The sequence below is a fragment of the Streptomyces sp. NPDC008092 genome (assembly GCF_042957285.1).
GTDB lineage: Bacteria > Actinomycetota > Actinomycetes > Streptomycetales > Streptomycetaceae > Streptomyces.
In genome coordinates, this window is sequence record NZ_JBIBHY010000003.1 from 771,372 (window position 1) to 825,752 (window position 54,381).

Below are 54,381 nucleotides of genomic sequence, written 5' to 3' on the forward strand. Positions count from 1 at the left end.
ATGATGACCTTCTTGCCGGCCGCCTTCTTGGCCTGGATGTCGGCCTTGAACTGGTCGACCGTGTACCCGCCGAGCCCGGCGGAGTCGAGGGTGAAGCTCACCGCGCCCGGTGTGCTGGTCGCGTCCGCGAAGGCGACGGCGATGATGTCGTACGAGGACGGCACGTCCGAGATCTTCTGGACGGTGGCGCCGTTGTTGAAGTTCTGCCAGTAGCCCGTCACCGCGTGCTTGGGCAGCGAACCGCCGCCGTTGCCGCCGGACGCGGTCGTCGTCGCTGTCACGGCGGTCGACTTCGCGGACTCACCGGCCGAGTTGGTCGCGGTGACCTGGAAGGAGTACGACGTCGAGGCCGCGAGCCCGGTGACCGTCGCCGAGGCGCCGGTGACCGCGGTGACCTTGGTGCCGTTCTGGTAGACGTTGTAGCCGGTCGCGCCCGACACCGCGCTCCAGGACAGGGACGCGGAGGACGACGTCGTACCGGAGACCGCGAGGCCGGTGGGGGTGGCCGGGACGGTCGGGGCCGGGTCGGAGCCGCCTCCGCCGTCGGGGCCGTAGACCGAGAAGTCGTCGGCGTAGTAGGCGGGCTGGCCGTACCAGCCGTGCGTCCAGACCGTCACCGAGGTGGTCGAGGCGCCGGTGGTGAAGGTCGTCGACAGCTGCGTCCAGGCCGTGTTCGGGGTCCAGGTCGACACGTCCGTGGTGCCGGTGCCGGTCACCCCGAGGTAGGTGTACGAGCCCTGCACCCACGCGCTGAGCGTGTAGGTCGAGTTGGCCTTGACCGCCACCGTCTGGCTGCACTGGGCGTAGTCCTGCCCGGCCGGGGTCGCCTTCAGCGCGGCGGCGCCGGAGTGCACGGGGGAGGAGACCGTCGTACCGCTGCTCGCGGAACAGGTCCAGTTGGACAGGCCCGACTCGAAGCCGGGGTTCTTCGCGTTGTTGACGTCGGCGGCGGAGGCCGGCGCGGAGGCCAGCCCCGCCATCGCGAGTGCCGTGGCGAGCGTGGCCACGGCCGACCAGGTGCGGATGCGTCGCTGTCCGGCATGCCGGGACACGAGCCGGGGGATGAGTCTGGGCATGACAAACAAGGTGGTCCAGACCAATTCACGTGTCAATAGGTCCAGACCAAATTCAAAGGTCGGCGGAAGTCCCCGCGGGGCCGAACAAGCCCCGGTCATATGCTCAACCTGTCCCGATTTGACGTCACTTGTGTGGTCACGGATCCCAGACAGCTACACAAACGCTGTTCTCCGGTCACAGACGCGTGGTTACAGTGCTGAGGAAGTCACGCAATGAAGTCGTCCCGGCTCATTGGAGTAACGCCGGTGGGCCGCCGGGTGTGAAGAGCGGGGAGCTGCGCGTGCCAACTGCCATTGCGGTGACCAGTGCCGACATGGCGCTGCCCATCCAGGACGAGCGGACCATGCCCGCGGTCGTCCTGCGGGACCTCGACCAGCGGCCCCTCGACCACACCCTCGCCGAGTTCGTGGCCCTCATCGAGCAGTACGGGCACGTGGTCGTCGTGTACTCGGACGCCGTACCGGAGGCCGTGGTCCGGCGCCTGCACACCCTCCGCTCCCTCCTGGAGAGCGACCGGATCGCGCTGTTCCGCCCCGACCTGCCACCGCTCGGGATCGCCGTCCTGGCCCGCCAGCTGCGGCAGCTCGCCTCCTGCGACCTCAGCCCCGGCGTGCTCGCGTCGGCCGGCCGGCTGCTCACCCACTACATCCACTCCGGCGCCGTCCTCGGCTCCGTGGCCAAGCTGGACCGCGTCCCGGTCGGCCTCAAGGCGCACGCCAAGTCCTGGATGCCCGGCACCCAGTTCGGCGTCGTCGCCCACCCCGAGCCGCAACTCGTCCGGGTCGCCCCCGACGCCGTGCTGGGCGGCCCCGAGTTCAGCACCTGGATGCTGGTCGCCAGGGGGCAGCTGCAGTCCGACTGGATCGGCGGCCTCGCCAAGGCCTGGGGCGCGCACGGCCTGCGCGAGACCCCGTTGCCCGCCGAGTCCTCCGTGTGGTGGGGCACCGGCCGGATGATCGAGTTCACCAGCTACCTCGCCGACCTGTCGGTCCTCTACCAGCTGGTCACCTCGGTACGGCAGACCAGCTGCCACTGGTGCGGCATCGACGTCATCGGCGACCGCTGCGTCTTCTGCTCCGCCACCCCGCCCGACTACGACCCGCCGCCGCCCCGCGCGCTGGAACAGCGGACGCCCGCCTGACGTCCCGGACCGGTCCGTACCGCCCACCGCCCGGTTCCCCCATCGCTCGGTTTCCCCATCGCTCGGTTCCCCCACCTTCCCGCTTCCCCGATGAGGTCGCACGGTCCATGAACTCCCGTCAGCGCCGCGGCGTGATACTCCTGATCCTGTCGGTGCTCTGCGCGCTCGCCGCGTTCGCCGGCGTGCTCTCGGTCATCGACAACGCGAAGTCCGAGGTCGGCCCCAAGGTCACCGCGTACGAACTCCGGTCCGACGTCACGCCCTACACCACGCTGAGCGCGAGCCAGTTCAGGAAGATCTCGCTGCCCAAGCGGTGGCTGTCCGCCAACGCGGTCACCAGCCTCAGCCAGATCCAGGGCAAGATCGCGGTCACCGCGCTGAAGAAGGGCTCGCTGCTCCAGACCGACATGATCGTCGACCAGCCCGAACTGAAGCCGGGCGAGCAGGAGGTCGCCATCATGATCGACGCGGCCACCGGGGTGGCCGGCAAGATCACCCCGGGCTCGCGGGTCAACGTCTACGCCACCTTCCAGGGCAAGCAGCAGAGCGACCCCGACGAGTCGAAGATCATCGTGACCAACGCCCGGGTCCTGGACGTCGGAGCCCAGCTCAGCTACGTGGACCCGGACAACCGGAACTCGCAGCCCAGCGACGCCGTCCCCATCACCTTCGCGCTGTCCACGCTCGACGCCCAGCGCCTCACCTACGCGGAGTCCTTCGCCCAGCGGGTCCGGCTCGCCCTGGTCGCGCCCGGTACGACGACCAGCGTGCCGGACAAGGACCGCACCTACGAACTCGCGACGGACAAGTGAGAGGCGCCCTCCATGCCCATCAGGATCCTCCCCGCCGTCGGTGACGCGGACGCCGTCCGCTCCCTGGTCTCCCTGCTCAGCCAGCTCCCGGACGCCGAACCGCTGGCCCCGGTCGCGGACTCCACCGGGCTCGTCGACACCCTCGCCCGGGCCGCCGCCGAGTCCGTCGACGAACTCCCCGAGGTCGTCGTCGTCCACGAGCGCATCGGTCCCGTCCCGGCGCTGGAACTCATCCGCGAAGTGGCCCTGCGCTTCCCCGCCGTCGGCGTCGTCCTCGTCACCACCGACACCAGCCCCGGCCTGTTCGCCGCCGCGATGGACTCCGGCGCCCGCGGCCTGGTCGGGCTCCCGCTCAGCTACGAGGAGCTGGCCGGCCGGGTCCAGGCCGTCGCCCAGTGGTCCACGGGCGTACGACGCCATCTCGGCCACGGCGCCGACGTCTTCGCCGGCGTCGGCGGCACCGTCGTCACCGTCAGCGGCGCGAAGGGCGGCACCGGCGCGACCCTCGTCGCGGTCCAGATCGCCCTCGCAGCGCAGGCCTCCGGCCACCCCACCGCCCTCGTCGACCTCGACCTGCAGACCGGCGACGTCGCCTCCTACCTGGACGTCCAGTTCCGCCGCTCGGTCGCCGACCTCGCCGCCGTCAACGACATCTCCCCGCGGGTCATGGCCGAGGCCGTCTTCCGCCACGACTCCGGGCTCGCCCTGCTCCTCGCACCCGCCGAGGGCGAACGCGGCGAGGAGGTCACCGACCGCGCCGCCCGCCAGATCCTCAGCGCCCTGCGCTCCCGCTACGAGGTGGTGGTCGTCGACTGCGGCGCCCAGCTCGGCGGGGCGGGTGCGGCGGCCGTCGAGACCGCGGACCTCGCCCTGCTGGTCACCACGCCGGACGTGGTCGCCGTACGGGCGGCGAAGCGGACGGTACGGATGTGGGACCGGCTGCAGATCCGCAAGCCCGAGGAGACGACGGTGGTGGTCAACCGGCATACGAGGGGTACGGAGATCCAGCCGGCGCTGATCCAGCGCATCACCGGGACCGCGCTGGCGGGCACCCCGATCCCGGCGAACTTCAAGGAACTCCAGGGGGCGGTGGACGCGGGCCGGATGCACGAGCTGGACTCGCGGAGCACGGTGAAGCAGGCGATCTGGGGGCTGGCCGGGGAGCTGGGGCTGGTCCGGTCGGGGGAGGGAGCACCACCGCCACGCCGGTCCGGGGCCCGGGCCCGGGGCGGGGAGCGGGCGGCGGTGGGGTTCCGGCGACGGAAGGAGCTGCCGTGAGAGGCCGTGGGGCGGGTGCGCGCCGGTGGGGGCGGGCCGCGCAGTTCCCCGCGCCCCTGAAGGGGCGCTCACCATGGCGCCCTGCCTTTGGGGGCGCGGGGAACTGCGCGACCAGCCACGACGGCGCCGCACTTGACCGCGGACAGGTCTCCATAGAGCTCCTCGGCATGACCCCCGTCATCATCCTCACCCTGGTGCTCATGTGGCAGGCCGTCCTCGTTGGCTACGCCTTCACCCTCGCGGGGAACGCCGCCGACGAGGGCGTACGGGCGGGCACGGCCGTACCCCGCGGGGAACGCTTCGGCGTCTGTCAGCGCGCCGCCCTGGAGGACCTCTCCGGCTCCTGGCGGGAGGGGGCCACGGTGGACAACTGCGGCGGCACCGGCATGGTGACCGCGGACGTCTCCCTGCGCGTCCCGGTCCTGTTTCCCGGCTCGATCGACTTCCCCGTCACCGTGCACGGCCACGCCGGCACGGTCGAGGAGGTGAAGAACTGAGATGCGCCCCCGCCTGCCACGCCACCGGCACCGCGACCGCGGCCAGGTCGCCATCGAGTACCTCGGCTTCCTCCCGATCCTCCTGATCGTCGGACTCGTCGGCATCCAGCTCGGCGCCGTCGCCTACGCCGCCGAGCAGGCCGGGACGGCGGCCCGGGCGGGGGCCCGCGCCGCCTCGCTGGGGCAGGCGGCCGACCCCGCCTGCGCCGCCGCGGTCAGTCTCAGCGTGACCTGCGCGACCTCCGGCGGTGGCGACTCGGTCACCGTCACCGCCACGGTCCACATCCCGAAGATCCTCTGGAAGGACCTCGGCAACGCCACCAAGTCCGCCACGATGCCCGTCGACCACTGAACGAGGAGCACGGACCACCATGAGCCTGCGGGCACGCATCAACTCCCCCGAGGAGCACGGCAGCCGGGGCGAGGACGGCCAACTGGTCTCCTCCTACCGGGCCAAGCTCCTGGAGGAGATCGACCTCGCGGAGATGAGCGCGCTGGCCGCCGCCGAGCGCCGGGCCCGTCTCGAACGCGTCCTCGGCCACATCATCAGCCGCGAGGGCCCGGTCCTGTCGACCGTCGAACGCTCCCAGCTGATCCGCCGCGTCGTCGACGAGGCCCTCGGCCTCGGCATCCTGGAACCGCTCCTCGAAGACGCCTCGATCACGGAAATCATGGTGAACGGCCCGGACGCGATCTTCGTCGAACGCGGCGGCCGCGTCGAGCAGCTGCCGCTCCGCTTCGTCTCGGCGGACCAGCTGATGCAGACCATCGAACGCATCGTCTCCACCGTCAACCGCCGCGTCGACGAGTCGAACCCGATGGTCGACGCCCGCCTCCCCTCCGGCGAACGCGTCAACGTCATCATCCCGCCGCTCTCCCTGACCGGCCCCACCCTCACCATCCGCCGCTTCCCGCGCTCCTTCACCCTCCAGGAGCTGATCGGCTTCGGCTCGCTCGACGAGCACATGGTGTTCCTGCTGGCGGGCCTGGTGCAGGCGAAGTTCAACATCATCGTCTCCGGCGCCACCGGCACCGGCAAGACCACCCTCCTCAACGCCCTCTCCGGCCTGATCCCGGCCCACGAACGCATCATCACCATCGAGGACTCCGCCGAACTCCAGCTCCAGCAGTCGCACGTGGTCCGCCTGGAGTCCCGCCCGTCGAACGTCGAGGGCAAGGGCCAGGTCACCATCCGCGACCTGGTCCGCAACTCGCTGCGGATGCGGCCCGACCGGATCGTGGTCGGCGAGGTCCGCGGCGGCGAGTCCCTGGACATGCTGCAGGCCATGTCCACGGGCCACGACGGCTCGCTCGCCACCGTCCACGCCAACAGCGCCGAGGACGCCCTGACCCGGCTCCAGACCCTGGCCTCCATGTCGGACGTCGAGGTCCCCTTCGTCGCCCTGCACGACCAGATCAACAGCGCGGTCGAGGTCATCGTCCAGCTGACCCGGTTCGCGGACGGCGCCCGCCGGATCACCGAGATCGCGATGCTCGACAGCCACGGCAGCGAGCCGTACCGGCTGGCGACCGTGGCCCGCTTCGACGCCCAGCCCATGACCCACGACGGCCGGGTCCACGGCACCTTCCAGTACTTCCCGCTGCCACGCCGCACCGCCGACCGCCTCTACATGGCGAGCCAGCCGATCCCGCAGGCCTTCGGCGTGGCCCAGCACTTCGACCAGCTCACCACCCGAGAAGCCCGGTAGGCGGCCCATGTCCCTCCACGACCTCGTCACCCTCACCACCGGCATCACCCTGCTGGCCTGTCTCCTGGCCGTGGTGGGCCTGCACACCTACGCCTCCGGCCGGGCCCAGCGCGCCGCCCTGGTGGACCGCCTCTCCTACACCGGCCAGGCCCCGCTCACCGGCCGCCGGCGCCGGTTCCGCAACCTGGACCGCGGGCTGCGCGGCACCACGGTCGGCCGCCGCCTGGAACTCCGCCTGGCGGCGACCGGCCTGGACGTGACCCCGGGCGAGTTCCTCGCCTACATGCTCGCCACCGTCGCCGCCCTCTGGCTCATCGGCCAGGCCGCCCTCGCCCCCTTCTTCGGCCCCATCGCCGGCCTGCTCGGCGTCTTCGCCGCCGTCCAGTTCCTCAACTGGCAGCGGCAGAAACGCATCGAGCGGTTCATCGCCCAACTCCCCGAACTGGCCCGCATCCTGGCCAACGCCACCCACGCGGGCCTCGCCCTGCGCACCGCGATCGGCATGGCGGCGGAGGAGCTGGAGGCTCCGGCGGGCGAGGAACTCGCCAAGGTCGCCGACCAGTTGGCCATCGGCCACTCCATGGACGACGCGCTCGGCGAACTCGCCGCCCGGCTCCCCTCCCGCGAGCTGGTCGTCCTCGTCACCACCCTCGTCCTCTCCAACCGGGCCGGCGGCCAGGTCGTCTCCGCCCTGCGCAACCTCACCGAGACCCTGGAGGAGCGCAAGGAGACCCGCAGGGAGATCCGCACCCAGCTCTCCCAGGTGACGTTGACGTCGTACGCCGTCCCGGTGCTCGGCGTCGGCGCCCTGTTCCTGATGAACGGGGTCAAGGACGGCACCCTGGCCCGCATGACCGGCACCGGCCTCGGCCAGGCGGCGGTGGTCATCGCCTTCGGGCTGTACGTCGTCGGGTTCGTCCTCATCCGCCGCCTCAGCCGCATCGACGTATAGGTAGAGGTGGTATGTCACATGGCACTCCTCCTGGCCCTCCTCATGGCCCTCGCCGTCTACGGCGTCTTCGCGGGCGTCCGCATGTACCGCGCCGACGCCAAGCTCCCCGCCGACCTCGCGATCGCCCTGGAGGTGGGCGCCACCCGCACCGGCGCCGCCAACTCCCTCATCGACCGCATGGGCATGCGGTACGCGCCCGCCGTGCTGCGCCTGATGGGCCCGAGCCAGGTGGCCAAGTACCGCCGCAGGATCGACCTGGCGGGCAACCCCGGCGGCCTCACGATCGACCGCTACGCGGCCCGCCGCGCCGTCTACGGCGTCCTCGGCGGCACCGGCTTCCTGGTCTTCCTCCTCCGCGGCCAGTGGCTGGTCGCCGTCCTGCTCCTCCTCTTCGGCGCGTTCTGGACCGAGGTCGGCATCTGGTCGGCGATCCGCCTCCGCAAGGACGTCATCGAACGCACCCTGCCGGACTTCCTCGACGTCCTCGCGGTGGTGGTCGGCGCCGGCCTCGGCTTCCGCCAGGCCCTGGACCGGGTGGCCACGCACTACGAGGGCCCCTGGGCCGACGAACTCCGCATCACGCTCCGTCAGATGGACCTGGGCATGAGCCGCCGCCAGGCCTTCGCGGAACTCCGCCGCCGCAACGACTCCGAACAGGTGGCGATGTTCGTGACGGCACTCCAGCAGGGCGAGGAACTGGGCGCGCCGATCGTCGACACCCTGGTCGCGCTCGCCAAGGACATGCGCCGCACCGACGCCCAGAACGCCCGCCGCAAGGCGGCCCGGGCGGTACCGAGGGCCACTCTCATGATCACCACGTTCATGGTCCCGGCGACGATGCTGCTGCTGGCCGCGGGCCTGCTGCTCGGCTCCGGGGTCGACTTCGGTTCGGTCACGGGGAAGTAGGCGGGGAAGCAGGCGAGGAAGCAGGCGGAGGTGACGACCGTGGCCGGCAGGAAGCCCGAAGACGCCGAAGACGCCGAAGACGCCGGAGGCACCGGAGGTACCGGTGACGCCGGAGGTACCGGTGACGCCGGCGAAGTCGGCAGTGCCGTCGGCGTCGGCAGTGTCGGCGGCGTCGGCGGCGTCGGCGAGAGGGTCGAGATCCGCGCCCTCCAGGCACTGTGCCGCCAGGTCTTCGGCCTCCGCCTCGCGATGATCGCCGTGGCGACCCCCGCCGCCCTCCTCAACGCCAGCCCCGGACTGGGCGCCCGCCTGGTCGGCTCGGCCGTGGTCGTCACGTTCATGGTCTCGTACCTCCTCTTCCGGGACTGGCAGCGCTTCGGCCCCCTCCTCCTGCGCCACCCCACCCTCCTGGCCGCCGACACCCTCTTCGGCTCCCTCCTCCTGATCTCGGCCGGCCCCGACACCACCCTCGCGTACGTCAGCGTCTGCACCCCCCTCGTCGCCGGCCTCCTCTACAGCTGGCGCGGAGCGGCGGTCTTCGCCTCCCTCCAGTCGCTGATCCTCCTGGTGGCGCAGGAGACACTGCGGCACCACTCCGCACTGGCCGAGTCCCTCCTCCTCCCCGGCCTCTGTGTCATCACCGGCGCGATGGGCTCGACCCTGCGCAACCTGATGCTCCGCTTCGGCACCGCCACCGAGGCCCTGACCGAGACCCGGGCCCGCCTGGCCGCGACCGAGGCGGCGAGCGCGGCGGCCGGCGCGGAACGCGCCCGGCTGGCCCGCGAGATGCACGACTCGGTGAGCAAGACGCTGTACGGCGTGGCGCTGGTCGCCGACGGCCTCGCCGCGTCGGCTGCCGCGCCCCCGGACCGCCTGGACCCGGCACTGATCAGACAGCAGGCGGAGCTGCTGGCGAGGGCGGCGCGCAGGGCCGCGGCGGAGTCCCGCGAACTCCTGACGGACCTGCGCGCCGGCCCGGAGGGCGACGTACTGTCCCAACTGGAGTCACTGACAACCGGCTTCACCGCGCGCACGGCCCTCCCCGCCCGGTACGACGGCCCTGACGCCCCCGTCCCGCTCCCGCCCCCCACCGCCCGCCAGCTGCTGGGCATCGCGGCGGAAGCCCTGGAGAACGCACACCGCCACGCGCGGGCGACGAGAGTCGACGTACGGGCGGCCACCACCCCCACCCACCTGGTGGTGACGATCCACGACGACGGCCGGGGCCTCCCTCCGGACACGTCTCTCGAAGACCTGCGCCGCACCGGCCACTTCGGCCTGCTCGGCATGACGGAACGGGCGGCGGCGGTGGGAGCCCGCATCCAGCTGACCAACGACGAGGGCACGGAGGTCCGAGTGGAGGTGCCACTGACATGACCGGCGGCGTGACCGACGAGCCTGCGGGACTGCGCGTCCTGGTGGCCGACGACAACCCGGTGATCCGCGCGGGCCTGACGGCCGTCCTCTCCACGGCGGGCGACCTCACGGTGGTGGCGGAGGCCGAGGACGGCCGCGCGGCCTACGAGGCGGCCCTGCACCACCGCCCCGACGTCATCCTCCTGGACGTCCGCATGCCCGGCGTGGACGGCATCGCGGCCCTGCCCCACCTGGTCCGCGTCGCCCCGGTCATGATGCTGACGTACAGCGACGAGACGGACCTGGTGCAGGAGGCCGTACGGCTGGGCGCCGGGGGCTATCTGGTCCACGGCGAGTTCACGACCCAGCAGCTGACACAGGCGGTACGGGACGTGGGCGGCGGCCGCCCGCACTTCACCCCGACGGCGACGAACGCGTTGCTGGCCCACGTCAGAGGCAACGCAACTGCACACGCGCGATCAGAACTGCGCGCCCTACCTAATAAATCATCCCCCAACCACCTTTCGCAATTGCAACCATCCGTGGGACAGTCATCTCGGTCCCGGTTTCAACTGAGCGGCAGAGAGGCGGAGATCATGGACCTCATCGCGTCCGGCATGACCAACCAGCAGATCGCCGCCGTCTGCTTCATCAGCGAGAAGACGGTCAAGAACCACATCAACCGCATCTTCGCCAAACTCCACACCACCACCCGCGCCCAGGCGACGGCCAAGTGGCTGGGGGTGGCCTGAGATGAACCGGGTGAACTGGGTCCGGATTTGGGTCCTGGGACCCTCCGCGGATGGGTATGTTCCGTCGTACGTTACGAGGATCGCAACCGAACCCGGAGGGGAGCACCATGAGCAACCTGATGCTGAGGATGCTTGTCGCAATGCAGCGCCGTGCCGACGACCGGGGGCAGACCGCGGTCGAATACCTGGGGATCATCGCGGTGGTGGTTGTGATCGTACTGGCGGTCACGGGTACCAGCATCGGAAACGCGATTTTGACGGGCATTTTGAATCAAATCAACAAAATCAAGTGACATCCGTCCGCCGTTATGGCGACTCTGGGCAGGCCTTCCCTATCTACATCACGGTAGTGGGAGGCCTGCTCTTTCTCGCGTTCGCGTACTTTGCGGTCGGCCAGGCCGCGGTGAACCGGAATGGCGCCCAGACGGCGGCGGACGCGGCGGCCCTCGCCGCGGCCATGAACACGCGCGACGAGCTTGCGGACCAGTGGGTGCAGGACGTGCTCGACCCGACCAAGTGGCAGGACATCTTCGACGGCAACGTGGACGTCGCGGACTCCTGCTGGCGCGCCGCCCAGCTGGCGTCCCAGAACGATGCGACGGCACAGTGCACGTCCGAACCGCCACTGAGCTACAAGGTCGACGCCGAGACGAACAAGACCGTGGGCGACACCGTCGTTCCAGGCACCGAGAACATGAAGTCGACGGCACACGCCACGGCCGTGATAGAGCCGCTCTGCACATTCACGCTCACCGGCGGTGACAGTGTCCTGCCCGAACTCACCTGCAGGGACCGGAACTGGGAGCTGGACCCCGGCGATCTCACCGATCTCCCGGGACCCGAGGACCTCTTCGACGTCCATCTGGCCGACTGACAAGCGAATCGACGAGTGAAGAAGGAAGCGGAGCGATGAGCATTCGGTTCACTGCGAAGGCTCGCAGGGGGATGGTCGCACTGGCTGTCACCGCCGGCCTGGCTCTCGGAGCGGCCGGATGCGGTGGCGGCGACGGTGGCGACAAGAAGCCCGGCGCGTCGGCATCCGCCTCCCCGAGTGGCGGATCCCAGCCGAGCGCGCAGGAGGGGCAGTCTGCGGCACCCCTCGCCGAACTCAACGGCCCTTCCGGCCTGATCCTTCAAGTGACCTCAGCCATCCGGGACTCGGGCGGCTTCCTCACCGTCAACGCGAACCTGAAGAACGACGGTTCCCAGTCGGTCGTGGTCCCCGTGGCCCTTCGGGGTGACGAGACGGAAATCGTGCAGCACGGTACCTCGTTCGGTGGCGCCACCCTCGTGGACTCCAAGGGGAAGAAGCGGTACTACGTGTTGCGGGACACCGACGGCCGCCCGCTCACCACCACCGATCTGTCCTCGATCGACGCCGGTCAGAGCATCCCCGTCTTCATGCAGTTCCCCGCCCCGCCGGCCGACACCACCGAAGTCACCCTCCAACTCCCCACCTTCTCCAGCGGCACCATCAAGATCTCCGGGTGAGGCCGAAGTGACCACTCCACGCCTCCCCCTGACCCTGGGCGCCGCGACGCTCCTCCTCGTCACGAACCTCTACGGCGCGACGAGCGCCCGTGCCGACGGCGGTGACCCGAGCACCCCTCCGGGCACGGAACCCTCCGCCACCGCCCCCGTGAAGATCGACCCGACCGACCCCGACCTGAAGCTCCCCGAGGGAGCCACCCTCGCCGAACCCAAGGTCCTGGACATCAAGTCGGTCGTGGAGGACCAGAGCGGTGACGAACGGCGCGAGGACACCAACGCCGACGTGACGTTCGCCCTCCAGGCCGAGGTGCTGTTCAGCAAGGACAGCGCGAAGCTGAGCGAGGCGGCGAAGGCGCGGATCGGGGCGATCGCGGACGAGATCAGGAAGCAGAACCCGACCCAGGTCCGCGTCTTCGGCTTCACCGACAACCTGGGCACGTCGGCGCACGGAGACGTCCTCTCCCGCCAACGTGCCAACGCCGTACAGGGCGTCCTGGACCAGGACCTGAACGACCCGAACATCACCTTCGACGTACGCGGCTACGGCGAGCAGTACCCGATCGCGGACAACTCCACGGAGGAGGGAAGGAAGAAGAACCGCCGGGTGGAGGTCACGTTCCCGCGGACCGGTTCCTGAAGACCTTCCAGAGCACGGCAACGAACTTCCGCCGTTCCTCGCTCCGGGCTGCCCGCGTACGCCACCGTTCCCCCACCCGTACGCCCGTCATCCCGCCCGCGCCTCCTCGACACTCACCCTCGCCCCCACCTCCACACCCCATCCCGCCATCGCCCCGGCCTCCGCCTCCAGCACATGCCGGGAACGCAGACGGGGCAGACCGAGACGGCCCGGAGGCATCGTGCGCACGGCGATGACGTTCAGACGGCGATCCAGGTAGGCGACGTCGATCGGCATCCGCATCCGGAAGGTGTGGATCCCGTTGGCGGGGGAGAGCAGGATCGCACCGTCAAGCCCGTCACGCCCCAGCAACCCCCTGGTGCGCGCACGATAGGACGTGGCGATCTCCAGCGGAACGACGGCCTCCCGGCCTCCGTCCCCGTGTACGAGCAACGTCCCCCGGCCGTCCCGCCAGCGCCCCACACCCGACCCCTTCCATGGCTTCACCGCAGGTGCTCGCACCGACCGTATCCACAACGCGGGCGTCAGGCAGTGTCCGAGCCTGAATCTGTGTCACCCGAGCCCGTGGAGATCGTTGAGTGGGGCAAGAGACCTCTAGCCCCATCCGGAGTCCCCCAGTGAACCGCCCTGCCCGGCTCCCCTCGGCCGCGCTCACCGCCTCGGCGGCGCGGCTGCCGGCCGTCCCCAGCTCCTTCGGCGAGGTGTGCACATGGCTGACCGGCTGAAGATCGACGGCTCCGAACTGGACAGGTTCTTCAGAGATCTGCAGAAGGCGCAGGAGTCGTTCACCGCCTTGCAGGAGGCGTTGCGTGCCCCGGGTGCCGACGGCCTCGGTACGGACGACCTGGACAAGGCCTGTGACCGGTTCCAGGAGGAGTGGCGTTACGGGGCGAAGGAGATCGCCGAGCAGATCGGGGAGCTCACGGACGTCACGAAGAAGGCGAAGGACGACTTCCAGGAAGTGGACTTGGCGCTGGAAAAGGCTCTGGAGAAGGCGCGGCGCAGGGGAGGGGGCAGGTGACCGCCGCCAGTTCCTACCCTCATCTCGGCTTCGACCCGGTGCCCGGCAGCTCCGACCTGGTGCGGGACGTCCACCGCAAGCTGTCCGACTGCGCCAAGGAGATGGAGAGGGCGCACTCCAAGGTCACGAAGCTGATGAACGGCAGCTACTGGGAGGGAGACGCCGCTGTCGCCTTCCGTGCGCAGCTGGAGGGCGGCCCGCTGCCGCTCAATCTGAAGAACGGTGCCCACTCCGTCGACAAGGCGGCGAGGCAACTAGATCTCTGGGGCATGGAACTGGAGGAGTTCCAGCGGCGCGCGAAGAAGCTCGACGGCGAGGCCAAGGATGCCCGTGAGGCGTTGCAGCGGGCCCGGGGGCACGCGGACGAGGCCGAGCGGACCGCAGGCAAGGGCGACTCGGCCCTGCACCATGCGAACAACAGGCTCACGGCGGCGCAGGGAGACCTGGACGACGTGCTGAAGCGCGCCCGCGCCCTCGCCGGCGAGCACGAGGAGACTGCGCGCAGGCGAGCCCGGCACATCAGCGACGCCACGTACCGGCTGGCGCCGCACGAGCCGAACGCGTGGGACAGGTTCACCGACTGGCTGGGCGACAACCTCCCCGACGTCCTCAGCGCGTGCGCCGCCGTGCTGGGCGTGATCGCACTGCTGGGCCTCACGGCCGTCGCCCCCTGGATGCTGTTCCTGGCGGCGGGCCTGCTCAGCGGAGCGGCCTTCGGCCTGCGGGTCGGCGACCCGGAAGTCCTGTCATCGCTGGAGGACGGCTTCACCAAGGGCGAACTGGACGTCGACTTCTGGGGCAACCTGCTGGGGGTCGCAGGGGACTTCCTGGGGATGCTGCCGGGGTTGGGGGCGGTGGCCAAGGGGGCCATGAAGGCCCCCGAACTCCTTGCCGCCACAGCTGGACCGGTCGGTGAGGCCGAGGGCGTATTGACTCTCGGGCAGAAGATCGCCCAGGCCGGAGCCAGGGCGGGGACCTCGGTCAGGACACTCGGCGTCTCGATCCGGACAGAAGCTGCGGCGGCCGAGGGGGCTGTGAGCCTTCTGTCCCATCCCCGCGTGATCGGTGGACGGTTGGCGCCGATCGTCGAAAAGGTCGACAGACCTGCGACGCTCCTGGGGGCCGGTACGGCTGTCTACGGCGTCGTGAGCAGCCTTGCCGACGCCCTGGACAGCGGCACGGCCAAGACAGTCACCAACGTCCTGGACGGACCGAGAACCCTGGGCGTCGACGTTCCGGCGACAGCGGGCGCGCTCCACTTCCTGCTGCGCGGTGCGGGAGAAGCGTCATGAGCGCCGCTTACATGATTGACGACTCGGCCCGGCGCGAGGACGCCGATGTCTGGTTCGCGTTGCCCTCGGGATTCGTACCCCTTCCGCTCCACGAGTTGGCGGCGGCAGCGCGTGACGCGGCACAGGCGGAAGGTCCGCTCATCGGTCTCGGTCCGGTGCTCCGACTGGCCCAACTGCTTCTGGAGGCGGGCGCGGTGCACTGCTGCCTCGGTCTCCACGCGGACGACGAGGGAGGCGGCGGACCGTTACTGTCTCTCTTCACGCTTGCCCGGCGGGATACCTACTGGGCGCCGCGCAGTGTCCTCGCCGGCCGGGCGGCCGCCGGTGTCGAAGGGGCCGAGCACATCGAAACGCTGGACCTGCCGTGCGGTCCGGCCTCGCTCGTCCAGACACGTCTGCGGGAGCCGGCCGAGCTGGGACTCGGCGCTCCGAACGGACTGCTCCAGGTCACGGCATACGTACCGTGCCTCGACGGCCGACGCATCGCGATCCTCTCACTGGCCACGGCTGCGGTCGAGCACGCCGAGCACTACCGCGATCTGCTCCGGGACATCGCCGGCACGGTCAGTTTCGAAGACCCGCTTCCGGAATTGTCCGACGACGTAACCGACGAGGACTGACATGCTTCCCACGCACCACCCCACGGCCTGGGATGACCCGGCGACCCGTCGCGCCTGGGCAAAGCTGGCCACCTGTGCGATCTTGGGGCAGATCCTGTGGCCCGCCGCGTGGCTGGGGCTGCTGGCCTGGTACGTCAGCTCGTCGATGACCTGGATGCTGTGGCTCTTCTTCGGCCCCTTGCTCTACTCGTTCTACCGGGCGTTTCTCCAGCCGTCCTACATCTCCTGGGCCTTCCACGCACGACGGTTGCTGCGCACCTATCCCTGGCAGGTGTTCGACGAGCCGGAGAGCGGGATCGGGCAGGTCCCAGGAGCTACCGCCGGGGACGTCTGGCTGAGCTTCCCCAACCCGGAACACCCGGACGAGAGGCTGCCGATGATCCTGAAGGTGCATGTTCGGTCCAGGTGGTGGAGGCGGCGTCTCGGACGCGGCTACAGCACCGAGAGGGCCAAGCAGATCAGGGAGGTGTGGTTCGCCGGCGACCCCCGCTTCGCCGCAGTCATCGCGGCTCCGGGGCCGTGTCGCTTCTACGTGGTCCAGCAGCGCCCGATGAACAAGCGGGGCGTCGCCGACCCCCGTGGCGCAGGTCCGGCCGCCCTCGAACGCGCCCGCCGTGCCGGAGTACGGCTGCCGGACCCGGACTCGATGACCGGGTGAACGATCCGGTGGCTGACGGAGTTGTCGCGGCCCCGGCCCCGGGTAGTACCTCCCCCATGACCTCACTCGGCGCAGTCTTCCGCCCCCAGCTTCCCCCCGAGCGCCTGCGGGACGTGGTTCGTGTTGCTGAGGGGGTGGGGCTTGAGGAGTTGTGGTTGTGGGAGGACTGTTTTCGGGAGGGTGGGATCAGCGCGGCCGCGGCCGCGCTCGCGTGGTCGGAGCGGGTGCGGGTCGGGGTCGGGCTGCTGCCGGTGCCCTTGCGGAACGTCGCGGTCACCGCGATGGAGGTCGCCGCGCTGGACCGGATGTTCCCGGGGCGCGCGATCGTCGGCGTCGGGCACGGTGTGCAGGACTGGATGGGCCAGGTCGGCGCCCGCGCCGAGTCCCCGCTGACCCTGTTGCGCGAGCATCTCGACGCCCTGCGCGCGCTGTTGCGCGGGGAACGGGTCACGGTGGACGGGCGGTACGTCCGGCTCGACGACGTCGCGCTCGACTGGCCGCCCGCCGGCCCCGTCGAGATTCTCGCCGGCGCCGAAGGTCCCCGTACCCTCCGCCTGTCCGGTGCCGCCGCCGACGGGACCGTGCTCACCGCCGCCACCTCGCCCGACGGGGTGCGCCGGGCCCTGCGGCTCGTCGAGGAGGGGCGGCTGGCCGCGGGACGCGGCGTGGCGGAGCCGCACCGGGTCGTCGTGTACCTGCTGACCGCCACCGGGGCCGACGCCCCCGCCCGGCTCCGTGCCGAACTCGCCGCGGAGGGGCTGGAGTCCGTCCCCGGCCTCGGTGTCGCCGGCGACGCGGGCGCCGTCGCCAAGGCCGTGCAGCGGCTCGTGGAGGCCGGCGCCGACACCGTCGTCCTCCAGCCGACGGCGGACGAAACCGACCCCGAGGGGTTCGTGCGGTTCACCGCGGAGGAGGTCCGGCCGCTGGTGCCCTAGGGCTTGTCCGGCCGGCAACGCACCCCGAGTCGGGCCGGCGGGCCCCGGTGCCGGGCGCCCGGCGTTGTCAGTGGCGGGTGCCACACTCGCCGGTATGACGACCAACGACGTTCGGCTGAGGTCCGTACAGGACGACGATCTGGAAACCTTCCTCGCGTACGAGCATGACGCGGAGGCCGTCCGGCGGTCGAGGTTCACGCCTCGGCCGCGGGAGGCCTTTCTGCGGCACTGGAGGGAGCGGGTGCTCGGGGATCCCAGCGGGCTGGTGCGGACCGTCGTCGTGGACGGGGAGGTCGCGGGGAACATCGTCGCCTGGTGGGACGGCGAGCGCCGGTTCACCGGCTACTGGCTCGGGCGGGCCTACTGGGGGAGAGGCGTCGGCAGCCGTGCCCTCGCGCTCTTCCTCCGGGAGGAGACCGTACGGCCCCTGTTCGCCGACCCCTTCGCCGAGAACACCGCCTCCGTACGGCTGCTGGAGAAGAACGGCTTCGTGCCGTACGAGGACGCGGCGCACCCCGTGGACGAGGGGTACGTGCTGCTGGTCCTGCGCGACCGCGCCACGGGGGCACCTTGACGCCCTCGCGACGCGCCGCCCACGGCCCCGTCACGCCGTACCCGTGACGGGCGGATGGTCGCCCGTCGCCCCGTCGATCAGCTCCCGCACGATGTCCATGTGCCCGGCGTGCCGCGCCGTCTCCTCGATCATGTGGACGAGGACCCAGCGCAGCGAGACCGAATGGTCCCGCCAGTCGGGGCGGCCCGGCGCGTCCAGCGGGTGTCCGGCGATCACCGCGTCGGCCGCGGCGCGCGCACGGCCGTAGAAGTCGGTGATCTGCCGGGTGGTCTCGCCCGGGCCGACGGACAGGTCGTCGTCGGTGTAGGGGTCGAACCACAGCGGCTCGACCTCGCCGCCGAAGGCCGAGACGAACCAGCCGTACTCCACCGATGCCAGATGCTTCACCAGCCCCAGCAGGTTCGTCCCCGACGGCGTCATCGGGCGCCGCAGCTGTTCGTCGTCCAGGCCCTGCAGTTTCCACAGGACCGCGTCCCGGTGCCGGTCCAGGCTCGCGTGCAGGATGTCCTTCTCGCCGGCGGTGTACGTGCTGTCGGTCGTCATGGCGGGAGAAATTAGCAGCGGGCACCGACAGTGCGCTGCGATGCTGCGGCCATGGCAGCGCAGCGGACGCACCGCACCTTCGAGGACCTGGTCGCCGAGGGCGACGCCGTGCCGACCGAGGGGTGGGACTTCTCCTGGTTCGAGGGGCGGGCCACCGAGGCGCGCCCCTCCTGGGGATACGCCCGTGCGGCCGGCGGGCGGCTGGCCCGGGCCACGGCGGCGCTCGACATCCAGACCGGCGGCGGCGAGGTGTTCGACTTCGCCCTCGGCACGGCGGCCCCGGACCGGCCCCGGCTGCTCGCCGCCACCGAGGGCTGGCCGCCGAACGTCCCGAAGGCGAGCGCGCTGCTGGGCGCGCGCGGTGCGGTGGTCGTCGCCTCGCCCGAGGACGCTCCGCTGCCGTTCGCCGACGAGACCTTCGACCTGGTGCTCAGCAGGCACCCGGTGCGGGCCGACTGGGCCGAGATCGCGCGTGTGCTGCGGCCGGGCGGCACGTACTTCGCCCAGCACGTCGGGCCCGCCAGCGTCTTCGAGCTCGTCGAGTTCTTCCTCGGCCCGCAGTCGGAGGCCGGCCGGGCGGGCCGGCACCCCGACGGCGAGCGCGCGGCGGCGGAGGCGGCCGGGCTGGAGGTCGTCGGTCTGCGGGCGGAGCGGCTGCGGATGGAGTTCCACGACATCGCGGCCGTCGTGCACTTCCTGCGGAAGGTCGTGTGGATGGTCCCGGGCTTCACGGTCGAGGCGTACGAGCCCCAACTCCGCGCCCTGCACGAGCGGATCGAGACGGAGGGGTCCTTCGTCGCGCACAGCTCGCGGCACCTCTTCGACGCCCGTAGACCGGCGCCGCGGCCGTGATCCACCGGCCTTGGAATGCCAGGCGGCGAAGAATGGCCAAGAACCGCCGTCCGGGCTCGCGGACGGCGCCGCGACCGGGAGGAGAGCGAAACGATCAGGGTGGTGCATTGTGGGGCATTGACGATCTATGGCGCCAACTCGCTCCATAGGTCATGGATCTGTGCATAGGTGAAGGTGGCACCCGTTTGTTCATCTCTCATTTTCACAGCGTTCTCACATCGTTACCTCATTCGCTTCGTATCACCCGATTGGGTCACGTAAGTTCAGACCAAGGCAATTCGCGTGAGCAAAGCTGCGCGGGCGGTACCGCGCAGAGGAGGGGGCTGCGCGGTGCCGTATCGCCCCACTCGCTCCCGTCAAGCCGTCGTTCGCACCCGGGGTAGCCCGTCGGGGGGACGGGTGAACAACTCGCCGAGGCATCCACAAGACGGCTCAAACCCTCTTGATCTCCCCGTAAGCGGCTACTTTTCCTGGGATTCCGCTGTGAATCGGCCATGCGGGACCCTCGAATCCAGCGTTTCGGGCCCACCGGGGCGTCGCCGGACGACTCCGGAGAGTAGTTGATGCGCGCTGATGCACGCAGCATCACTTACGAAGGGTTATGGTGGAAGCCCCCCCTCGGGCCGGTCCGTCTCCCCCCCACGGACCGGCCCGTTTTTTCACCCACTTTTCAATCGGCCCCGGGGCCGCGCCCGCGAAGGGCCGCGAAGGTCTGCGCGACCAGCCACAACCGGCCCGCGGCCGCACGGCGACCGGAACCCCCGCCGCACGGGGCGCCCTCCCTGCCGCATCCTCCTCAACTCCCCGCGGGGTAGGCTTCGGCCCGCGGACTCCCGCATCCCCAAGCACGCGGACTCCACGCGGACTCCACTCCGACTCCACGCGGACTCCCGCATCCGAATCACGAGGGGCGGACTTCAAGTGAACCTGCGCGACAAGCTGCGCGGCCTGCTCGTCAGGCTCTACGCACGCCGGGTGGAAGGCCACCTGGACCACGCTCAGGTGCCCAAGCACATCGGCGTCATCATGGACGGCAATCGGCGCTGGGCGAAGGCCGCGGGCTCCAGCACGGTGCACGGTCACCGCGCCGGCGCGGAGAAGATCGAGGAGTTCCTCGGCTGGTGCTCCGAGACCGACGTCGAGGTCGTCACCCTCTGGCTGCTGTCGACCGACAACTTCGACCGCGCCAAGGAGGAACTGGTCCCGCTCCTCGGCATCATCGAGGACGTCGTCCGCACCCTCGCCGCCGACGGCCGCTGGCGCGTCCACCACGTCGGCACGCCCGACCTGCTGCCCTCCCCGATGCAGACCGCGCTGAAGGAGGCCGAGGAGGCCACCGCGCACGTCGACGGAATACTGGTGAACGTCGCCATCGGCTACGGCGGCCGCCAGGAGATCGCCGACGCCGTCCGCTCGATGATCCTGGACGCCCACGACAAGGGTGTCGCGATGGAGGACCTCGCCGACTCCGTCACCGTGGACGCGATCGGCCGTCACCTCTATACCGGCGACCAGCCCGACCCGGACCTGGTGATCCGCACCAGCGGCGAGCAGCGGCTGTCCGGATTCATGCTCTGGCAGACCGCCCACGCCGAGTACTACTTCTGCGAGGTCTTCTGGCCCGCGTTCCGCAAGGTCGACTTCCTGCGCGCCATGCGCGACTACGCGGCCCGGCACCGCCGCTACGGCGGGTGACGTCTTCGTGACGGCGGACGTCAACACGGCATACGACCCCCACCGCCGCCGCCACGCTGGATAACCCCGTCGTCACGGTGGATGACCCCACCCCGCCCATGAGGCGTAAATCACCCATATCGGGGCGCGAGTAACACGGAGTTCACTTTCCCGTCGTCGCGGACCGTGGCATGGTGTCGCATGTTCGAGGGCATAAGCCATGCAGGTCGATGTCCGAACCACGGGCATCGGTTCTCAGTGGGCGGCTCGGGGCCGCCCGCCCGGGAGGCCCTTTGCACCAGCCCGACCGTGCGGTCACGGCACGGAAGAAGCAGCGGGGGGCCGGTTTTCGGCCCGTGCAAGGCGGCCGTCAACCGGTCCAGCTCGCCTTCGTCGCTCCCCGACCTCATCCGAGGGGGTACGTCCTTCCGTGGTGACCAGCACAACGCGCCGCAAGTCCGACCGGCGCACCTATGTTCTCGACACCAGCGTCCTGCTGGCCGACCCGAACGCCATGGCCCGCTTCGAGGAGCACGAGGTAGTGCTCCCGATCGTCGTGGTCACGGAACTGGAGGCCAAGCGGCACCATCCCGAACTCGGTTACTTCGCCCGGCAGGCGCTGCGCCTGCTCGACGACTACCGGGTCCGGCACGGCCGCCTCGATGCCCCCATCCCGATCGGCGAACTCGGCGGCACCATCCGTGTCGAGCTCAACCACTCGGACCCCAGCGTGCTGCCGAGCGGCTACCGCCTGGGGGACAACGACTCCCGCATCCTCGCGGTGGCCCGCAACCTGCAGGCCGAGGGGTACGACGTCACCGTCGTCTCGAAGGACCTCCCGCTCAGGATCAAGGCGTCGTCGGTCGGTCTCCTCGCCGAGGAGTACCGCGCCGAACTCGCCATCACGGACTCCTCCGGCTGGACCGGAATGTCCGAACTGACCCTGCCCGGCGAACAGGTGGACATCCTCTTCGAGGAAGGGCACGTGTACGTCCCGGAGGCCTCCGGCCTCCCCGTGCACACCGGCCTGACGATCCAGTCGGAGCGCGGCAAGGCGCTCGGCCGGGTGACCGCGGAGGGCAACATCCGTCTGGTGCGCGGCGACCGCGAGGCGTTCGGCATCAAGGGCCGCAGCGCCGAGCAGCGCATCGCGCTCGACCTGCTGCTCGACCCGGACGTCGGGATCGTGTCGATGGGCGGCCGGGCCGGCACCGGCAAGAGCGCGCTGGCGCTGTGCGCGGGCCTGGAGGCGGTCCTGGAGCGCCGCCAGCACCAGAAGGTGATGGTCTTCCGTCCGCTGTACGCGGTCGGCGGCCAGGAACTGGGCTATCTGCCGGGCTCCGAGGCGGAGAAGATGAGCCCCTGGGCGCAGGCGGTCTTCGACACCCTGTCGGCGGTCACCAGCCGCGAGGTCATCGAGGAGGTCACCGCCCGCGGGATGCTGGAGGTGCTGCCGCTCACCCACATCCGCGGCCGCTCCCTGCACGACGCGTTCGTGATCGTGGACGAGGCCCAGTCGCTGGAACGGAACGTCCTGCTGACCGTTCTGTCCCGGATCGGCGCGAATTCGCGGGTCGTTCTGACCCATGATGTGGCGCAAAGGGACAATCTGCGGGTCGGGCGTTACGACGGTGTGGTCGCCGTCGTGGAGAAGCTGAAGGGGCATCCGCTTTTCGCGCATGTCACCCTCACCCGGTCCGAGAGGTCCCAGATCGCCGCCCTTGTGACCGAAATGCTGGAGGACGGGCACATCTGAACCATCTGAACCCTGTGTCCAACTTGAGCTGATGGCCCACCCGTTGGCGCCGTCCGGCAAAGGCCCCGAGCCTAGCCGGGCGGCGTCTTCGCGTGTGGCGGTTTCCTGAAATCCCCTGGGAGAAACCGGATGTGAGCTTTCACACGCAACTCTGAATTGCCACCCGGCGTCGGGTTACGGCAGAGTCTCACTCCTGTCAGGCCCCGCATACGACACACCCGTACCCCCAGCGGTACGGAACAACAGAAGCATCACTGCTAATTCCATAGCGACGTCGTATGCCGCCCGAGCACCACGCGGCGCTCCCTCCGGGGGGTTGCCCACCGGGCCCGTGTCTCCCGTGACCCAGTAGTGAGGAGACCAGTGCCAGGGGCACGATTGCGTCCGCCAGGGTCACCGAAGCGGGCGATGCTGGAAGGAAACCGTGTGAGCCGGATCTCGGTCCGGGGATTCGCAGTGGCCTCGGCCACCGCGGTCACCGCCGTCGGAAGCGTCGTGGGTGTGGCCTCGGGCAGTGTTGCCCAGCCGAACAACGACGCCGAGGCTACGGCAGCCGACACCACGCTCCTCGCCGACCTGCCCGCGGGGCAGCAGGCCCAGGTGCAGACCGCGTCCCTGACGCAGCAGGCCGACGCCGTGGCGATCCAGGCGGACGCGTCCGCCAAGAAGGACGCCGAGCAGGCGGCCCGGGTGGCCGCGGCCAAGACCGCCGAGGCCAAGAAGGCCGAAGCGGAGAAGGCTGCCAAGGAGGCCAAGGAGCGCGCCGAGGCGAAGACCACGGCCAGCCGTTCCGCCTCCAGCTTCCCGGTCCAGAGCTCGTACACTGTGGCGCAGATCCAGGCGATGGCGCAGCAGATGGTGGCCAGCGGCCAGTACCAGTGCTTCAGCAACATCGTGGACCACGAGTCCAGCTGGAACTACCAGGCGGTCAACGCCTCCTCCGGCGCCTACGGTCTCTTCCAGGCCCTGCCCGGCTCCAAGATGTCCTCCGTGGGCGCCGACTGGCAGACCAACCCGGCCACGCAGATCAAGTGGGGCCTCAACTACATGAACTCCCGGTACGGCAGCCCTTGTGAGGCCTGGTCGTTCTGGCAGGCGAACCACTGGTACTAGGCGCTCCGCTGCGGTGCGGCCGACAAACATCGGTTGCGGTTCGATGTCGGCCGCGGGCCGCCTGTGGCTGGTCGCGCAGTTCCTCCCCCAGCCTTCGGCCGGGGGTACCCCAGCGCCCCTAAAAGCATAAAAAAGAGGGCGCGTTGCAGCGAACCTCTCTCAACCTTCCACAGCCCCTCCCCGTCCTAGGGGGAGGGGCTGTTGCCCTGTACGGTCGTTGCGGACGACTCCAGGGGGGAGTGGTGGGGAGAGGGCGGATCATGTCGCGCGTGCCTGAGTGGCTCGGCCGTATCGGGGCCGGACTGACCGAGATGGGCGAGCGGTTGGACGAGCGCCAGGCCGAGGTGGAGCGGGAGCACACCGAGCCGGCGCCGCCCGCTCCGGCCGTGTCCGTTCCGGCGCCCACCCCGGCGCCTGCTCCGGTGCCCGCCCCGGCCCCGCTGCCGCAGGCCTCCGCGCCCGTCCGGAAGCCGGTACCGCGTCCCGACCCGGTGACGGCCATCCCCTGGGGCGTACGGGTCGCCGCGGAGGCCGGCTGGCGGCTGCTGGTGCTGGCCGGCGCGGTCTGGATCCTGATGCGGGTCATCAGCTCCGTGCAACTGGTCGTGTTCGCCTTCGTCGTCGCCCTGCTCATCACCGCCCTGCTCCAGCCCACCGTCGCCCGGCTGCGCCGCTACGGTGTGCCGCGCGGCCCCGCCACCGCGCTCACCGCCATCTCCGGCTTCGTGGTGATCGGCCTGATGGGCTGGTTCGTGACCTGGCAGGTCATGGAGAACATCGACACGCTCTCCGACCAGATCCAGAACGGCATCGACGACCTGCGCAACTGGCTGCTGAAGAGCCCCTTCCACGTCACCGACAAACAGATCAACCAGATCGCCAAGAACCTCCGCGAGGCGATCGGCGCCAACACCGACCAGATCACGTCGTTCGGCCTGGAGGGCGTCCAGGTCGTCGTGGAGGCGCTGACCGGTCTCCTGCTGGTCTTCTTCTCCACGCTCTTCCTGCTCTACGACGGCGACCGCATCTGGCGGTGGTTCCTCAAGCTGGTCCCCGCCGCCGCCCGCGAGGGCGTGGCCGGCGCCGGCCCGCGCGCCTGGCGCACCCTCACCGCCTACGTCCGGGGCACGGTCCTGGTCGCCCTCATCGACGCCATCTTCATCGGCATCGGCATCTACTTCCTGGACGTCCCGATGGCCGTCCCGCTGGCCGTCTTCATCTTCCTGTTCTCGTTCATCCCGCTGGTGGGTGCCGTCGCCTCCGGCGCGCTGGCGGTGATCGTGGCGCTGGTCACCCAGGGCGTCTTCACCGCGGTCATGACCCTGGCCGTCGTCCTCGCGGTCCAGCAGATCGAGGGCCACATCCTGCAGCCGTTCATCCTGGGCCGGGCGGTCCGCGTCCACCCGCTCGCCGTGGTCCTCTCGGTCACGGCCGGCAGCCTGGTGGCGGGCCTGGGCGGCGCGGTGGTGGCCGTACCGCTGGTGGCGGTGACGAACACGGTGGTCAGCTACCTGCACCACTACTCGCGCGAGCGGTACGCGGGCACCGAGCCCGAGGACGGCGACGAGGCGTCGGCATCGGCCGGTCCCGCGCCCGAGGACGGCGACGAGACCCGGTCTTCAGCCCGTCTGGGGGTACCCCCTCCGGGGGAGTTCGAGGACGAGGCCGTTCAGGCCGAAGGGGGGTCCGGGGGCGCAGCCCCCAGGGATGCGGAAGACCCCGCGCACCAGAGGTGAGCGGGGTCCACAGGGCGACGGTGCCTACTCGAACTCGGCCAGCACGGCTTCGGCCTCCAGGGTGGAGCCGACCGCCTGGACCACCGACGCGATCTTGAACGCCTCCTGGATCACCTCACGGTCCACTCCGGCCTTGCGGAGCACCTGCTCGTGGGAGTCCAGGCACATCCCGCAGCCGTTGACCGCGGACACCGCGAACGACCACAGCTCGAAGTCGACCTTGTCGACCCCGGGGTTGCCGATGACGTTCATCCGCAGACCGGCGCGCAGGGTGCCGTACTCGTGGTCGGAGAGCAGGTGGCGGGTGCGGTAGAAGACGTTGTTCATCGCCATCACCGCGGCCGCGGCCTTCGCCGCCGTGTACGCCTCGGGCGTGAGGTTCGCCTTCGCCTCCGGCGCCAGCTCGCGCAGCACGATCGGGGAGCGGGCGGCGACGGCGGTCGCCAGGACCGTGCCCCACAGCTGCTGCGCCGGCAGCTCCGAGTTGCCGATGACCGAACCCAGGTTGAGCTTCAGGTCCTTGGCGTAGTCCGGGACACGGGACTTGAGGGAGTCCAGGGACACGGGGTCACTCACCCGCCAGGAGCGCGACCGGGTCGAGGGTGTCCTCGCCCCTGGTCCAGTTGCACGGGCACAGTTCGTCGGTCTGCAGGGCGTCCAGGACCCGCAGGACCTCCTTGGGGTTGCGGCCCACCGAGCCCGCGGTCACCATGGAGAACTGGATCTCGTTGTTCTGGTCCACGATGAACACCGCGCGCTTGGCGAAGCCGTCCTCGCCCTCGATGCCGAGGTCGCGCATCAGCTCGTGCCTGGAGTCGGCCATCATCGGGAACGGCAGCTCGCGCAGGTCGTCGTGGTCCTTGCGCCAGGCGTGGTGGACGAACTCGGAGTCACCGGAGAAGCCGAGGACCTGCGCGTCGCGGTCGGCGAACTCCTCGTTCAGCTTGCCGAACGCGGCGATCTCGGTGGGGCACACGAAGGTGAAGTCCTTGGGCCACGCGAAGACCACCTTCCAACCCTGGTAGGTCTTGTGGGTGATCGTCTCGAACTCCCGGCCCTTCTCCAGCGAGACGCAGGCGGTCAGTTCGAACTCGGGGAACTTGTCACCGACAGTGAGCACACGCTCTCCTTGCAGCGCGGAGCTACCCCGGATCGCGGGGCCTGCTCCGATGGGTTGGACGCCGCCGATGGTGGCACAAGGTGCATTGATTCCTGAAATAGCTACACTCGGTCGAGTTGATCGGAGGTGGCTATTAGTGGCTCTGGGTAATCCCCTGGGGAACGGTATCGGCGTCGGGGCCGGTGGTGTCGGGGGCAAGCGGCGGCAGCCCAGTCTCGCGCAACTGCGGGCGTTCGCCGCCGTCGCCGAGCACCTGCACTTCCGGGACGCGGCGGCCGCGATAGGCATGAGCCAGCCCGCGCTGTCGGGAGCCGTCGCGGCGCTGGAGGAGACGCTCGGCGTCACGCTGCTCGAACGGACCACCCGCAAGGTGCTGCTGTCGCCCGCCGGCGAGCGGCTCGCCGTACGGGCGAGGGCGGTGCTGGACGAGGTGCAGGCGCTGCTCGCGGAGGCCGAGGCGGTGCGGGCGCCGTTCACCGGCGCGCTGCGGCTCGGGGTGATCCCCACCGTCGCGCCGTATCTGCTGCCCACGGTCCTCGGACTGGTCCACGACCGCTACCCGGACCTCGACCTCCAGGTCCACGAGGAGCAGACCGCCAGCCTCCTGGACGGGCTCGCCGCCGGCCGCCTCGACCTGCTGCTGCTCGCGGTCCCCCTGGGCATCCCCGGGGTCGTCGAACTCCCCCTGTTCGACGAGGACTTCGTACTCGTCACGCCGCTCGGGCATCCGCTCGGCGGCCGTACCGGCATCGCCCGCGAGGCGCTGAAGGAGCTGCACCTGCTGCTCCTGGACGAGGGGCACTGCCTGCGCGACCAGGCACTGGACATCTGCCGGGAGGCGGGGCGGAAGGACGTCGCGGTGACCACCACGGCCGCCGGGCTCGCCACCCTCGTCCAGCTGGTCGCCGGCGGGCTCGGCTGCACCCTGCTGCCGCACACCGCCGTCAAGGTCGAGACCAGCCGCAGCGAGCAGCTCCTGACCGGCTCCTTCGCGGAGCCCGCGCCGAGCCGCCGGGTCGCCCTCGCGATGCGCGCGGGGGCAGCGCGCGGCGCCGAGTACCGGGAGCTGGCGGCCGCGTTGCGCGAGGCGCTGCGGCCGCTGCCCGTCCGGGTGCTCGGCGCCGGTTCCTGACTCCTGCCGTGCGGCCTACTCGGTGCGCAGGCCGTCCGGGCGCATCAGCCGCAGCAGGGGCGGCAGGCTGAGCAGGGTCACCGCCAGGACGACCACCGCGCCGAAGCCGGTCATCGCCAGCACGCCCGGCCAGTCCACGCGCACCGTGGAGCCGACCATCTTCAGCAGCACCGTGCCGAGCGTCAGCCCCACCACGCCGGCCAGCACCAGGCCGAGTCCGACCGGGATCGCCGTCTGCCACAGCACCGACAGGCTCAGCGTGCGGCGCCGGGTGCCGAAGGCGACCAGGGCCGACAGCAGCTTCTTGCGCTCGCGCAGCTGCTCCAGCTGGCCGACCAGCAGACTCGCGCCGATCAGCGCCAGCACGGCGGCCGCGCCGACGAACAGCCCGGTGCGGATGGAGTCGAACTGACCGCTTCGCTCGAACCGGGTCAGCGCGTCCGCGTGCATCAGCGGGTCGATCCGGACCGCGGTGTTGATCACGTACTCGTTGACGTCGCGGACGCCGGAGTCGACGGACAGGTAGACCACGCCCTGCACCGCCGTGTCGGCACCCGCCGGCAGCGCGCCCGGGGTGATCAGGAGGCCGCCGCGCTCGTAGCCGGTGGGGTCCTCACGCGTCCGGGCCTGCTTCAGCCCCGCCGGGACCTCCCAGCGGCTGGTGGAGCCTTCGGAGCCGTCGCTGTACGAGGGGTTGAGGTACAGCGTCCGGCCGTGCTTCTCCCCGGCCGCCAGCAGCTTCGCGGTCTCGGAGTCGCTGTCGGACCCCTTCAGCACGAAGGCGTCGCCGTCGTGGCAGGACGGCAGGGTGGCGACCTCCCGCAGCGAGGCACAGCTGCCCACGCTCACCTGGGCGGTCTGGCTCGGGTCCTTCTTCAGGTCGCCGACCTGGCCGTCGGCGATCGAGACCACCTTCCGCACGCCCTTGGTGGCGGCCATCGCCCGGGCGACCTGGGGCACCGGGACACCGTTCGGCACCTGGACCGACATCTGCGCGCGGTTGAGGTCGTTGGCGGTCGCCTTGGTGTAGTCGGCCTCGACGCCGCTGAAGACCATCTGGAGCGCGATCGCACCGGCCACCGCCACCGCGATGCCGTTGACCATGCGGGCCGCCGTACCGCTGCTCAACTGCAGCCGCCGAACCGCCAGTTGCCAGGCCACCGCGCCCCGGCCGAGGCGCCCGACGACCGTCTCCACGACCCACGGCAGCAGCGCCGTGATGCCGACCAGGAGCAGCAGGACGCCGCCGGTCACCAGGTACTGGTTGAAGTCGCCGTCACCGCGGCCCTGCCCGATCATCGGGTAGAGCGCCGCCAGACCGGCCACCGGGAGCAGCAGCCGCCACCACAGCCGGCGGCGCGCGGGCTTCGCCGTACGCACCACGCCGAGCGGCTCGATGACCACCCCGCGCAGGGCGAACAGGGTCACCAGCACGGCCGCCGCCGGGACGGCGACCGCCACCAGCAGCGCCAGCACGGGGGAGGGGTTGAGGTAGCTGGGGAACACGCTGGTGCCGAACACGTCGACGTTGCCCGCGAGCTGCCGGCCGACGAGGAAGAAGCCGGCGCCGAGGACCAGTCCCAGCAGCGCGCCCGCCATCGCCTCGCCGGCCGCGATCCGCCGGACCATCCGGCCGTCGGAGCCGACCAGCCGCAGCGCGGCCAGCCGCCGGTCGCGGCGCTCGCCGCCGAAGCGGACGGCGGCCGCGACGAACACGGCGACCGGCATCAGCAGCACCACGAACACCAGGAGGACCAGCAGGGTGAGGACCGGGTCGGACGCCTCGTCCGGGGACCGGGGGCTGCCGAAGTGGTCGATCCGGGCCACGTCCGGCGGGTGGATGTGGGCGGCGAGATCGGCGGAGCCCGCGTAGTAGGCGAGTTCCTGCGAGCCGGTCAGTCCGCTCTCCGCGATGGTGGCGGTGATCCGGTACGGCAGCCGGGCCCGCAGCAGGGCCCCGTCGGGGGAGTCGAGCAGCCGCTTCAGCGCGGGCGAGACGGCCATCTCGCCCGGTGCCGGGTACCCGGTGAGCCCGGGCGGCACCGGCGCCTTCGCGCCCTCCCGCTGGATCATCCGGCCGCGGATGTCGCTGCCGCGGTAGGGCGTGTCGATGTCCGCGATGACGAACGTCTTCTCGCCGGCCTTCTTGGGCTGGCCGAAGACGTACGTGTAGTCCGCCCGCGCCACGTCACGCTGGTGGCGCACGGCCAGCGCGTTCGGGACGGCCGTGGTGAGCAGCAGCAGCGCCACCCCCAGGCCCACGCCCACCGCCGTCATCGCGGCCCGGAACCAGCCCTCGCGGCCGCCCCCGAAAGCGAACCGGACCCCCATGGCCAGATCCCTCGCCCACTGCCGGACGTTCATACCGCGCGCTCCATGTCCCGGGACTTCCCGTCCCGTACGACGATCTCGCGGTCGGAGTAGGCGGCCACCCGCGCCTCGTGGGTGACGAGGACGACGGCCGCGTTGGTGGAGCGGGCGGCGTCGGTCAGCAGCTCCATCACCCGTTCGCCGTTGAGCGAGTCGAGCGCGCCGGTCGGCTCGTCCGCGAACAGCACCCGGGGACCGGTCACCAGCGAGCGGGCCACCGCGACCCGCTGGCCCTGGCCGCCGGAGACCTCGCCGGGCCGCTTCTTCGCGAGGTCGTCGACCTCCAGCTTCTCCATCCAGCCCAGCGCGGCCCGGTGGGCCTCCTTGCGGGAGGTGCCGTTCAGCCGCAGCGGCAGCGCGACGTTCTCCACGCAGGTCAGCTCGGGCACCAGCTGGCCGAACTGGAAGACGAACCCGAACTCGCTGCGCCGCAGCGCGCTGCGCTCGGTGTCGCTCATGGTGGCCATCTCGCGCCCGGCGTAGACGATCGAGCCCGAGTCGGGCGGCACGATGCCGGCGAGACAGTGCAGCAGGGTCGACTTCCCGGAGCCGGACGGCCCCATCACGGCGACGACCTCGCCCGGGTGTATGGAGAACTCGGCCCCGTCGAGGGCGACGGTCGGGCCGTACGCCTTGCGGAGCCTGTCGGCCGTGAGCAGCGAACCGGCGGGGGCGTTCACTCGGCCACCTCCGCACGGAGCTTGTCGAGCCGGGCCGCGGTCAGTTCCAGCCAGCGCAGGTCCGCCTCCAGGTGGAACAGGGCGTGGTCGCAGACGAGCTGGTCCGCGAGGTCGCCGTGGCGCTTGCGGTCGGTGAGGATGCGCATGCTGCGCAGGTGCTCGGAGCGCTGGCTGTCGAGGATGTCGCCGGCGTTCCGGTGCGTGAGCAGCGCGAGCACGACCTTGGTGTACAGGGTCGACTGGAGGTATTCCTCCGGCTTCTCGGGGGTCGCCAGCCACTGCTCGACGTCGGTGACCCCGGCGTCGGTGATGGCGTACCGCTTCCGCTCGGGTCCGCCGCCGGCCTCGATGCCGTCGACTTCCACGAGCCCGTTCTTCAGCAGCCGGGACATCGTCGAATAGACCTGGCCGTAGTGGAGCGGCCGGTCGTGACCGAACTTCTCGTCGAAGGCCCGCTTCAGGTCGTAACCATGGCGCGGGCCGGACTCCAGGAGCCCCAGGAGGGTGTGACCGATGGACATGGAGAGGACTCTACACACGGTGTATACGCCGCGTGTATACGCGCCGTGTACAGATCATGGCCCGCTGTGCCGACCCGCAGGTGGGGGCCGATTGTCACGGTTCTGCGACAGGCGATGTCACAGCGGCGGGGGCCGTCCCGTCTCCGGTCCGGGAGCGGATCTCCCACGTCGAGTCGCAGCAGGCCGGATCAGGAGGGTGATGAACATGCGGGTGTTCGTGGCAGGGGGCAGCGGGGTGCTGGGACGGCGGCTGGTGCCGCAGCTGGTGGCGCGGGGGCATCAGGTGACGGCCACCACGACCGGCGCCGCCAGGCTCGGGATGCTGACGGAACTGGGCGCGGACGGGGTCGTGATGGACGGCCTGGACGCGCTGTCGGTCGGCGCGGCGGTGGCGGCGGCCCGCCCGGAGGTGATCGTCCACCAGCTGACCGCGATCTCCGTGGCGCACGCCGGAAAGCCCGACATCAAGCATCCCGACCGCTGGTTCGCGCTCACCAACCGGCTGCGCACCGAGGGCACCGACCACCTGCTCGCCGCCGCCGAGGCGGCCGGCGTGCGGCACGTCGTCGCGCAGAGCCACGCCAGCTGGAACGGCATCCGCGAGGGCGGCTGGGTGAAGACGGAGGAGGACCCGCTGGACCCTATGGAGGGGACTCCCGCGCACGGCGGGATGCTGGCGCTGCGCCACCTGGAGGACGCGGTCCTGCGGGCCGGCGGCGCGGCCCTGCGCTACGGCGCCTTCTACGGCCCCGGCGCCATCGACGACCAGGTGGAGCTGGTCCGCAGGCGCCAGTACCCCCTGGTCGGCCGCGCCACCGGCCACAGCAGCTGGATCCACCTCGACGACGCGGCGAGCGCGACCGTCCTCGCGGTGGAGCGGCGGGCGCAGGGCGTGTTCAACATCGTCGACGACGAACCGGCGCCGGCCGCCGAGTGGCTGCCGTACCTGGCAGAGTGCGCCGGGGCGAAGCGGCCGCTGCGGGTGCCGGTGTGGCTGGCCCGCCTCGTGGCCGGCGAACAGGCGGTCGTCATCATGACGCAGGGCCGCGGCTTCTCCAACGCCAAGGCCAGGCGCGAGCTGGGCTGGGAGCCGCGGTACCCCTCCTGGCGGCAGGGGTTCAAGGACGCGCTGGCGTGAGTTCCCGCGGAGCCGGGGTGCGGGGACCCGGACGGGCCGCGCCGCGTGGGACCGGTGGCCGACGCCCGGGGACTCGCCCGGCAGCCCGGCAGCCCGGCGGACCGGCCCGCCGGGACGCGCCGCCGCCTGCCCCGACAGCGCCCCTCGCACCGCCCTGACCAGGCATCGGGTGCGCGGACGGGTCCCTCCGGGCGCGCAATCCCGGCCGGCTTTATGTGATCGAAGTGATATCACTCGGCGGTTCCGGGCAACCCTCGGCCTTCTCCGCTCGTCGGTTCCGTTGGGTGGGGGTGCTGATTGTCACGTCCGAAAAAGGGCAGATCGTGCGTCCTCTGTCATAGAGAGCGGTGTTAGTTTTCTGGACTGACCTGAGCCACGTACCTGTGTGACACCCGTACACACGTGTGACAGCCGAGACGAAGCGGAGCAGACGGACTCATGGGACGAGCGGACGAGAGAAGAGCGCGACAGCGTGGCGGACGCCGCGCCGCGCCCCGGAACCGCACGTCCCAGCAGGCCGGGCCCGAGACGCCGGCGACGGCGGAGGGCGGGACCACCACGACGGTCGAGTCGCCGGCCGCGCCGGCCGCCTCGGACGCCGAGGGCGCCACCCGCGCCGAGCGCCGCCGGGCCGCCGGCCGGAAGCCGGGCAAGTCCGGTCCGCCCGGCAGGCCCGGTGCGCCGGGCAAGCCCGCCAAGGGCCGCATACGCAGGCTGTTCACCTGGAAGAAGATGCTCGGCGCGTTCTTCACCTTCTGCCTGCTGGGCATCGGCGCCTTCATCGCGCTGTACATGATGGTGAGCATCCCCGAGGGCAACGCGCTCGCACAGACGCAGAGCAACGTCTACAAGTACAGCGACGGCTCGATCCTGGCCCGCAAGGGCACCGTCAACCGCGAGATCGTGGACCTCTCCAAGGTCCCCAAGGACGTCCAGCACACCTTCGTCGCGGCGGAGAACAAGACCTTCTACAACGACAACGGCATCGACCTCAGGGGCATGGCCCGCGGCCTCTACAACACCGCGAGGGGCCGCGGCACCCAGGGCGGGTCGACCATCACCCAGCAGTACGTCAAGAACTACTACCTCGACCAGGACCAGACCGTCACCCGCAAGCTGAAGGAACTGGTCATCTCGCTGAAGGTGGACCGCGAGAAGTCCAAGGACGACATCCTCGCCGGCTACATCAACACCAGCTACTACGGCCGCGGCGCCTACGGCATCCAGGCCGCCGCCCAGGCCTACTACCGGGTCGACGCCGACAAGCTCTCGGTCGAGCAGGGCGCCTACCTGGCCGCGCTGCTGCAGGCGCCGAGCCAGTACGACTGGGCGGTGGCGGGCCCCATCGGCAAGAAACTGGTCCAGGAACGCTGGAACTACGTCCTGGACAACATGGTCGGCCAGAAGTGGCTGGACAAGTCCAAGCGCGACGCCATGAAGTTCCCGATCCCCAAGGAGCCGAAGGCCGCGTCCGGTCTGGAGGGCCAGAAGGGCTACCTGGTCGACCTGGCCAACACCCAGCTGGAGAACCAGCTGATGAAGGCGCAGAACATCAGCCGGTCCGACGCCGAGGCCCTGGTGGTCGACCAGGGGTGGACGATCACCCTGAACATCGACCCGAAGAAGCAGGCCAAGCTGGAGGCGGCCGTCAAGAGCCAGCTCACCAGCAAGCTCGACGGCAAGAAGCGCAAGGTCGACGACAACGTCCAGGCCGGTGCCGTCTCCGTCGACCCCAAGACCGGCAAGATCCTCGCCCTGTACGGCGGCGTCGACTACTACAAGCACTACACGAACAACGCCACCCGCGCCGACTACCAGCCCGCGTCCACCTTCAAGCCGATCATCCTCGCCTCCGCGCTCGACCGGGACGCCAAGACGCAGGACGGCAAGGACATCAACGCCAACACGATCTACGACGGCACCAGCGGCCGTGCGGTCAAGGGCAGCGACATCGCCTTCTCGCCGCCGAACGAGGACGACGCCGACTACGGCAACATCACCGTGCAGACGGCGATGAACAAGTCCGTCAACTCGGTGTTCGCGCAGATGGGCGTCGACGTCGGCATGAAGAACGTGCTGCAGACCGCCGACGACCTCGGCCTGGACACCGAGAACCTGCAGGCGGTGCCCGCGATGACCCTGGGCAGCATGGGCGCGAGCCCGCTGGAGATGGCCTCGGTCTACGCCACGCTCGACAACCACGGCCAGAAGGTCACCCCGTCGATCCTCGCGTCGGCGGAGAAGACCGGCCGCAAGGTCGACCTGCCGGACCCGATCGGCGAGCAGGTGATCAACCGTGAGGCGGCCGACCAGGTGACGTCGGTGCTGACCGGTGTGGTCGACGACGGTACGGCCAAGGTGTCGGTGGCCCAGAACCCGCTGCGCAAGGGCCAGCAGGTGGCCGGCAAGACGGGTACCTCCGACAGCAACAAGTCGGCCTGGTTCACCGGCTACACGCCCGACCTGGTGACCTCGGTCGGTCTGTTCGGCGAGGCCAAGAAGAACGGCGCACAGGTCTCGCTGACCGGCGCCACGGGCCTCATCCCCGGCACCGGCCGCATCAACGGTGGCGGCTACCCGGCGCAGATCTGGGCGGCGTACACCTTCGGCGTCACGAAGAAGGCCAAGTTCGACCTGAACACCGAGCTGGGCGCGGCCGTGAAGCCGACGGACACGCCGAGCTTCAGCGAGAGCCCGTCCGAGACGCCCTCGCAGACCCCCTCCCAGACCCCGACGAAGTCCGCGAGCCCGTCGCAGACCCCGTCCCAGACTCCGTCCCAGACCCCGACGAAGTCCCCGGCGCCGACGACCAGCGCACCGTCGACCCCGTCGGAGTCCCCGACGGACGGCAGCACGGACAACCCGCTGGATCCGGCGGACGAGCAGCAGTAGCCGGGCCCCCGCATCCGGCACGCCGCCGGGTGCGGGAGCTTCAGGGGCGCTAACGGCAGCGCCCCTGAAGGGGCGCGGGGAACTGCGCGACCAGCCCCCACCGGCCCGCAGTTCCCCATCGGCCTCCGGCCCTACGGGCCTATCGGTTCAGCTCGAACCAGACGACCTTCCCGGTGCTGAGCCGCGTCGCCCCCCACCGCCGCGCCAGCCGGTTCACCAGGTACAGCCCCCGGCCGCCCTCGTCCGTCGCCCGGGCCTGCCGCAGCCGCGGCAGCTGGGGCACGTCGTCGCCGACCTCGCACCGCAGCACATCCGTCCGCAGCAACCGCAGCGTCACCGGCCGCGACGCGTACCGCACCGCGTTCGTGACGACCTCGCTGACCAGCAGCTCGACGGAGTCGGTGAGTTCCTCGAGCCCCCAGCGGGCCAGCGCCCTGCGCGCCAGCCGCCGGGCCCGCCCCGGCGCCGCGTCCTCCGGCTCCAGGAACCAGTACGCGACGTCGCTCGGCGCGATCCCGTCGAACCGGGCCGCGAGCAGCGCGATGTCGTCGTCGCGGTCACCCGGCCCGAGCATGTCGAGCACCTCGTCGCACAGCGCTTCGAGCGGCGGCGGATGATCCGGCCCCGTCAACTGCGCGGTCGCGGCGAGCTTCTCGCGCAGCTGCTCTATGCCGGTCCACACGTCCCGCAGCCGGGACTCCACCAGACCGTCGGTGTACAGCAGCAGCGTCGCCCCGGCCGGCGCGTCCAGCTCCACCGCCTCGAAGTCGACCCCGCCGACGCCGATCGGCGCCCCGGCCGGCACCCGCAGCACCTCGGCGTGGCCGCCCAGGTGCAGCAGCACCGGCGGCGGATGGCCGGCGTTGGCGATGGTGATGCGGTGCGAGACCGGGTCGTAGACGGCGTACAGGCAGGTCGCCATCCGGTCGCTGCCCAGTCGCTGGGCCTGTTCGTCGAGGTGGTGCAGGACCTCCTGCGGCGGCAGGTCGAGGCCCGCCAGCGTCTGCGCGGTCGTCCGCAGCTGGCCCATGATGGCCGCCGACGTCATCGAGTGGCCCATGACGTCACCCACGACCAGCGCCACCCGGCTCCCGGGCAGCGGGATCGCGTCGTACCAGTCGCCGCCCACCCGGGCGGTCTCGGCGGCCGGCAGGTAGCGGGACGCCAGCCGCACGCCCGTGGCGCTCGGCAGGTTCTCCGGCAGCATGGTCCGCTGCAGCTCGTCGGCGATGTAGGCCTCCCGGCCGTACAGCACCGCCTTGTCGATGCCGAGCGCGCTGTGCGTGGCCAGCTGGGCGGCGACCAGCAGGTCGTCGGCCTCGAACGCCAGCCGCTCCGGGCGGCGCAGGAACAGGGCCGCGCCGATCACCCGGCGCCGGCCGCGCAGCGGGGCGAGGATCGCGTGCTGGGCGCCGGGGACGTGCGACTCGTTGCCCTCGCCGAGGAGTTCGGGCAGCGCGGCGCGTGCCGCCGGGGAGTCGGCGAAAACCGGCCGTACGCCCCGCAGCACCTCGTTCAGCGCGCCGCCCGGCCGTACCTCGCACAGCTCCGCGGTGAGCGCGGCCAGGCCGATGTCGGCCGGATCCGGCTCCGGGACCGGTACCGGCAGGAAGCCGCCGTCGGTGTCCCGCTCCTCCGGGATCCGGTCGGTGCGGCGCAGCCGCAGCACCACCGGGCCGACGGGCCGTTCGTCGCCGACCGGCAGCGGGTCGCGCAGGTAGACCAGGATCGCGTCCGAGAAGGTCGGCACGGTCGCCCGGCACAGCCCCATCACGATCTCGTCCAGGTCGATGCCGCGGGCGATCCGGCGGGTCGCGGCGCCCACGAAGCGCAGCCGGTCGCCGTCGCGCCGCATCGGCATCGGCCGGCCGGGCGGCAGCCCGCGTCCGGTACGGCGCTCCTGGGAGCCCACCGCCCGCTCCGGCTCGGCGCCGGGCTGCGGCGGGATGCCCTCCGGGGCGGGGCGCGGCCGGTGCGGATCGGGCTCAGCGCTGGTCGGCTGGGCGTGCTCGGGGCCGTTGACGGAGTGCTCCTCGGACGTGCTGGTACCGGGACCGGAGGGCGTCTCGCCCGCGCGGGCCTGTGCCGGTAAGGCGGTGCCGCCGCGCGGGCAGGGCTGCGGTTGTCCCTGTGCCTGCAGCTGCGGCTGCGGGGTACGCAGGAGCGCCCCGCGGGCCTCCGCGGGGTCGGCGCCCGGCTGTGGGCGCTCGTAGGAGGTGGGGTGCTCCGTCACGCGTGTCGAATCCGTCCGTCCGGGGCTGCGCGCCGGGCGCGCAGGTGGTCCCGCCGAAGTGCCGATACCCGGATCAGGTGTCCCAGGAACGGAATTTCGGCGTGGCTGGAGGCTGTTCCTGTGCCACCGGCGAACGATCTGCGGCCCGCGCGCCGCTCGCCGGTGTTGCCCTCGTACCCCTCGCTCACGTCCTGCCGCCCCTCGGTGACGTTCGGTCAAGCCCGGCGCATGGGCCGGGAGTTGTGCGCACGCTTCCTTGCGGAGGACGATCCTACGGTTGTGGACCGGGGGCGCATCAAGGGTCTCATGAGGACACGTGCGCGGGCGTACGGTCCCAGTCCTCCGGCAGTGACGGTACCGCCCAGGACGGGTCCGGGCGCCAGTGCTGCCAGCCGGCCGAGAACGGCGCCTCCCAGGCCTCGACGGCGGCCACCGCGGCCAGGCCCGCCGTCCGCACCGCCGCGGCCGTCTCCGCGTCCATCAGCCCGTCCCGCTGGGCCTGCGCGAACTCGTCCTCGTCGAGCCACCGCCAACTGCGGTCCGGGTGCACGGAGATGTCCAGAAAGTAGTCCTCCGAGTCCACTCCGCCGCCCCAGCGGGCCAGCGGCTGCTCAAGGTTGACGTACCAGTTCTTGAACTGCCAGCCCGGCTCCCAGAACAGCCACACCGACCAGGGCTGACCGGGCCGGGCCAGCTTCAGGACGCCGGTGCCGCGCCAGTGGCCGTGCGTGACGGACCGGGGCTTGGTGTAGCGGGACTCCAGCGGCTCCTCGCCGACCGACGAGCCGTCGGCGAGCACCGGCCTGACGCACTCGGTGCCGGGGGCCAGCCAGACTGCGAGCAGCTCCTCGTCGTCCCGGACGACGGTGACGGGGCGCGCGATGTGGAAGCCGTGCCCGGCGTTCTCCCGGTACCGCCAGAGGATCTGGCTCCCGGGAACCCAGAAGCCGGACCCGTCGCCGTGCCCGGTCGCACCGCCCGTTTCCCCGCGCATCACGCGTCTCACCGCTCCACCGTCTGCCATGCACAGATATTAGGTGCCGTAGGCATACGACGCTGCGGCGGACGTCACGGTTCTGGCCGGGCGGCGCGAAACGTTCGCACGCGGTTACGGCCGTGTCATCCGCAGGACATCCAGCGCCTCGTCCAGCTGCCCGACGGTCAGGTCGCCGCGCTCGACGTACCCGCCCTCGATCACCACCTGGCGGATCGTCTTACGTTCCGCGAGCGCCTTCTTGGCCACCTTGGCGGCCTCCTCGTACCCGATGTACTTGTTGAGCGGCGTGACCACGGACGGCGACGACTCGGCGTACTCCCGCGCCCGCTCGCGGTGCGCGGTGATCCCGTCCACGGTCCGGTCGGCCAGCAGCCGCGACACGTTGGCGAGCAGCCGGACCGACTCCAGCACGTTCTTCCCGATGACCGGCAGCATCACGTTGAGCTCGAAGTTCCCGGCGGCGCCGGCCACGGCGATGGTCTGGTCGTTGCCGATGACCTGCGCGGCCACCATCAACACCGCCTCGGGAACGACCGGGTTGACCTTCCCCGGCATGATGGAGGACCCCGGCTGCAGGTCCGGCAGCGAGATCTCGGCCAGCCCGGTGCGCGGCCCCGAGGACATCCACCGCAGGTCGTTGGCGATCTTCGTCAGCCCGACCGCGACGGTCCGCAGCTGCCCGCTGGTCTCCACGATCCCGTCCCGGGCGCCCTGCGCCTCGAAGTGGTCGCGGGCCTCCGTGACCGGCAGCCCGGTGACCCGGGCGACCTCCTCGATCACGGCGGCGGAGAACCCGGGCGGCGTGTTGATCCCGGTGCCCACCGCCGTCCCCCCGAGCGGCAGCTCCGCGAGCCGGGGCAGCGAGGCCCGCAGCCGCTCGACGCCGTACCGCACCTGCGTCGCGTACCCCCCGAACTCCTGCCCCAGCGTGACCGGCGTCGCGTCCATCAGATGCGTCCGCCCGGACTTCACGACGTCGGCGAACTCCTCGGACTTCCTGGTGAGCGAGTCGGCGAGGTGCTCCAGGGCCGGAATCAGATCCCGGGTGACGGCGGCGGTGGCGGCGATGTGGATGGACGACGGGAACACGTCGTTGGACGACTGCGAGGCGTTCACGTGGTCGTTGGGGTGGACGTCCCGTCCGAGCCGCTCGGTCGCCAGCGTCGCGATCACCTCGTTGGTGTTCATGTTCGACGACGTCCCGGACCCGGTCTGGAACACGTCGACCGGGAAGTGCTCGTCCCACTTCCCCTCGGCGACCTCCTCGGCCGCCTCCTGGATCGCCCGGGCGATGTCCTTGTCGACCACCCCCAGCTCGGCGTTCACCTTGGCCGCCGCGCCCTTGATCCGGGCCAGCGCCTCGATGTGCGCGCGCTCGATCCGCTGCCCGGAGACGGGGAAGTTCTCGACGGCCCGTTGGGTCTGGGCCCGCCACTTGGCGTGCACGGGGACCCGGACCTCGCCCATGGAGTCGTGTTCGATGCGGTAGTCGCTCATGCCTTTGTCAGCGATCGGGGCGCGGTGGTTGTTCCGGGCGCCTGCTGCATTGGCACCACCGAAGTCACCGGGTCGGGGGACGGCTCCTCCGCCCGGCAGGCGGGACATCGCGGATAAATGTGACGATCACCCCAAGATGGCAGGGCGACTCCCTGCCGTCACCACGGCTGGCAGGAGGACCACTCGATGAACTTCACTCCCAAGGGTCTGCTCGGCGCCCTCGCGGCGGTGTCCATAGGCGCGGCGGCCCTCCTGGCCACGGGAGCCGGCACCGCCGGTGCCGCCGGTGCCGCCGGCGGCGCCCACCGGGCCCACTGCGCCCGCGCCGAACGGCCCGTCTGGAGCGGCGACCCCAGCCGCAACATGACCAGCCACGGCTGCACCCTGCCGTCCCGGGAGCGCCCCTGGTACCGCGTCGCGATCGACGACCTGGCACAGCCCCACCACACGACGGACTACGCGAACGGCCCGGTCGACCACACCGAGAAGCTGCACGACGAGACCGTCAGATGCATGGGCTACACCAAGGACGGCGACACGGTGAACTGGTTCGGCTGCATCCCGGACTGACACCCGCCTCGGCCCGTACCCCCGTTCTTCAGCCCGTCCGGCGATTGAGGACGAGGCCGTTCAGGCCGAAGCGGGGGTCCGGGGGCGGCAGCCCCCGGAACGGGCGGTCGAAGGGGGCCCACCCCCTGGAAGGACGGGACGGGTAGGGGCGGCGGGGGCGACATCCCTCCACCGCCGCCCCGAAGGCCCTACGCCAGCCCGGGCCCCCGGACCGGAATGCTGGTGAACGTCGGCTGCGGAGCCGGGTCCTGGAAGAAGTCGTTGCCCTTGTCGTCGACGACGACGAACGCCGGGAAATCCTCGACCTCGATCTTCCAGACGGCCTCCATGCCGAGCTCCTCGTACTCGACGACCTCGACCTTCTTGATGCAGTCCTGGGCGAGGCGGGCGGCCGGCCCGCCGATGGAGCCGAGGTAGAAGCCGCCGTGCGCCTCGCACGCGGCGGTCACCTGCTTGCTGCGGTTGCCCTTGGCGAGCATCACCTTGGAGCCCCCGGCGGCCTGGAACTGCTCCACGTAGGAGTCCATGCGGCCGGCCGTCGTCGGGCCGAAGGACCCGGAGGCGTAGCCCTCGGGGGTCTTCGCGGGGCCCGCGTAGTACACCGGGTGGTCCTTCAGGTACTGCGGCATCTCCTCGCCCGCGTCCAGCCGCTCCTTGATCTTGGCGTGCGCGATGTCACGCGCCACGACCAGCGGGCCGCTGAGCGAGAGCCGGGTCTTGACCGGGTACTTGGTCAGCTCGGCGAGGATCGTGTCCATCGGCTGGTTGAGGTCGATCTCGACCACGTCGGAGGACTCGTCGAGGTGCTCTTCGGTCGTCTCCGGCAGGAACCGCGCCGGGTCCGTCTCCAGCTGCTCCAGGAAGACGCCCTCGGCGGTGATCTTCGCGACCGCCTGGCGGTCCGCCGAGCAGGAGACCGCGATCGCGACCGGGCAGGACGCGCCGTGCCGCGGCAGCCGCACCACGCGCACGTCGTGGCAGAAGTACTTGCCACCGAACTGCGCGCCGATGCCGATCTTCTGGGTCAGCTCGAAGACCTTCTGCTCCAGGTCCTTGTCCCGGAAGCCGTGCCCGAGCTCCGAGCCCTCGGCCGGGATCTCGTCCAGGTAGTGCGCGGAGGCGTACTTGGCGGTCTTCAGCGCGTACTCGGCGCTCGTGCCGCCGACGACGATCGCCAGGTGGTACGGCGGGCAGGCCGCGGTACCGAGCGAACGGATCTTCTCCTCCAGGAACTTCATCATGGAGGCCTCGTTGAGGACGGCCTTCGTCTCCTGGTAGAGGAACGACTTGTTGGCGGAGCCGCCGCCCTTCGCCATGAAGAGGAACTTGTAGGCACCGCCGTCGGTGGCGTACAGCTCGATCTGGGCGGGGAGGTTCGACCCCGTGTTCTTCTCGTCCCACATGGTGAGCGGGGCCATCTGCGAGTAGCGCAGGTTGAGGTTCAGGTACGCGTCGTAGATGCCGCGGCTCAGCGCCGCCTCGTCGCCGCCCTCGGTCAGCACGTTCTGCCCGCGCTTGCCCATGACGATCGCCGTGCCGGTGTCCTGGCACATCGGCAGCACGCCGGCCGCCGCGATGTTGGCGTTCTTCAGCAGGTCGAGCGCGACGAACTTGTCGTTGTTCGACGCCTCGGGGTCGTCGATGATCCGGCGCAGCTGGGCGAGGTGGGCCGGGCGCAGGTAGTGCTGGATGTCGTGGACGGCCTCTTCCGCCAGCTTGCGCAGCGCCTCCGGCTCCACCTTGAGGAACGTCCGCCCGTCCGGTCCCTCGACGGTGGACACGCCTTCCGAGGTCACCAGCCGGTACGGGGTGGTGTCCTCGCCCTGGGGGAGCAGATCGGTATACGCGAACTCAGGCATCTCAGCCCATTCCTCACTCTGACGGACGGCCGCCCGCCGACGCTGGCGGGCGCTGTCCAGCGTAGAACCTGCCGCTGACGGGGAGCCTGTGAGGTAAGGCTCAGTTCGGGAGCGGTGCGGGTTTTCCACGGGTTTTCCACAGGTCGCGACCAGGGGTAGTCGCGATCTATCGCGTTTGGGTACGCTGCTGCCGTGGACCTTCAGAAGCAGACCCCTCAGGAGCGTGCCGGAGCGCCGGTGGCCGAGCTGCGCGCCTCGGACGCCGACCGTGACCGTGTCGCCGACATCCTGCGGGAGGCCCTCGCCGAGGGGCGCCTGACCGCCGACGAGCACGCCGAGCGCGTGGAGGGGGTGCTGAACGCCAAGACGGTCGGTGAGCTGGAGGTCTTCATACGGGACCTGCCCGCGGCCCACGCCGGCCCGGCCGCCCCGGCCTACACGCCGGTGCCGCCGCGGCCGACGCCCGGCGCGATCCCCGTCGAGGCGGACAGCAACGTGGTGGCGGTCTTCAGCAGCGCCCGCCGCCGCGGCCGCTGGCGGGCCGGCCGCCGGCTGCACGCCTACGCCGTCTTCGGCTCCATCGAACTGGACCTCACCGAGGCGATCTTCGAGTACCAGCAGGTCGTCATCAAGGCGATCTCGGTCTTCGGCGACATCCAGATCCGCGTCCCGGAGAACGTGTCGCTGCGCGGTACCGGCGGCGGTGTGCTCGGCAACTTCGAGGCGGACACGCTGGATTCGGTCGACTCCGACGCGCCGGTCGTCTACGTCGACGGCTGGGCCGTCCTCGGCAACGTGGAGGCGCGGCCGAAGCGCGGAAAGCTCGTCGCGGACATCCTGGACCGGGTTCAGGACAAGGTCGACCGGAAGTTGCGCAAACACCTGGACCGTTGACGGTCGCGAATCACTCCTTGCCCACCGGCCCCGGGGGTCGTGAACAAGCCGCCGGGCTACGGCTGTTGAGGACGCTGTGCATAGGCCCGCGCACAGCGGGTAGGCCTTGCTGCATCGTCTCTCGCTCGCGAAGCCGTCGTCAGGAGTAGACCCGTGCTGCAACCGCCGCATTCGTCCCTGCAGGTAGCTGCCGTACCGGCCCAGCGGGTGCCAGTGCGGGACAGGGACCAAGACGCCCCCTGGCACACCGAGGCGGTGTGCCGGCGCGACGAGGCAGGCCTGTTCTTCGCACCCTCCAAGGAACCCACCGCCGCCCGGCTGTCCCGGGAGGAGGCGGCCAAGCGGGTCTGTGCCCGCTGCCCGGTGATGGTCGAGTGCCGGGAACACGCGCTGCTCCAGCCCGAGCCCTACGGCGTCTGGGGCGGCCTCACGGCAGCGGAGCGCCGCGTGGTCCTGGCCCGCCGCAGGCGCCGCGACATGGAGCTGAAAAAGGCGGCGCGGGCGGCAGCGGCGAACCGCATAGCGCAGGCAGGCTGACGAAAAGGCGCCCTCTCCGCACAGAGGGCGCCTTTCGCACTGCCTGGGGACACTTTTCAACGCCCCGAGGTTCAGCGCCCCGAAGGGGCGCGGGGCTGTGCCGATGTGCGGCTGCCGCCGCGTGGGCGCGACCAGCCACATCGCACCTGCAGCCGCGTACGGCCGGCAGCCCCCTCCCCCTGGGCGCTACTTCGCCTTGTCGAAATCGACCGTGCTGTAGGCGCGCAGCTTGCGCAGCCGGTGCTCGGAGTCGATCCGCCGCACCGTCCCCGACTTCGACCGCATCACGATCGACTCGGTCAGCGCGGTCTCCGACCGGTACCGCACACCGCGCAGCAGCTCACCGTCGGTGATGCCGGTCGCGACGAAGAACACGTTCTCCCCGGTCACCAGGTCCTCGGTGGTCAGCACCCGGTCCAGGTCGTGCCCGGCGTCGATCGCCCGCTGCCGCTCCTCGTCGTCCTTGGGCCACAGCTTGCCCTGGATGGTGCCGCCCAGGCACTTCACCGCGCACGCCGAGATGATGCCCTCGGGCGTGCCGCCGATGCCGAGCAGCATGTCGACGCCGGTGCCCTCGCGCAGCGCGTAGATCGATCCGGCGACGTCACCGTCGGAGATCAGCTTGATGCGCGCGCCGGCCTCCCGGATCTCCTTGATGATCCCTTCGTGCCGCGGCCGGTCGAGGATGACGACGGTCACGTCCTCCGGGGTGGCGCGCTTCGCCTTGGCGACCCGCCGGATGTTGACGGAGACGGGCGCGTCGATGTCGACGAAGTCCGCCGCCTCCGGGCCCGTGACCAGCTTGTCCATGTAGAAGACGGCGGACGGGTCGAACATGGCCCCGCGCTCGGCCGCGGCCAGCACGGCGATCGCGTTGGGCATGCCCTTCGCGGTCAGCGTCGTCCCGTCGATGGGGTCGACGGCGATGTCGACCTCGGGCCCGGTGCCGTCACCGATGCGCTCCCCGTTGAAGAGCATCGGGGCCTCGTCCTTCTCGCCCTCGCCGATGACGACCACGCCGTTCATCGACACGGTGGAGACGAGGGTCCGCATGGCGCGCACCGCGGCGCCGTCGGCGCCGTTCTTGTCGCCGCGGCCGACCCAGCGTCCCGCGGCCATCGCGGCGGCCTCGGTGACCCGGACGAGTTCCAGGGCGAGGTTGCGGTCGGGGGCCTCGGAGGGGACATCGAGTTCGGACGGCAGATGATGATGATTCTCGGTCATCGGAGCGCACCTTTCTGATACGACGACGGCCGGATGAGGGTTTCCCGTCGACTCTATCGCCAGGCTGACAAAATGAGCAGGGGACCCCACGGATGAGCGCAGCGGGCACCTGCGACGATAGGGGACGTGGCAGGCACGAACGGCAAGCAGAAGACGGTCCGGGACATGATTCTCTCCCTGGCCCTGATCGGTCTGGCGGCGGGCTTCATCTACCTGCTCGTCCCGCACGACGATCACGCTCCCGACATCCAGCGGGTCGACTACCGGGTCGAGCTGCTGACGGCACGGCGCGCGGCGAGCTACCCGGTGGCCGCGCCGGAGGGCCTGCCCGGCACCTGGAAGGCCACCTCGGTCCGCTTCCAGGGCGAGGCCGGGGACCGCTGGCATCTCGGCTACCAGACCCCCGACGGTCAGTACGTCCAGATCGAGCAGTCGACTCAGAAGCGCGCGGACTTCATCGACGACGCCAGCCAGGGCGCGTCGGCCACGAAGACGACCGAGACGATCGGCGACCGCACCTGGACGCACTACACCGGCGGCCGCTACCACGCGCTGGTGCTGGACGGCACCTCCGGCTCGACCACGGTGGTGGCCGGCACGGCCTCCTTCGCCGAGCTGACGAAGATGGCGGCGGCCCTGAAGACGTCCTGACGCGGGCGACGCGACCCGCGGGCGACGCGACCCGCGGGCGACGCGACCCGCGCGCGTGCGCCCCGCGAACGCGAGAGGCCCCCGGCGCCGTTGCCGGGGGCCTCTCGCGCATCCGTGCCGGGACTCAGACGGTCGTGACGACGTCGTCGTAGGCCAGGCGCGGGGAGCGCGGGAACCAGGCGTCCGGACCGGGCCTGCCGATGTTGACGACCACGAACGGGGTGTGGTCGTCGTCCAGGAACTCCTTCTGGATGCCCGCGAAGTCGACGCCGGTCATCGGGCCGGCGGCGAGGCCGGCGGCGCGGATGCCGATGATGAAGTAGGCGGCCTGCAGGGCGGCGTTCAGGGCCGCGCTGCCCTCGCGCACCGCGCGGTCGCCGAAGACGGCGTCCTTGGCCTGCGGGAAGTGCGGGAAGAGCTCCGGCAGCTCCTCGTGGAACTCGTTGTCCGCGGCGAGGATCGCGACCAGCGGGGCGGTGGCGGTCTTCTTCTGGTTGCCCTCGGCCATGTGCTGCACGAGGCGCTCGCGGGCCTCGGGGGAGCGGACCAGGACCACGCGCAGCGGCGACTGGTTCATGGAGGTCGGGCCGTACTTGACCAGGTCGTAGATCGCCTGTACCTGCTCGTCGGTCACCGGCTCGTCGGTGAAGGTGTTGGCGGTGCGGGCCTCGCGGAACAGCAGGTCCTGAGCGGTGGGGTCGAGAACGAGAGACATGGTTGAACTTCCTGGGGGTCGCGTCGCGATTCACATCCGGACCGTGGTCCGGATAGGCTGACGGCACGACGATAAGCCAGGGAAGGTTCAAGGTTCAACAAAAACCGGACCGTAGTGATCCGCCTCACAGGGGCCGCACGCCGACCGCCCCGCTCAGTCCTCTTCGGCCCCTTCCCCCTCGGCCCCGTCGCCCTCGGCCAGCGTCGCGTCCAGCCGGGCCCGCGCCCCCTCCAGCCACCGCCGGCACACCTTGGCCAGCTCCTCGCCCCGCTCCCAGAGCGCGAGCGACTCCTCAAGGCTCGTCCCGCCGGCCTCCAGCCGCCGCACGGTCTCGATCAGCTCGTCCCGCGCCTGCTCGTAGGAGAGGGCGGCCTCTTCCGTCCTGCTGCTCATGCACTGACCTTTCTCATCGACTCCTGCGACACGGTGCCGTCAGCCGTCGGCCCGCACCGTGAACTCCCCCTCGGCGACCCGCGCCCGCAACGCCTCACCCGGCTCGACGTCCCCCGGGTCCCGCACCACGTGACCGTCGCCCTTCTGCAGCACGGCGTAACCGCGCTTCAGCGTGGCGGCGGGGGAGAGGGCCACCACGCGCGCGTGCGTGTGCGTCAGCTCGGAGTCGGCGCGGTCGAGCAGATGCCCGAGGGTGCGCCGCGACCGGTCGACCAGCGAGGCGACGTGATCGGCGCGTTCGTCGACCATCCGGTGCGGATCCTCCATGGCCGGCCGCGCGAGCGCGTGCGCCAGCCCCCGCTCCTCCCGCGCCACCAGCGCGTCTACGCACCGCCGCCCCCGGTCCCGCAGCATCCGCACCCGCTCCAGCTCCTCCCCGACATCCGGGACGACCCGCTTGGCCGCGTCGGTGGGCGTGGAGGCACGCAGGTCGGCCACGTAGTCGAGCAGCGGGTTGTCCGGCTCGTGCCCGATGGCGGACACCACGGGCGTACGGCACTCGGCGACGGTGCGCACCAGCTGCTCGTCGGAGAACGGCAGCAGATCCTCCACGCTGCCGCCGCCGCGCGCGACGATGATCACGTCCACCTCGTCGAGCGCGTCCAGCTCCTTCACGGCCTGCACGACCTGCGGCACCGCGTGCACGCCCTGCACCGGCACGTTCCGCACCTCGAAGCGCACCGCCGGCCACCGGTGCCGGGCGTTCTCCAGCACGTCCCGCTCGGCGGCCGAGGCCCGCCCGCACACCAGCCCGATCAGCTGCGGCAGAAACGGCAACGGCTTCTTCCGCTCGGCGGCGAACAGCCCCTCCGCGGCCAGCGCCTTCTTGAGCATCTCCAGCCGCGCCAGCAGCTCCCCGACCCCCACCGGCCTTATCTCGGCGGCCCGCAGGGACAGCTGCCCACGCGGCGCGTACCACTCCGGCTTCGCGTGCACGACGACCCGGGCCCCCTCGCCGACCACGTCGGCCACCGCGTCGAACACCTGCCGGTAACAGGTCACGCCGATCGAGATGTCGTGCGACGGATCCCGCAACGTCAGGAACACGACCCCCGCGCCCGGCCGCCGCGACAGCTGGGTGATCTGCCCCTCGACCCAGACGGCCCCGAGCCGGTCGATCCACCCCCCGATGAGCCGGGAGATCTCCCCGACGGGCACGGGAGCGTCAGCGGACGTGTTCAAAGCCATGCGCCGAGAGTAACGGCGTGCACTGACAGCTCCCGCCAGCCCGGTCCGGCAGCGAGGACGAGGCCGTTCAGGCCGAGGCGCCGGCCCTGCGCTGCACGACCAGCGCCCCCACCCCCCACCCCGAGCCACACCGCCCCCACCACCTGCGCCGCCCCCGAGGCCGCCCCGATCACCGCCGGCAGCGCGAACGCCCCCTGCGACCCGTCCCCCGCGAACGGCGACCACAGCCCGCGCCGCGCCCCGTCGCGCGCGAGGACGACGACGGCCGACACCACGAACACCAGCAGGACCGCGATCTCCAGGGCGAGGACCAGAAAGCCGGCGACGGCGGCCGCCCGCACCCCCCACAGGTTCAGCAGCGTCGTCACGACCACGGCTGGCGCCGTCCAGGCCCACGGCGGGACCTCCGGCACCAGCGCGTTCATCGCGATCCCCGAGAAGAGGTAGGCCACCGCCGGGATCAGCAGGTAGTCCAGCATCGCCATCCACCCCGCGACGAACCCGGCCTCCCTCCCGAGCGCCACGCGCGCGTAGGCGAACACGGACCCCGCCAGCGGGACCACCCGCACCATCTGCGCGTAGCTGAACGCGGTGAACGCCATCGCCACCGTGGCGACGACGTAGACGAGCGCCACCGCGCCGTGCGACCTGGCGTCCAGGGTGCCGAAGACGCCGACCGGCGCCATCGGGGCGATGAACAGCAGCCCGTAGACCACCAGGTCCCGGAAGCCGAGGCTGCGCCGCAGCCGGTGCCGTTCGTCCGCCCCGGGCGGGGGCGCCGTCGCCGTACCGCTCTCGGACACCAGCGCCTCCCGCGGCCGCACGTCCCGCTGCATGTCCCGCCGTACGCCCCGCCGTACGTCCTGCCGTACGTCTCGCCGCACGCCTCGTCGTACGTCCCGCGCACCCCCGGTCTTCCGTGTCTTCCGCCAGTCTCCCCGGGATCGTCACCCGGGCGCGATCTTTGACCCCCCGAACGCGGCCTTACGATGGGTGCCATGACTGCTTCGCCTGGCCGCCGTGTCCTGCTCGCCGCCCCCCGTGGCTACTGCGCGGGTGTGGACCGCGCCGTGATCGCCGTCGAGAAGGCCCTGGAGCAGTACGGGGCCCCGATCTATGTCCGGCACGAGATCGTCCACAACAAGTACGTCGTGCAGACCCTGGAGAAGAAGGGCGCGATCTTCGTCGAGCGGACCGAGGAGGTCCCGCCGGGGAACATCGTGATGTTCTCCGCGCACGGCGTCGCCCCTGTCGTCCACGAGGAGGCCGAGCGCGGCCGCCTCGCCACCATCGACGCGACCTGCCCGCTGGTCACCAAGGTCCACAAGGAAGCCGTCCGCTTCGCCAACGAGGACTACGACATCCTCCTGATCGGCCACGAGGGCCACGAGGAGGTCATCGGCACCTCCGGCGAGGCCCCCGACCACATCCAGCTGGTCGACGGCCCGGCGGACGTCGCCAAGGTCGAGGTCCGCGACGAGTCCAAGGTCGTCTGGCTCTCCCAGACCACCCTCTCCGTGGACGAGACGATGGAGACCGTCGACGCCCTCAAGGAGAAGTTCCCGCAGCTGATCTCGCCGCCCAGCGACGACATCTGCTACGCCACGCAGAACCGCCAGCTCGCCGTGAAGCAGATGGGCGCCGAGGCCGAACTGGTCATCGTGGTCGGCTCCCGCAACTCCTCCAACTCCAAGCGGCTCGTCGAGGTCGCCAAGCTGGCCGGCTCCCGCGACGCGTACCTGGTCGACTTCGCCAGCGAGATCGACGAGGCCTGGCTGGAGGGCGTGACGACCGTCGGCGTGACCTCCGGCGCCTCCGTGCCCGAGGTGCTGGTCGAGCAGGTCCTGGAGTTCCTGGCCGAGCGCGGCTACAGCGACGTCGAGATCGTCAAGGCGGCCGAGGAGTCCATCACCTTCTCCCTCCCCAAGGAACTCCGCCGCGACCTTCGCGAAGAGGCGGCCACCCTGGTCGCCGAGCGCGGCGGCACCGGCACCGGGGCGTAAGGGCCGTCCGTACGGTCCGTCCGTAGGGTCCGTCCGTACGGTCCGTCCGTACGGTCCTCCGGCGTCGTGACTGTCAGTCGTACGACGTAACGTGGAGCCATGCAGATCTTCGGCGTGGACATCGGTGGTTCCGGGATCAAGGGCGCTCCCGTGGACCTGGACAAGGGCGACCTGGCCCAGGAGCGGTGCAAGGTGCTCACCCCGCACCCGGCGACGCCCGACGGCGTCGCCGACGGGGTCAAGCAGGTGGTCGACCACTTCGGGTGGAGCGGCCCGGTCGGGCTCACCTTCCCCGGGGTGATCACCGACGGCACTCACATCCGTACGGCGGCGAACGTCGACAAGAGCTGGATCGACGCCGACGCGCGCACCCTGTTCAGCGAGCGGCTCGGCGGCCTCCCGGTGACCGTGGTCAACGACGCGGACGCGGCCGGCGTGGCCGAGATGGAGTTCGGCGCCGGCCGGGGCCGCAAGGGTGTCGTCCTCCTGCTCACCTTCGGCACCGGCATCGGCAGCGCCCTGTTCGTCGACGGCGAGCTGGTCCCCAACACCGAGCTGGGCCACCTGGAACTGGACGGCCACGACGCGGAGAAGAAGGCGTCCAGCAAGGTCAAGGAGGACCACGACCTCAGCTGGGAGCAGTGGGCGGGCCGGGTCAACAAGTACCTGGCACACGTCGAGATGCTCTTCACCCCGAGCCTGTTCATCATCGGCGGCGGGGTGAGCCGCAAGGCCGACAAGTTCCTGCCGTACATCGAGGGCATCAAGGCCGAGATCGTCCCGGCCCAGCTGCAGAACAACGCGGGGATCGTGGGCGCGGCGATGCGTGCGGCCCACCACGCCAAGTAGGCGCCGCCACGGCACCCGGGCCGTGGTCAGGCTCTGCGGCGGCGCCGGACCATCCGGATCCGGCGGACGACGACGATCACCCCGGCGACCAGCGTCCCGCCGTAGAGCCAGCCCGCCTGCGTGGACAGGGCCGTCACCAGGCCCATCACCCCGCCCAGGAATCCGCCGCCGCCGTCGTCGGCGACGGTCGTCATCCCGATGGCGAAGGCGATCGGGATGACGACGGGGGCGGTCAGCAGATCGCCCCCGCGCACCCACAGCGCGGTCAGCGCGGACACCGGCAGGGACAGCACGCCGTACACGGTCAGGGACGCCCCGAGGAGCAGGTCGTCCAGGAAGCCGAGCACGAGCATCGCGGCCACGCAGAAGAGGCCGCAGCCGAGCCCCGTGAGCCGTGGATTCGGCAGCCGCGCGGGCCCCGCCGCCGGTGCCGGACGCGGCCTTCCCGGAGCGGGCCGGCGCCGGGCCGTCCCCGGCCGCGGTCTGGCCTGCGGGGGCAGCGGCGCAGGGCGGCCGCCTCGACGCGGTCCGGGCTGTCGGGGTCGGGTCCTGTGATGCTCCACCGGACCAACCTAGGTCGGTTTATGTGCCCGATCGCAGCCCGGACACGCCGAAACCAAGCCGAAGAGCGGACCTTGGCCAGGTGTTCGACGCGGGCGCCGGCAGGGTGCCCCGAACCCCGTAAACTGGTGGATCGGCCGGCCCGCCGGCACTGGCAGCCCCCCCCGGCTCACTCACCCACTCACTACGGGAAGTCGCAACGTGTCGCTCACGATCGGAATCGTCGGCCTGCCGAATGTCGGCAAGTCGACCCTGTTCAACGCCCTGACCAAGAACGACGTGCTCGCGGCCAACTACCCGTTCGCCACGATCGAGCCCAACGTGGGTGTCGTCGGCGTCCCCGACGCCCGCCTGGCCAAACTGGCGTCGATCTTCAAGTCGGAGCGCATCCTTCCGGCCACGGTCGACTTCGTCGACATCGCGGGCATCGTGCGCGGCGCCTCCGAGGGCGAGGGCCTGGGCAACAAGTTCCTCGCGAACATCCGTGAGTCCGACGCGATCTGCCAGGTCATCCGGGCCTTCAAGGACGAGAACGTCGTGCACGTCGACGGCAAGGTCTCGCCGAAGGACGACATCGAGACGATCAACACCGAGCTGATCCTCGCCGACCTCCAGACCATCGAGAAGGTCCTGCCCCGCCTCCAGAAGGAGTCGCGGATCAAGAAGGACGTGGCCCCCAAGGTCAAGGCGGTCGAGGAGGCCAAGGAGATCCTGGAGAAGGGCGACACGCTCTTCGCCCACGGCATCGTCCAGGGCTCGGAGCGGGCCGAGCTCCTGCACGACCTCCACCTCCTCACCACCAAGCCGTTCCTCTACGTCTTCAACGTCGACGAGGACGAACTGCTCGACGAGGACTTCAAGACCGAGCAGCGCGCCCTGGTCGCCCCCGCCGAGGCGATCTTCCTCAACGCCAAGCTGGAGCAGGACCTCGCCGAACTCGACGAGGAGGACGCCCTGGAGCTCCTGGAGTCGGTGGGCGCCGCGGAACCCGGCCTGGCCACCCTCGCCCGCGTCGGCTTCGACACCCTCGGCCTCCAGACCTACCTCACGGCCGGCCCCAAGGAATCCCGCGCCTGGACCATCAAGAAGGGCGCCACGGCCCCCGAGGCGGCCGGCGTGATCCACACCGACTTCCAGAAGGGCTTCATCAAGGCCGAGGTCATCTCCTTCACCGACCTGGTCGAAACCGGCTCGGTACCCGAGGCCCGCGCCAAGGGCAAGGCGCGGATGGAGGGCAAGGACTACGTGATGCAGGACGGGGACGTGGTGGAGTTCCGCTTCAATGTGTGAGTTGATGAAATAACACCACGTCGGTGACGTGGCAAACATGCAGCTCAGAAGGGGCCGACTCCTCCGGGGGTTGGCCCCTTCGCCCATCCCGTGCTGGATCGGTGCTGGATCTTCTGACGCTCAGTCACCATCGCTCAACCTTACTGGTGGGATCGGTGTGACCTGATCGGTCGTCTGCTCTCCTGCCCTTCGGCGTCGCCAGCGGCGTACCGCCCAACTGGCCGCAGCTGTCAAGCCGGCAGTGATCAGGGTTGCAGGTAGCTGAGTGAGCAGGCCCTCGATTAGCAGTCGCTGCAGAGCCATGTCGCGTCCTCTCACTCGATGTTGGCCCATCGAGAGTGACCCGCTGTGCGCGCGGTTTTGACAGTTCTGGACAGCGTTGGACAACATCAGACGTCACTGGACGGGATCAGACGCGTGTTAAGCAAAGTGGGCGAGGATCGCGCCGGAGGGGGGCTGTGGCAGGGCTGAAGGTGCCGGAGTTGTCGGATGGGCCCATGCGAGGGCTGAGTGAAGAACTACATGTGCTGCATCGGAAGGCTGGTTTTCCGTCAACGCGTGAACTGGCCCGTAGGACCAACGGGATCGGTAGTCACGGGCGCGTCCACGACCTGTTCTCAAAGCCGGTGCTCCCCGACTGGGGTTTCCTCGCGCTGATCGTTCTGATCCTTGCTCAGGATATTGCTGGCTTGGAGGCTGAGTCTGAAGTGGCTCGGTTCCACATGCTGTGGGATGAAGCGGCAATCGGAGAGCAGGAGGATGTGTCTAGTGATAGTGCTGAATGTGCTGGGGCGGCTGACGCTACAGATGGAGCGCCGGTTGACTGCGGCGACGATGTAACTCGTGCGTTTGCAGATCACGAAGACGCCGTAAAGCAGGCAGTTTCGGCCTACGCCACTCAGCCGACTAACTCTTCCAGGAGGCCGTGGGGGCCGCCCCATGCGGATTTCCTGGGCGCCAGAAAGAATCTAGGGCGCTGCCTGTACTTTCTGTATGTCGATGCCGGCACGCCAACCTTCGCCGAGGCTGTCGTTGCCATGGGCCTCAGACCGAACACGCGTGAGACGCTGCGCAAGAACTTTATGCAGCCTGAAAATTTCTCTCTCAGCATGCTGCATAAGTTTGTTAGAGCGCTGTCGGAGATGGCTCCTTATCAGGATCCTGAGCACATGGTTCCTGTCATCACGTCGCTTTGGAACAGTGCTCAGTGGGAACGGAGTATTGGGATGGAGTGATCTCCGTATGCGCAGAAGGCTCCATCCGAGAGGTCTGTCCGTGTCGGACCTGTGCTGCATGGTCGGGCGCTGGATCAGTTGGGATCAGGTGTCGTAAACGGTGGAGCGATGCCCGACGTGGACGACCCACACTACGAGCTCACCGTTGTCGATCGTGTAGACGACGCGGTAGTCGCCGACTCGGAGGCGGCGGCGCTCCGGCTGGGACACGAGTGCGGTGGTGTTGAAGCCGAGTGGATCGCCCTCTAGCTCGGTCAGTTTGGCCAGGATGCGTAGTGCCATCTCGCGAGGGATCGGGCCTTCCCCCGTGAAGGTGGGCACGCGGTTATTGATCACGCGGCGAGCGTGAGTTTAGCGGTGTGGTGTCGGTGTTCGTATTCGTTGGGGCTG

General features: G+C 70.6%; 54 protein-coding genes and 1 pseudogene (1 of these 55 cut by a window edge). 36 read left to right on the forward strand and 19 right to left on the reverse strand.

Annotated features, from left to right (window positions below; genetic code table 11):
- Positions 1-1,076 carry the 5' portion of a glycosyl hydrolase family 18 protein gene (locus tag ACFZB3_RS12815; protein WP_391373845.1) on the reverse strand. The gene continues 649 nt to the left of window position 1, outside the view, so 1,076 of the gene's 1,725 nt are visible here — the first part of the coding sequence; its start codon is at positions 1,074-1,076; its stop codon lies off the left edge, out of view.
- Between the two features lie 314 nt (positions 1,077-1,390).
- Between ACFZB3_RS12815 and ACFZB3_RS12820 the strand changes: the two genes are divergently transcribed.
- From ACFZB3_RS12820 to ACFZB3_RS12885, 14 genes are all read left to right on the forward strand, one after another.
- The gene (locus ACFZB3_RS12820; RefSeq protein ID WP_391374086.1) at positions 1,391-2,218 is read left to right on the forward strand and encodes a hypothetical protein; all 828 of its coding nucleotides are present in this window, start codon (positions 1,391-1,393) and stop codon (positions 2,216-2,218) included.
- 107 nt (positions 2,219-2,325) lie between these two features.
- Positions 2,326-3,030 (forward strand): Flp pilus assembly protein CpaB, encoded by a 705-nt coding sequence (gene cpaB, locus ACFZB3_RS12825; RefSeq protein WP_391373848.1) that lies wholly within the window; start codon positions 2,326-2,328, stop codon positions 3,028-3,030.
- Between the two features lie 12 nt (positions 3,031-3,042).
- Positions 3,043-4,308: a P-loop NTPase gene (locus ACFZB3_RS12830; protein ID WP_391373851.1), complete on the forward strand. Its 1,266-nt coding sequence runs from the start codon at positions 3,043-3,045 to the stop codon at positions 4,306-4,308.
- A gap of 167 nt (positions 4,309-4,475) precedes the next feature.
- Positions 4,476-4,805, forward strand: coding sequence for a pilus assembly protein (locus ACFZB3_RS12835; RefSeq protein ID WP_391373853.1), 330 nt, complete (start codon positions 4,476-4,478; stop codon positions 4,803-4,805).
- Between the two features lies 1 nt (position 4,806).
- Positions 4,807-5,157 (forward strand): TadE/TadG family type IV pilus assembly protein, encoded by a 351-nt coding sequence (locus tag ACFZB3_RS12840; RefSeq protein ID WP_391373856.1) that lies wholly within the window; start codon positions 4,807-4,809, stop codon positions 5,155-5,157.
- Positions 5,158-5,176: 19 nt separating this feature from the next.
- Positions 5,177-6,514, forward strand: a complete 1,338-nt coding sequence (locus ACFZB3_RS12845) for an ATPase, T2SS/T4P/T4SS family (RefSeq protein ID WP_391373859.1) — start codon at positions 5,177-5,179, stop codon at positions 6,512-6,514.
- A gap of 7 nt (positions 6,515-6,521) precedes the next feature.
- The gene (locus tag ACFZB3_RS12850; protein ID WP_391373862.1) at positions 6,522-7,466 is read left to right on the forward strand and encodes a type II secretion system F family protein; all 945 of its coding nucleotides are present in this window, start codon (positions 6,522-6,524) and stop codon (positions 7,464-7,466) included.
- Between the two features lie 18 nt (positions 7,467-7,484).
- Entirely contained in the window at positions 7,485-8,372 is an 888-nt protein-coding gene (locus ACFZB3_RS12855; protein WP_391373865.1) for a DUF5936 domain-containing protein, read from the forward strand.
- 30 nt (positions 8,373-8,402) lie between these two features.
- Complete coding sequence (locus ACFZB3_RS12860; protein ID WP_391373868.1) at positions 8,403-9,749, forward strand: histidine kinase; 1,347 nt, start codon at positions 8,403-8,405, stop codon at positions 9,747-9,749.
- Entirely contained in the window at positions 9,746-10,480 is a 735-nt protein-coding gene (locus tag ACFZB3_RS12865; RefSeq protein WP_391373871.1) for a response regulator, read from the forward strand. Before ACFZB3_RS12860 ends, ACFZB3_RS12865 begins: the two co-directional genes overlap by 4 nt.
- Positions 10,481-10,587: 107 nt before the next feature.
- On the forward strand, positions 10,588-10,773 hold the full coding sequence (locus ACFZB3_RS12870; RefSeq protein WP_391373874.1) for a hypothetical protein: 186 nt from the start codon (positions 10,588-10,590) through the stop codon (positions 10,771-10,773).
- Positions 10,770-11,354, forward strand: a complete 585-nt coding sequence (locus ACFZB3_RS12875; protein ID WP_391373877.1) for a pilus assembly protein TadG-related protein — start codon at positions 10,770-10,772, stop codon at positions 11,352-11,354. Before ACFZB3_RS12870 ends, ACFZB3_RS12875 begins: the two co-directional genes overlap by 4 nt.
- Before the next feature lie 35 nt (positions 11,355-11,389).
- Complete coding sequence (locus ACFZB3_RS12880; protein WP_391373879.1) at positions 11,390-11,971, forward strand: hypothetical protein; 582 nt, start codon at positions 11,390-11,392, stop codon at positions 11,969-11,971.
- A gap of 7 nt (positions 11,972-11,978) precedes the next feature.
- Positions 11,979-12,608 (forward strand): OmpA family protein, encoded by a 630-nt coding sequence (locus tag ACFZB3_RS12885; RefSeq protein ID WP_391373882.1) that lies wholly within the window; start codon positions 11,979-11,981, stop codon positions 12,606-12,608.
- Between the two features lie 87 nt (positions 12,609-12,695).
- Here the strand turns inward: ACFZB3_RS12885 and ACFZB3_RS12890 are convergent, their stop codons facing one another.
- Complete coding sequence (locus tag ACFZB3_RS12890) at positions 12,696-13,070, reverse strand: DUF192 domain-containing protein (protein ID WP_391373885.1); 375 nt, start codon at positions 13,068-13,070, stop codon at positions 12,696-12,698.
- A gap of 247 nt (positions 13,071-13,317) precedes the next feature.
- On the opposite strand from ACFZB3_RS12890, the gene ACFZB3_RS12895 reads away from it, so the two are divergent.
- The 6 genes from ACFZB3_RS12895 to ACFZB3_RS12920 all read left to right on the forward strand — a co-directional run bounded on the left by ACFZB3_RS12895 (position 13,318) and on the right by ACFZB3_RS12920 (position 17,708).
- A complete protein-coding gene (locus tag ACFZB3_RS12895; RefSeq protein ID WP_391373888.1) occupies positions 13,318-13,629 on the forward strand; it encodes a hypothetical protein in 312 nt (103 codons plus the stop codon).
- Entirely contained in the window at positions 13,626-14,921 is a 1,296-nt protein-coding gene (locus ACFZB3_RS12900; RefSeq protein WP_391373891.1) for a hypothetical protein, read from the forward strand. The genes ACFZB3_RS12895 and ACFZB3_RS12900 overlap by 4 nt, the downstream gene beginning before the upstream one ends.
- Positions 14,918-15,541, forward strand: a complete 624-nt coding sequence (locus tag ACFZB3_RS12905; protein WP_391373894.1) for a hypothetical protein — start codon at positions 14,918-14,920, stop codon at positions 15,539-15,541. Before ACFZB3_RS12900 ends, ACFZB3_RS12905 begins: the two co-directional genes overlap by 4 nt.
- A gap of 1 nt (position 15,542) precedes the next feature.
- A complete protein-coding gene (locus ACFZB3_RS12910) occupies positions 15,543-16,199 on the forward strand; it encodes a hypothetical protein (RefSeq protein WP_391373897.1) in 657 nt (218 codons plus the stop codon).
- 56 nt (positions 16,200-16,255) lie between these two features.
- The gene (locus ACFZB3_RS12915) at positions 16,256-17,134 is read left to right on the forward strand and encodes an LLM class flavin-dependent oxidoreductase (RefSeq protein WP_391373900.1); all 879 of its coding nucleotides are present in this window, start codon (positions 16,256-16,258) and stop codon (positions 17,132-17,134) included.
- Positions 17,135-17,228: 94 nt separating this feature from the next.
- Entirely contained in the window at positions 17,229-17,708 is a 480-nt protein-coding gene (locus tag ACFZB3_RS12920) for a GNAT family N-acetyltransferase (protein WP_391373903.1), read from the forward strand.
- Positions 17,709-17,738: 30 nt separating this feature from the next.
- Here ACFZB3_RS12920 and ACFZB3_RS12925 read toward each other — a convergent pair whose 3' ends face one another.
- Complete coding sequence (locus ACFZB3_RS12925) at positions 17,739-18,251, reverse strand: DinB family protein (RefSeq protein ID WP_391373906.1); 513 nt, start codon at positions 18,249-18,251, stop codon at positions 17,739-17,741.
- 51 nt (positions 18,252-18,302) lie between these two features.
- Between ACFZB3_RS12925 and ACFZB3_RS12930 the strand changes: the two genes are divergently transcribed.
- The 5 genes from ACFZB3_RS12930 (at position 18,303) to ACFZB3_RS12950 (ending at position 25,382) form a co-directional block, all read left to right on the forward strand.
- Positions 18,303-19,103 carry a methyltransferase domain-containing protein gene (locus tag ACFZB3_RS12930; RefSeq protein WP_391373909.1) on the forward strand — a complete coding sequence of 267 codons (801 nt, stop codon included), beginning with the start codon at positions 18,303-18,305 and terminating at the stop codon, positions 19,101-19,103.
- A 921-nt stretch (positions 19,104-20,024) separates the two neighbouring features.
- Positions 20,025-20,798, forward strand: coding sequence for an isoprenyl transferase (locus tag ACFZB3_RS12935; RefSeq protein WP_391373912.1), 774 nt, complete (start codon positions 20,025-20,027; stop codon positions 20,796-20,798).
- A 409-nt stretch (positions 20,799-21,207) separates the two neighbouring features.
- Positions 21,208-22,533: a PhoH family protein gene (locus ACFZB3_RS12940; protein WP_391373914.1), complete on the forward strand. Its 1,326-nt coding sequence runs from the start codon at positions 21,208-21,210 to the stop codon at positions 22,531-22,533.
- 426 nt (positions 22,534-22,959) lie between these two features.
- The gene (locus ACFZB3_RS12945; RefSeq protein WP_391373917.1) at positions 22,960-23,646 is read left to right on the forward strand and encodes a transglycosylase SLT domain-containing protein; all 687 of its coding nucleotides are present in this window, start codon (positions 22,960-22,962) and stop codon (positions 23,644-23,646) included.
- A gap of 260 nt (positions 23,647-23,906) precedes the next feature.
- On the forward strand, positions 23,907-25,382 hold the full coding sequence (locus ACFZB3_RS12950) for an AI-2E family transporter (RefSeq protein ID WP_391373919.1): 1,476 nt from the start codon (positions 23,907-23,909) through the stop codon (positions 25,380-25,382).
- 24 nt (positions 25,383-25,406) lie between these two features.
- Here ACFZB3_RS12950 and ACFZB3_RS12955 read toward each other — a convergent pair whose 3' ends face one another.
- Positions 25,407-25,946 carry a carboxymuconolactone decarboxylase family protein gene (locus ACFZB3_RS12955; RefSeq protein WP_391373921.1) on the reverse strand — a complete coding sequence of 180 codons (540 nt, stop codon included), beginning with the start codon at positions 25,944-25,946 and terminating at the stop codon, positions 25,407-25,409.
- A gap of 4 nt (positions 25,947-25,950) precedes the next feature.
- Positions 25,951-26,502: a redoxin domain-containing protein gene (locus ACFZB3_RS12960; RefSeq protein WP_391373923.1), complete on the reverse strand. Its 552-nt coding sequence runs from the start codon at positions 26,500-26,502 to the stop codon at positions 25,951-25,953.
- 166 nt (positions 26,503-26,668) lie between these two features.
- Here ACFZB3_RS12960 and ACFZB3_RS12965 point away from each other — a divergent pair, with 166 nt between their 5' ends.
- Positions 26,669-27,634: a LysR substrate-binding domain-containing protein gene (locus ACFZB3_RS12965; protein ID WP_391374089.1), complete on the forward strand. Its 966-nt coding sequence runs from the start codon at positions 26,669-26,671 to the stop codon at positions 27,632-27,634.
- Between the two features lie 15 nt (positions 27,635-27,649).
- On the opposite strand, the gene ACFZB3_RS12970 is transcribed toward ACFZB3_RS12965, so the two are convergent.
- Genes ACFZB3_RS12970 through ACFZB3_RS12980 form a run of 3 tightly spaced genes read right to left on the reverse strand, consistent with a single transcriptional unit; the run spans position 27,650 to position 31,205 of the window.
- Positions 27,650-29,998, reverse strand: a complete 2,349-nt coding sequence (locus ACFZB3_RS12970; protein ID WP_391373926.1) for an FtsX-like permease family protein — start codon at positions 29,996-29,998, stop codon at positions 27,650-27,652.
- Positions 29,995-30,684 (reverse strand): ATP-binding cassette domain-containing protein, encoded by a 690-nt coding sequence (locus tag ACFZB3_RS12975; protein ID WP_391373929.1) that lies wholly within the window; start codon positions 30,682-30,684, stop codon positions 29,995-29,997. The genes ACFZB3_RS12970 and ACFZB3_RS12975 overlap by 4 nt, the downstream gene beginning before the upstream one ends.
- Positions 30,681-31,205, reverse strand: coding sequence for a helix-turn-helix transcriptional regulator (locus ACFZB3_RS12980; protein WP_391373932.1), 525 nt, complete (start codon positions 31,203-31,205; stop codon positions 30,681-30,683). Before ACFZB3_RS12980 ends, ACFZB3_RS12975 begins: the two co-directional genes overlap by 4 nt.
- 199 nt (positions 31,206-31,404) lie before the next feature.
- Here ACFZB3_RS12980 and ACFZB3_RS12985 point away from each other — a divergent pair, with 199 nt between their 5' ends.
- Both ACFZB3_RS12985 and ACFZB3_RS12990 read left to right on the forward strand, forming a co-directional pair.
- Positions 31,405-32,343 carry an NAD-dependent epimerase/dehydratase family protein gene (locus ACFZB3_RS12985; RefSeq protein ID WP_391373935.1) on the forward strand — a complete coding sequence of 313 codons (939 nt, stop codon included), beginning with the start codon at positions 31,405-31,407 and terminating at the stop codon, positions 32,341-32,343.
- Between the two features lie 438 nt (positions 32,344-32,781).
- Positions 32,782-35,235: a transglycosylase domain-containing protein gene (locus tag ACFZB3_RS12990; protein ID WP_391373939.1), complete on the forward strand. Its 2,454-nt coding sequence runs from the start codon at positions 32,782-32,784 to the stop codon at positions 35,233-35,235.
- A 139-nt stretch (positions 35,236-35,374) separates the two neighbouring features.
- On the opposite strand, the gene ACFZB3_RS12995 is transcribed toward ACFZB3_RS12990, so the two are convergent.
- The 3 genes from ACFZB3_RS12995 to ACFZB3_RS13005 all read right to left on the reverse strand — a co-directional run bounded on the left by ACFZB3_RS12995 (position 35,375) and on the right by ACFZB3_RS13005 (position 39,962).
- Positions 35,375-37,468, reverse strand: a complete 2,094-nt coding sequence (locus tag ACFZB3_RS12995) for a SpoIIE family protein phosphatase (protein WP_391373942.1) — start codon at positions 37,466-37,468, stop codon at positions 35,375-35,377.
- A gap of 304 nt (positions 37,469-37,772) precedes the next feature.
- On the reverse strand, positions 37,773-38,492 hold the full coding sequence (locus tag ACFZB3_RS13000) for a DUF402 domain-containing protein (protein WP_391373944.1): 720 nt from the start codon (positions 38,490-38,492) through the stop codon (positions 37,773-37,775).
- A gap of 84 nt (positions 38,493-38,576) precedes the next feature.
- Complete coding sequence (locus ACFZB3_RS13005; protein ID WP_391373947.1) at positions 38,577-39,962, reverse strand: aspartate ammonia-lyase; 1,386 nt, start codon at positions 39,960-39,962, stop codon at positions 38,577-38,579.
- Between the two features lie 186 nt (positions 39,963-40,148).
- Here ACFZB3_RS13005 and ACFZB3_RS13010 point away from each other — a divergent pair, with 186 nt between their 5' ends.
- Entirely contained in the window at positions 40,149-40,532 is a 384-nt protein-coding gene (locus ACFZB3_RS13010; protein WP_391373950.1) for a hypothetical protein, read from the forward strand.
- Positions 40,533-40,720: 188 nt separating this feature from the next.
- Here the strand turns inward: ACFZB3_RS13010 and ACFZB3_RS13015 are convergent, their stop codons facing one another.
- Positions 40,721-42,391, reverse strand: a complete 1,671-nt coding sequence (locus tag ACFZB3_RS13015; protein ID WP_391373952.1) for a FumA C-terminus/TtdB family hydratase beta subunit — start codon at positions 42,389-42,391, stop codon at positions 40,721-40,723.
- Between the two features lie 192 nt (positions 42,392-42,583).
- Between ACFZB3_RS13015 and ACFZB3_RS13020 the strand changes: the two genes are divergently transcribed.
- Both ACFZB3_RS13020 and ACFZB3_RS13025 read left to right on the forward strand, forming a co-directional pair.
- Entirely contained in the window at positions 42,584-43,285 is a 702-nt protein-coding gene (locus ACFZB3_RS13020; protein WP_391373954.1) for a DUF1707 domain-containing protein, read from the forward strand.
- A 153-nt stretch (positions 43,286-43,438) separates the two neighbouring features.
- Positions 43,439-43,822: a WhiB family transcriptional regulator gene (locus ACFZB3_RS13025; RefSeq protein WP_089099070.1), complete on the forward strand. Its 384-nt coding sequence runs from the start codon at positions 43,439-43,441 to the stop codon at positions 43,820-43,822.
- A gap of 186 nt (positions 43,823-44,008) precedes the next feature.
- On the opposite strand, the gene glpX is transcribed toward ACFZB3_RS13025, so the two are convergent.
- Positions 44,009-45,046 carry a class II fructose-bisphosphatase gene (glpX, locus tag ACFZB3_RS13030; RefSeq protein ID WP_391373958.1) on the reverse strand — a complete coding sequence of 346 codons (1,038 nt, stop codon included), beginning with the start codon at positions 45,044-45,046 and terminating at the stop codon, positions 44,009-44,011.
- Positions 45,047-45,172: 126 nt separating this feature from the next.
- Between glpX and ACFZB3_RS13035 the strand changes: the two genes are divergently transcribed.
- Positions 45,173-45,697, forward strand: coding sequence for a DUF4245 family protein (locus ACFZB3_RS13035; protein WP_391373962.1), 525 nt, complete (start codon positions 45,173-45,175; stop codon positions 45,695-45,697).
- Between the two features lie 124 nt (positions 45,698-45,821).
- On the opposite strand, the gene ACFZB3_RS13040 is transcribed toward ACFZB3_RS13035, so the two are convergent.
- The 4 genes and pseudogenes from ACFZB3_RS13040 to ACFZB3_RS13055 form a co-directional block, all read right to left on the reverse strand.
- The gene (locus ACFZB3_RS13040) at positions 45,822-46,412 is read right to left on the reverse strand and encodes a malonic semialdehyde reductase (protein ID WP_391373964.1); all 591 of its coding nucleotides are present in this window, start codon (positions 46,410-46,412) and stop codon (positions 45,822-45,824) included.
- 153 nt (positions 46,413-46,565) lie between these two features.
- Complete coding sequence (locus ACFZB3_RS13045) at positions 46,566-46,805, reverse strand: exodeoxyribonuclease VII small subunit (RefSeq protein WP_391373967.1); 240 nt, start codon at positions 46,803-46,805, stop codon at positions 46,566-46,568.
- Positions 46,806-46,844: 39 nt separating this feature from the next.
- Complete coding sequence (gene xseA, locus ACFZB3_RS13050) at positions 46,845-48,053, reverse strand: exodeoxyribonuclease VII large subunit (RefSeq protein ID WP_391373969.1); 1,209 nt, start codon at positions 48,051-48,053, stop codon at positions 46,845-46,847.
- A 149-nt stretch (positions 48,054-48,202) separates the two neighbouring features.
- Positions 48,203-48,889, reverse strand: a pseudogene (locus ACFZB3_RS13055) (APC family permease); the annotation flags it as partial.
- 153 nt (positions 48,890-49,042) lie between these two features.
- Here ACFZB3_RS13055 and ACFZB3_RS13060 point away from each other — a divergent pair.
- Both ACFZB3_RS13060 and ppgK read left to right on the forward strand, forming a co-directional pair.
- Complete coding sequence (locus ACFZB3_RS13060; protein ID WP_391373972.1) at positions 49,043-50,056, forward strand: 4-hydroxy-3-methylbut-2-enyl diphosphate reductase; 1,014 nt, start codon at positions 49,043-49,045, stop codon at positions 50,054-50,056.
- Between the two features lie 99 nt (positions 50,057-50,155).
- Entirely contained in the window at positions 50,156-50,905 is a 750-nt protein-coding gene (gene ppgK / locus ACFZB3_RS13065) for a polyphosphate--glucose phosphotransferase (protein ID WP_391373974.1), read from the forward strand.
- Between the two features lie 26 nt (positions 50,906-50,931).
- Here ppgK and ACFZB3_RS13070 read toward each other — a convergent pair whose 3' ends face one another.
- On the reverse strand, positions 50,932-51,468 hold the full coding sequence (locus ACFZB3_RS13070) for a DUF6542 domain-containing protein (protein ID WP_391373976.1): 537 nt from the start codon (positions 51,466-51,468) through the stop codon (positions 50,932-50,934).
- A gap of 199 nt (positions 51,469-51,667) precedes the next feature.
- On the opposite strand from ACFZB3_RS13070, the gene ychF reads away from it, so the two are divergent.
- The gene (ychF, locus tag ACFZB3_RS13075) at positions 51,668-52,756 is read left to right on the forward strand and encodes a redox-regulated ATPase YchF (protein WP_391373979.1); all 1,089 of its coding nucleotides are present in this window, start codon (positions 51,668-51,670) and stop codon (positions 52,754-52,756) included.
- A 458-nt stretch (positions 52,757-53,214) separates the two neighbouring features.
- Complete coding sequence (locus tag ACFZB3_RS13080) at positions 53,215-53,991, forward strand: hypothetical protein (protein WP_391373982.1); 777 nt, start codon at positions 53,215-53,217, stop codon at positions 53,989-53,991.
- 84 nt (positions 53,992-54,075) lie between these two features.
- Here ACFZB3_RS13080 and ACFZB3_RS13085 read toward each other — a convergent pair whose 3' ends face one another.
- Positions 54,076-54,327 carry a type II toxin-antitoxin system RelE/ParE family toxin gene (locus ACFZB3_RS13085; RefSeq protein WP_391373985.1) on the reverse strand — a complete coding sequence of 84 codons (252 nt, stop codon included), beginning with the start codon at positions 54,325-54,327 and terminating at the stop codon, positions 54,076-54,078.
- Between the last annotated feature and the right edge of the window lie 54 nt (positions 54,328-54,381).

Bases quoted from the DNA above. Each gene is read 5' to 3' on its own strand.
- ACFZB3_RS12930 (WP_391373909.1), top strand. From the start codon at position 18,303: ATGGCAGCGCAGCGGACGCACCGCACCTTCGAGGACCTGGTCGCCGAG.
- ACFZB3_RS12835 (WP_391373853.1), top strand. From the start codon at position 4,476: ATGACCCCCGTCATCATCCTCACCCTGGTGCTCATGTGGCAGGCCGTC.
- ACFZB3_RS12820 (WP_391374086.1), top strand. From the start codon at position 1,391: ATGGCGCTGCCCATCCAGGACGAGCGGACCATGCCCGCGGTCGTCCTG.
- ACFZB3_RS12970 (WP_391373926.1), bottom strand. From the start codon at position 29,998: ATGAACGTCCGGCAGTGGGCGAGGGATCTGGCCATGGGGGTCCGGTTC.
- ACFZB3_RS12855 (WP_391373865.1), top strand. From the start codon at position 7,485: ATGGCACTCCTCCTGGCCCTCCTCATGGCCCTCGCCGTCTACGGCGTC.
- ACFZB3_RS12830 (WP_391373851.1), top strand. From the start codon at position 3,043: ATGCCCATCAGGATCCTCCCCGCCGTCGGTGACGCGGACGCCGTCCGC.
- ACFZB3_RS13010 (WP_391373950.1), top strand. From the start codon at position 40,149: ATGAACTTCACTCCCAAGGGTCTGCTCGGCGCCCTCGCGGCGGTGTCC.
- ACFZB3_RS12915 (WP_391373900.1), top strand. From the start codon at position 16,256: ATGACCTCACTCGGCGCAGTCTTCCGCCCCCAGCTTCCCCCCGAGCGC.
- ACFZB3_RS12950 (WP_391373919.1), top strand. From the start codon at position 23,907: ATGTCGCGCGTGCCTGAGTGGCTCGGCCGTATCGGGGCCGGACTGACC.
- ACFZB3_RS12840 (WP_391373856.1), top strand. From the start codon at position 4,807: ATGCGCCCCCGCCTGCCACGCCACCGGCACCGCGACCGCGGCCAGGTC.
- ACFZB3_RS12845 (WP_391373859.1), top strand. From the start codon at position 5,177: ATGAGCCTGCGGGCACGCATCAACTCCCCCGAGGAGCACGGCAGCCGG.
- ACFZB3_RS13040 (WP_391373964.1), bottom strand. From the start codon at position 46,412: ATGTCTCTCGTTCTCGACCCCACCGCTCAGGACCTGCTGTTCCGCGAG.
- ACFZB3_RS12985 (WP_391373935.1), top strand. From the start codon at position 31,405: ATGAACATGCGGGTGTTCGTGGCAGGGGGCAGCGGGGTGCTGGGACGG.
- ACFZB3_RS13015 (WP_391373952.1), bottom strand. From the start codon at position 42,391: ATGCCTGAGTTCGCGTATACCGATCTGCTCCCCCAGGGCGAGGACACC.
- ACFZB3_RS12990 (WP_391373939.1), top strand. From the start codon at position 32,782: ATGGGACGAGCGGACGAGAGAAGAGCGCGACAGCGTGGCGGACGCCGC.
- ACFZB3_RS13045 (WP_391373967.1), bottom strand. From the start codon at position 46,805: ATGAGCAGCAGGACGGAAGAGGCCGCCCTCTCCTACGAGCAGGCGCGG.
- ACFZB3_RS12905 (WP_391373894.1), top strand. From the start codon at position 14,918: ATGAGCGCCGCTTACATGATTGACGACTCGGCCCGGCGCGAGGACGCC.
- xseA (WP_391373969.1), bottom strand. From the start codon at position 48,053: ATGGCTTTGAACACGTCCGCTGACGCTCCCGTGCCCGTCGGGGAGATC.
- ACFZB3_RS13005 (WP_391373947.1), bottom strand. From the start codon at position 39,962: ATGAGCGACTACCGCATCGAACACGACTCCATGGGCGAGGTCCGGGTC.
- glpX (WP_391373958.1), bottom strand. From the start codon at position 45,046: ATGACCGAGAATCATCATCATCTGCCGTCCGAACTCGATGTCCCCTCC.
- ACFZB3_RS12925 (WP_391373906.1), bottom strand. From the start codon at position 18,251: ATGACGACCGACAGCACGTACACCGCCGGCGAGAAGGACATCCTGCAC.
- ACFZB3_RS12865 (WP_391373871.1), top strand. From the start codon at position 9,746: ATGACCGGCGGCGTGACCGACGAGCCTGCGGGACTGCGCGTCCTGGTG.
- ACFZB3_RS13000 (WP_391373944.1), bottom strand. From the start codon at position 38,492: ATGGCAGACGGTGGAGCGGTGAGACGCGTGATGCGCGGGGAAACGGGC.
- ACFZB3_RS13060 (WP_391373972.1), top strand. From the start codon at position 49,043: ATGGGTGCCATGACTGCTTCGCCTGGCCGCCGTGTCCTGCTCGCCGCC.
- ACFZB3_RS12850 (WP_391373862.1), top strand. From the start codon at position 6,522: ATGTCCCTCCACGACCTCGTCACCCTCACCACCGGCATCACCCTGCTG.
- ACFZB3_RS12920 (WP_391373903.1), top strand. From the start codon at position 17,229: ATGACGACCAACGACGTTCGGCTGAGGTCCGTACAGGACGACGATCTG.
- ACFZB3_RS12870 (WP_391373874.1), top strand. From the start codon at position 10,588: ATGAGCAACCTGATGCTGAGGATGCTTGTCGCAATGCAGCGCCGTGCC.
- ACFZB3_RS12980 (WP_391373932.1), bottom strand. From the start codon at position 31,205: ATGTCCATCGGTCACACCCTCCTGGGGCTCCTGGAGTCCGGCCCGCGC.
- ACFZB3_RS12880 (WP_391373879.1), top strand. From the start codon at position 11,390: ATGAGCATTCGGTTCACTGCGAAGGCTCGCAGGGGGATGGTCGCACTG.
- ppgK (WP_391373974.1), top strand. From the start codon at position 50,156: ATGCAGATCTTCGGCGTGGACATCGGTGGTTCCGGGATCAAGGGCGCT.
- ACFZB3_RS12910 (WP_391373897.1), top strand. From the start codon at position 15,543: ATGCTTCCCACGCACCACCCCACGGCCTGGGATGACCCGGCGACCCGT.
- ACFZB3_RS12895 (WP_391373888.1), top strand. From the start codon at position 13,318: ATGGCTGACCGGCTGAAGATCGACGGCTCCGAACTGGACAGGTTCTTC.
- cpaB (WP_391373848.1), top strand. From the start codon at position 2,326: ATGAACTCCCGTCAGCGCCGCGGCGTGATACTCCTGATCCTGTCGGTG.